The 44,975-nt window shown below is 69.2% G+C and carries 40 protein-coding genes, 1 tRNA gene and 1 pseudogene; 19 read left to right on the top strand and 23 right to left on the bottom strand.

What is annotated here, in order from left to right:
• Positions 1-1,426 (top strand): helix-turn-helix transcriptional regulator (locus H0X00_RS01935; RefSeq protein ID WP_293766999.1); only part of this gene is annotated, 1,426 nt, incomplete at its 5' end.
• A gap of 17 nt (positions 1,427-1,443) precedes the next feature.
• The gene (locus H0X00_RS01930; RefSeq protein ID WP_293766998.1) at positions 1,444-2,349 is read left to right on the top strand and encodes a crotonase/enoyl-CoA hydratase family protein; all 906 of its coding nucleotides are present in this window, start codon (positions 1,444-1,446) and stop codon (positions 2,347-2,349) included.
• Between the two features lie 34 nt (positions 2,350-2,383).
• Here H0X00_RS01930 and H0X00_RS01925 read toward each other — a convergent pair.
• The 9 genes from H0X00_RS01925 to dnaA all read right to left on the bottom strand — a co-directional run bounded on the left by H0X00_RS01925 (position 2,384) and on the right by dnaA (position 14,094).
• Positions 2,384-2,458 (bottom strand) — tRNA-Ile (locus tag H0X00_RS01925).
• A gap of 80 nt (positions 2,459-2,538) precedes the next feature.
• The gene (locus H0X00_RS01920) at positions 2,539-3,393 is read right to left on the bottom strand and encodes a DUF3566 domain-containing protein (RefSeq protein ID WP_293766997.1); all 855 of its coding nucleotides are present in this window, start codon (positions 3,391-3,393) and stop codon (positions 2,539-2,541) included.
• Between the two features lie 3 nt (positions 3,394-3,396).
• On the bottom strand, positions 3,397-6,000 hold the full coding sequence (gene gyrA, locus H0X00_RS01915; protein ID WP_293766996.1) for a DNA gyrase subunit A: 2,604 nt from the start codon (positions 5,998-6,000) through the stop codon (positions 3,397-3,399).
• Positions 5,990-7,945, bottom strand: coding sequence for a DNA topoisomerase (ATP-hydrolyzing) subunit B (gene gyrB / locus H0X00_RS01910; protein ID WP_367186392.1), 1,956 nt, complete (start codon positions 7,943-7,945; stop codon positions 5,990-5,992). The genes gyrA and gyrB overlap by 11 nt, the downstream gene beginning before the upstream one ends.
• 419 nt (positions 7,946-8,364) lie before the next feature.
• Entirely contained in the window at positions 8,365-8,877 is a 513-nt protein-coding gene (locus tag H0X00_RS01905; protein WP_293766994.1) for a DUF721 domain-containing protein, read from the bottom strand.
• Entirely contained in the window at positions 8,867-10,003 is a 1,137-nt protein-coding gene (gene recF, locus H0X00_RS01900; protein ID WP_293766993.1) for a DNA replication/repair protein RecF, read from the bottom strand. The genes H0X00_RS01905 and recF overlap by 11 nt, the downstream gene beginning before the upstream one ends.
• A gap of 48 nt (positions 10,004-10,051) precedes the next feature.
• The gene (gene gnd / locus H0X00_RS01895; protein WP_293766992.1) at positions 10,052-10,990 is read right to left on the bottom strand and encodes a phosphogluconate dehydrogenase (NAD(+)-dependent, decarboxylating); all 939 of its coding nucleotides are present in this window, start codon (positions 10,988-10,990) and stop codon (positions 10,052-10,054) included.
• A 24-nt stretch (positions 10,991-11,014) separates the two neighbouring features.
• A complete protein-coding gene (gene dnaN, locus H0X00_RS01890) occupies positions 11,015-12,139 on the bottom strand; it encodes a DNA polymerase III subunit beta (RefSeq protein WP_293766990.1) in 1,125 nt (374 codons plus the stop codon).
• A gap of 521 nt (positions 12,140-12,660) precedes the next feature.
• The gene (gene dnaA, locus H0X00_RS01885; RefSeq protein ID WP_293766989.1) at positions 12,661-14,094 is read right to left on the bottom strand and encodes a chromosomal replication initiator protein DnaA; all 1,434 of its coding nucleotides are present in this window, start codon (positions 14,092-14,094) and stop codon (positions 12,661-12,663) included.
• A gap of 228 nt (positions 14,095-14,322) precedes the next feature.
• Between dnaA and rpmH the strand changes: the two genes are divergently transcribed.
• The 9 genes from rpmH to H0X00_RS01840 all read left to right on the top strand — a co-directional run bounded on the left by rpmH (position 14,323) and on the right by H0X00_RS01840 (position 20,336).
• A complete protein-coding gene (gene rpmH / locus H0X00_RS01880) occupies positions 14,323-14,460 on the top strand; it encodes a 50S ribosomal protein L34 (protein WP_293766988.1) in 138 nt (45 codons plus the stop codon).
• 10 nt (positions 14,461-14,470) lie between these two features.
• On the top strand, positions 14,471-14,860 hold the full coding sequence (gene rnpA, locus H0X00_RS01875; RefSeq protein WP_293766987.1) for a ribonuclease P protein component: 390 nt from the start codon (positions 14,471-14,473) through the stop codon (positions 14,858-14,860).
• Complete coding sequence (gene yidD / locus H0X00_RS01870) at positions 14,857-15,219, top strand: membrane protein insertion efficiency factor YidD (RefSeq protein WP_293766986.1); 363 nt, start codon at positions 14,857-14,859, stop codon at positions 15,217-15,219. The genes rnpA and yidD overlap by 4 nt, the downstream gene beginning before the upstream one ends.
• Positions 15,216-16,235: a membrane protein insertase YidC gene (yidC, locus tag H0X00_RS01865; RefSeq protein WP_293766985.1), complete on the top strand. Its 1,020-nt coding sequence runs from the start codon at positions 15,216-15,218 to the stop codon at positions 16,233-16,235. The genes yidD and yidC overlap by 4 nt, the downstream gene beginning before the upstream one ends.
• 72 nt (positions 16,236-16,307) lie before the next feature.
• Positions 16,308-16,925 carry a R3H domain-containing nucleic acid-binding protein gene (locus tag H0X00_RS01860; RefSeq protein WP_293766984.1) on the top strand — a complete coding sequence of 206 codons (618 nt, stop codon included), beginning with the start codon at positions 16,308-16,310 and terminating at the stop codon, positions 16,923-16,925.
• An 18-nt stretch (positions 16,926-16,943) separates the two neighbouring features.
• Positions 16,944-17,606 carry a 16S rRNA (guanine(527)-N(7))-methyltransferase RsmG gene (gene rsmG, locus H0X00_RS01855; protein ID WP_293766983.1) on the top strand — a complete coding sequence of 221 codons (663 nt, stop codon included), beginning with the start codon at positions 16,944-16,946 and terminating at the stop codon, positions 17,604-17,606.
• Positions 17,607-17,672: 66 nt separating this feature from the next.
• Positions 17,673-18,593, top strand: a complete 921-nt coding sequence (locus tag H0X00_RS01850; RefSeq protein WP_367186389.1) for a ParA family protein — start codon at positions 17,673-17,675, stop codon at positions 18,591-18,593.
• Between the two features lie 47 nt (positions 18,594-18,640).
• Positions 18,641-19,711 carry a ParB/RepB/Spo0J family partition protein gene (locus tag H0X00_RS01845; RefSeq protein WP_293766982.1) on the top strand — a complete coding sequence of 357 codons (1,071 nt, stop codon included), beginning with the start codon at positions 18,641-18,643 and terminating at the stop codon, positions 19,709-19,711.
• A 7-nt stretch (positions 19,712-19,718) separates the two neighbouring features.
• Positions 19,719-20,336, top strand: a complete 618-nt coding sequence (locus tag H0X00_RS01840) for a GNAT family N-acetyltransferase (protein WP_293766981.1) — start codon at positions 19,719-19,721, stop codon at positions 20,334-20,336.
• A 66-nt stretch (positions 20,337-20,402) separates the two neighbouring features.
• On the opposite strand, the gene H0X00_RS01835 is transcribed toward H0X00_RS01840, so the two are convergent.
• The 10 genes from H0X00_RS01835 to H0X00_RS01790 form a co-directional block, all read right to left on the bottom strand.
• The gene (locus tag H0X00_RS01835) at positions 20,403-21,569 is read right to left on the bottom strand and encodes an N-acetylmuramoyl-L-alanine amidase (protein ID WP_293766980.1); all 1,167 of its coding nucleotides are present in this window, start codon (positions 21,567-21,569) and stop codon (positions 20,403-20,405) included.
• A 176-nt stretch (positions 21,570-21,745) separates the two neighbouring features.
• Positions 21,746-22,069, bottom strand: coding sequence for a thioredoxin (gene trxA / locus H0X00_RS01830; RefSeq protein WP_293766979.1), 324 nt, complete (start codon positions 22,067-22,069; stop codon positions 21,746-21,748).
• 40 nt (positions 22,070-22,109) lie between these two features.
• Positions 22,110-23,075, bottom strand: coding sequence for a thioredoxin-disulfide reductase (gene trxB / locus H0X00_RS01825; RefSeq protein WP_293766978.1), 966 nt, complete (start codon positions 23,073-23,075; stop codon positions 22,110-22,112).
• Between the two features lie 112 nt (positions 23,076-23,187).
• On the bottom strand, positions 23,188-24,546 hold the full coding sequence (locus tag H0X00_RS01820; RefSeq protein ID WP_293766977.1) for a hypothetical protein: 1,359 nt from the start codon (positions 24,544-24,546) through the stop codon (positions 23,188-23,190).
• A complete protein-coding gene (sigM, locus tag H0X00_RS01815; RefSeq protein WP_293766976.1) occupies positions 24,543-25,283 on the bottom strand; it encodes an RNA polymerase sigma factor SigM in 741 nt (246 codons plus the stop codon). The genes H0X00_RS01820 and sigM overlap by 4 nt, the downstream gene beginning before the upstream one ends.
• A 164-nt stretch (positions 25,284-25,447) precedes the next feature.
• Complete coding sequence (locus tag H0X00_RS01810; RefSeq protein WP_293766975.1) at positions 25,448-26,917, bottom strand: protein kinase family protein; 1,470 nt, start codon at positions 26,915-26,917, stop codon at positions 25,448-25,450.
• Between the two features lie 126 nt (positions 26,918-27,043).
• Positions 27,044-28,687, bottom strand: coding sequence for a murein biosynthesis integral membrane protein MurJ (gene murJ, locus H0X00_RS01805; RefSeq protein WP_293766974.1), 1,644 nt, complete (start codon positions 28,685-28,687; stop codon positions 27,044-27,046).
• Between the two features lie 39 nt (positions 28,688-28,726).
• Positions 28,727-30,814, bottom strand: coding sequence for a DUF6049 family protein (locus H0X00_RS01800; protein WP_293766973.1), 2,088 nt, complete (start codon positions 30,812-30,814; stop codon positions 28,727-28,729).
• Entirely contained in the window at positions 30,811-31,290 is a 480-nt protein-coding gene (locus tag H0X00_RS01795; protein WP_293766972.1) for an NUDIX hydrolase, read from the bottom strand. The genes H0X00_RS01800 and H0X00_RS01795 overlap by 4 nt, the downstream gene beginning before the upstream one ends.
• Positions 31,291-31,377: 87 nt before the next feature.
• The gene (locus tag H0X00_RS01790; RefSeq protein ID WP_293766971.1) at positions 31,378-31,893 is read right to left on the bottom strand and encodes a hypothetical protein; all 516 of its coding nucleotides are present in this window, start codon (positions 31,891-31,893) and stop codon (positions 31,378-31,380) included.
• A gap of 51 nt (positions 31,894-31,944) precedes the next feature.
• Here H0X00_RS01790 and H0X00_RS01785 point away from each other — a divergent pair, with 51 nt between their 5' ends.
• The 6 genes from H0X00_RS01785 to H0X00_RS01760 all read left to right on the top strand — a co-directional run bounded on the left by H0X00_RS01785 (position 31,945) and on the right by H0X00_RS01760 (position 39,429).
• Entirely contained in the window at positions 31,945-33,408 is a 1,464-nt protein-coding gene (locus tag H0X00_RS01785; protein WP_293766970.1) for a CCA tRNA nucleotidyltransferase, read from the top strand.
• A 199-nt stretch (positions 33,409-33,607) separates the two neighbouring features.
• On the top strand, positions 33,608-35,245 hold the full coding sequence (locus tag H0X00_RS01780; RefSeq protein ID WP_293766969.1) for an ABC transporter substrate-binding protein: 1,638 nt from the start codon (positions 33,608-33,610) through the stop codon (positions 35,243-35,245).
• A 175-nt stretch (positions 35,246-35,420) separates the two neighbouring features.
• Positions 35,421-36,344: an ABC transporter permease gene (locus tag H0X00_RS01775; RefSeq protein WP_293766968.1), complete on the top strand. Its 924-nt coding sequence runs from the start codon at positions 35,421-35,423 to the stop codon at positions 36,342-36,344.
• Positions 36,337-37,299 carry an ABC transporter permease gene (locus H0X00_RS01770; protein ID WP_293766966.1) on the top strand — a complete coding sequence of 321 codons (963 nt, stop codon included), beginning with the start codon at positions 36,337-36,339 and terminating at the stop codon, positions 37,297-37,299. The genes H0X00_RS01775 and H0X00_RS01770 overlap by 8 nt, the downstream gene beginning before the upstream one ends.
• A 59-nt stretch (positions 37,300-37,358) precedes the next feature.
• On the top strand, positions 37,359-38,363 hold the full coding sequence (locus H0X00_RS01765; RefSeq protein ID WP_367186391.1) for an ABC transporter ATP-binding protein: 1,005 nt from the start codon (positions 37,359-37,361) through the stop codon (positions 38,361-38,363).
• A complete protein-coding gene (locus H0X00_RS01760; RefSeq protein ID WP_293766964.1) occupies positions 38,347-39,429 on the top strand; it encodes an ABC transporter ATP-binding protein in 1,083 nt (360 codons plus the stop codon). Before H0X00_RS01765 ends, H0X00_RS01760 begins: the two co-directional genes overlap by 17 nt.
• Before the next feature lie 6 nt (positions 39,430-39,435).
• On the opposite strand, the gene H0X00_RS01755 is transcribed toward H0X00_RS01760, so the two are convergent.
• From H0X00_RS01755 to H0X00_RS01740, 4 genes are all read right to left on the bottom strand, one after another.
• Positions 39,436-40,758, bottom strand: a complete 1,323-nt coding sequence (locus H0X00_RS01755) for an MFS transporter (RefSeq protein ID WP_293766963.1) — start codon at positions 40,756-40,758, stop codon at positions 39,436-39,438.
• 9 nt (positions 40,759-40,767) lie between these two features.
• The gene (locus tag H0X00_RS01750; protein WP_293766962.1) at positions 40,768-42,123 is read right to left on the bottom strand and encodes an MFS transporter; all 1,356 of its coding nucleotides are present in this window, start codon (positions 42,121-42,123) and stop codon (positions 40,768-40,770) included.
• Between the two features lie 184 nt (positions 42,124-42,307).
• Positions 42,308-43,387: an inositol-3-phosphate synthase gene (locus H0X00_RS01745; RefSeq protein ID WP_293766959.1), complete on the bottom strand. Its 1,080-nt coding sequence runs from the start codon at positions 43,385-43,387 to the stop codon at positions 42,308-42,310.
• A 14-nt stretch (positions 43,388-43,401) separates the two neighbouring features.
• Complete coding sequence (locus tag H0X00_RS01740) at positions 43,402-43,998, bottom strand: PadR family transcriptional regulator (protein ID WP_293766957.1); 597 nt, start codon at positions 43,996-43,998, stop codon at positions 43,402-43,404.
• 226 nt (positions 43,999-44,224) lie between these two features.
• On the opposite strand from H0X00_RS01740, the gene H0X00_RS01735 reads away from it, so the two are divergent.
• Together H0X00_RS01735 and H0X00_RS01730 are read left to right on the top strand one after the other, a co-directional pair.
• Positions 44,225-44,632 (top strand): DUF5318 family protein, encoded by a 408-nt coding sequence (locus tag H0X00_RS01735; RefSeq protein ID WP_293766954.1) that lies wholly within the window; start codon positions 44,225-44,227, stop codon positions 44,630-44,632.
• Between the two features lie 5 nt (positions 44,633-44,637).
• A pseudogene (locus H0X00_RS01730) lies at positions 44,638-44,975 on the top strand (hypothetical protein); the annotation flags it as partial.

Genomic DNA, 44,975 nt, shown 5'->3' with positions numbered 1-44,975 from the left:
GAGCCTCGCGCTGCAGGGCCGGCCCGAGGACGCCGCCGACCAGCTCGCCATGCTGGTCGAGTTCGCCCGCACCGATGCCGAGCGCGCTCGGCTGGCCGTCGTCCACATCGAGGTGCTCTGGACCCAGCTCGGGCGCACCGGCGAAGGAATGCGGGTGGCCGAACGGGCCGAGGCCGCGATCACCGATCCCGCGCTGCGCCGCGAGGTCTCCGCCCGCCGGTCCGGGCTCCTGCTGGCCGGGACCGGCCCCGGCATCGCGGCCGAGGCCGCGCTCCCCCTGCTGTCGGAGGCTGATCCCAGGTCGGCGTCCTGGCTCTATCTGGTCGCGGCGTACGGGCTGAGCCGGCTCGGCCGGGTCCAGGAGGCTCTGGACACCGCCGAACGCGGGCACGCGGCCGCGACCACGCTGGAGCCGGGCGACTGGTACCCGTGGTTCTACCTGTTCGCCCGGTGCGAGTCGCTCGCGCACGCCGGCCGGTTCGCCGAGGGCGAGGCGCTCGCGCACGAGCAGTACCAGCAGGGACTCCAGGACGGCAGCAGCGAGGCCCGGGCCTACTTCCTCTGGCACCTGTCCCGGTCGGTGCGCGAGCGCGGGCACGTGCGGCAGGCCGCCCACGACGCCCGCGAGGCGATCACTCTGCTGCATCGCCTGGGCCGGCGCGGCTTCGAACACAGCCTGCGCTCCCAGCTCGCCCTGGCTTTCGCCCTGGCCGGCGACGGGCCCAGCGCTACCCGCGCGCTGATCGCGGCCGATGCCCTCGACGTCGAGCAGCCCCAGTGGAGCACCACCGAGCACTTGGCCGCCCGGGCCTGGACCGCGGTGGCCGAGGGCCGGCTGGCCGCCGCCCGGGACCTGTTCCTCGACTCCGCGGACGCCGGCGAACGGATCGGCGACCTGGTCGGCACCTCCGCGGCCCTGCACGACATCGCCCGGATCGGCGGGGCTGTCCAGGTCCGCGACCGCCTCGCCCGCCTCGCCCCGGCGCTGGAGGGCGAGCTGATCCTTGCCCGCGTCCAGCACGTCGACGGGCTGTGCGCCGGCGACCCCGAAGTCCTCGGGGAGTCAGCCGGCACCTTCGACCGGCTCGGTGCCGCCCTGCTCGCAGCCGAGGCCAGCGCCGACGCCGCCGTCGCGTGGCGACGGGCCGGCCGTGCTCAGAAGGCCGATGCCGAACTGCACCGGGCAGGCGCCTTCGCCCGCGACTGCGAAGGTGCGGTCACGCCGGCGCTCGCGCCTGTCGCCTCCCGCGAGCAGCTCACCGCTGCCGAGCGGGAGACCGCGCTGCTCGCGGTCGCCGGGCGCACCAACCGGGAGATCGCCGAGGAGTTGCACCTGTCGGTGCGCACCGTCGACAACCGGCTGCAGCGCATCTATGCCAAGCTCGGGATCTCCCGCCGCTCGGACCTCGCCGAACTCGTCCGCTGACCCACCCCGGAGACCTGATGCCCGCTCAGTTCGACACCCTCGTCTACTCCACCGAGGGACCGATCGCGACCATCACGCTGAACCGACCCGACCAGCTGAACACGATCGTCCCGCCGATGCCGGACGAGCTCGAGTCCGCCGTGAGCCTCGCCATTCGCGACGCCGCGGTGAAGGTGATCGTGCTCCGCGGCGCCGGCCGCGCGTTCTGCGCCGGCTTCGACTTCGGCGACGGCTTCCACACCTACGACGAGGTGCTGACCACCGACGGCAAGTGGGACCCGGGCAAGGAGCTGATCGCCAACAGCTCCCCGTTCCTGGGCTGGGTGCCGAAGTTCATGAGCCTGTGGAACAGCCCCAAGCCGGTGATCGCCCAGGTGCACGGCTGGTGCGTCGGCGGAGGCAGCGAGATGGCGCTGTGCGCTGACATCGTGATCATGAGCGAGGACGCCCAGATCGGAACCCCCTACTCCCGGATGTGGGGCTGCCACCACGCCGGCATGTGGATCTACCGGCTCGGCCTCGCCCACGCCAAGGAACTCGCCCTTACCGGCCGGGCCCTGTCCGGCGTCGAGGCCAAGAAGCTCGGCCTGGTCAACGACGCCGTCCCCTTCGACCAGCTCGAGGACACCGTCTACTCCCTCGCCGAGCGGCTGTGCACGATCCCGCTCAACCAGATGACGGCGATGAAGACCGTGGTCAACCAGGCCTACACGAACATGGGCCTGGGCAGCACCCAGCTGCTCGGCACCATGCTCGACGGGATGCTGCGCAACACCCCGGAGGCGCTGGAGTTCATCGAGTACGCCGAGCGCGAGGGCGCCCACGCGGCCGTCGCCCGCCGCGACGGCCCCTTCGGCGACTACTCCCAGGGCGAGAAGCCGAACCCGAAGAACGTCGTGGACCTGGAGCCCAGAAAACGCTGAGGCCCGCGCCTACGGCGCGGCCAGGACGTTTCGGTGGGCCTAGATGGACTTGAACCATCGACCTCTTCCTTATCAGGGAAGCGCTCTAACCGAGCTGAGCTATAGGCCCCGGGGTGCCGGAGAAAGATACCCCAACGACGAAGGCCCCTCCCAATCGGATCGGGAGGGGCCTTCGGACGTTCGTGAGTGCTATTCCTCTTCGGCGAGGGTGACCTCGACGCCGCCGACCAGGTCGGTGGAGATGTTGTAGAGGTACGCGCACAGCGTGGTGAGCGCGGTGATCATCACGATGTCGATCAGGGCGACGATCGTGGCCATGCCCAGCACGCGGGGCAGGGAGAAGAACGCGACGACGTCGAAGCCGGACGAGCCGCCCTCTTCGCCGGAGATGTCGTCGACGGTGCTGGCGACGGTGGAGAAGAAGCCCATGAAGTCCAGCAGCAGCCAGAGCAGCGCGACCGCGACCAGCAGGATCACGCCGAGGGCGACGGAGAACAGGAACGAAACCTTCATCACCGACCAGGGGTCGATGTTGGCGATCTTGAGCCGGGCGCGGCGCACGCGCGGTGCGCGGATGGCGTCGCTGCCCTTGGTCCGGCCGAGTCGCGAGCGCGGGATCGGGGCGTCGGACTTGTTGGGCTCGGGCTTGTCCCGCATCAAGGCGGCCCGCGAGGGCGCCAGCGGCACCTTCTTGACCGGCTTGTCGGGAGCGTCGACCACGGCCGCGCCGGCCTTGGACGGCGCAGACCCGTTGCCCGACGCGTTCACCGAGGCGTTGACCGGCGCACCGCTGGCCGAAGAACTGGCCGAAGCGCTGACCGGAGCCGACATGCTGACCGGCTTCGCCGGCGCAAACACGTCACCGTCGGTCACGGCCGGAGCCGTCACGATCTCGGCCTGAGCGCTGCCGCGCTTGTCCGCCTTGTCCGCCGTCGCAGTCATCTGCGCGCCGGACTCGCCACCGTCCTCGCCCTGGTTCTCGGCGTCGGACTTTCGTCCAATGCCGAAGCGCGAACGCCCCCCGCGGCCTTCCTTCGAGCTCATCGCTCAGTCCTCCCGATCGTCGGCGCCTCCCCCGGAGCCGCCCTGATCATCCCCGCCGCTGTCGGCGTCCGTGGGCAACGACACCGAATCGGAATCTTCTTCCGTCCCGGTTTCGGAGTCCTCGACCGAGGGCTCCGCGTTGCGCGCGATCGCTACGACACTGTCTCCGTCGGCCACATTGATCAGCCGTACACCCATGGTGGCACGACCCGTACGCCGAGGATCAGTACTTGTAATAACCGTTCGGATGACTCCGCCGTTCGAAGTGATGGCAAAAAGCTGCTCGCCTTCGGTCACGACTAGGGCACCGACAAGTTCCCCACGCTCGTCAGTTGTCTTCGCGGCCTGGGTTCCGAATCCCCCTCGGCCTTGGATTCGGTACGCGTCGCACGGGGTCCGCTTGATGAACCCGTTCGCAGTAGCCACCACCAGGTCCGAGTCCGGCCGAACGAGGGACATCGCCAACAACGAGTCGTCGTCCTTGAGGTTCATGCCGCGGACCCCGCCGGTCGCGCGGCCCATCGGACGCAGGGCCGCATCGTTCGCCGTGAACCGGATCGACATCGCCCGCCGGCTGACCAGCAACACGTCATCGGTGGCCGAGACGAGCAGCGCGCCGATCACCTCGTCGTCCTCGCGCAGGTTGATCGCGATGACCCCGCCCTGGCGCGGGGAGTCGTATTCGGTCAAAGCGGTCTTTTTGGCCTGCCCGGAACGGGTTGCCAAGACCAGGTAAGGCGCGACCGAGTAGTCACGCAGATAGACGACCTGGGCGATCGTCTCGTCGGGCTGGAAGGCGAGCAGATTCGCGACGTGCATCCCCTTGGCATCGCGCCCGGAATCAGGCAATTGGTACGCCTTTGTCCGATAGACGCGGCCCCTGTTCGTGAAGAACAGGATCCAGTGGTGGGTCGTGGTGACGAAGAAGTGCTCGACGATGTCGTCCTGCCGCAGGGTCGCCCCGCGCACGCCCTTCCCGCCGCGCTTCTGCTCGCGGTAGAGCGCGGCGCTGGTGCGCTTGGCGTACCCGCCGCGGGTGATCGTGATGACGATGTCTTCCTCGGCGATGAGGTCCTCCATCGAGACCTCGCCCTCCCAGGGCAGGATCTCGGTGCGCCGCTCGTCGCCGTACTTCTCGACGGTGACCGCGAGCTCCTCGGAGATGATCTGCCGCTGGCGCTCCGGTGAGGCGAGGATCTCGTTGTAGCCGGCGATCAGCGTCATCAACTCGTCGTACTCGTCGATGATCTTCTGCCGCTCGAGGGCAGCGAGCTTGCGCAGCTGCATGTCGAGGATCGCGTTGGCCTGCAGCTCGTCGATCTCGAGCAGGGCCATCAAGCCGGTGCGGGCCTCTTCCGCCGACTGGCTCGCCCGGATCAGGGCGATGACCTCGTCGAGCGCGTCGAGGGCCTTGAGCAGCGCGCGCAGGATGTGAGCGCGCGCCTCCGCCTTGCGCAGCCGGAACTGCGTGCGCCGGATGATGACCTCGACCTGGTGGGTCACCCAGTGCCGGACGAAAGCGTCCAGCGACAGGGTGCGCGGCACGCCGTCGACCAGCGCCAGCATGTTGGCGCCGAAGGTGTCCTGCAGCTGCGTGTGCTTGTAGAGGTTGTTCAGTACGACCTGCGCGACGGCGTCGCGCTTGAGCACGATGACCAGGCGCTGGCCGGTCCGCTGGCTGGTCTCGTCGTTGAGCTCGGCGATCCCCTGCATCTTGCCATCGTTGACGAGCTCGGCGATCTTCGTCGCGAGGTTGTCCGGGTTGACCTGGTACGGCAGGGCGGTCACGACGAGCTGGGTGCGGCCCTTGGCGTTCTCCTCCACCTCGACGACCGCGCGCATCGTGATCGAGCCCCGGCCGGTCCGGTAGGCATCCTGCATTCCGCGCAGACCGATGATCGTGGCGCCGGTCGGGAAGTCCGGGCCCTTCACCCGCTCCAGGAGCGCTTCGAGCAACTCCTCCTTCGTGCAGTCGAAGTTCTCCAGGTACCACTGCACCCCGGAGGCGACCTCGCGCAGGTTGTGCGGCGGGATGTTGGTCGCCATGCCGACCGCGATGCCGGCCGAGCCGTTGACGAGCAGGTTCGGGAAGCGAGCGGGCAGGACGTCCGGCTCCTGCTGGCGGCCGTCGTAGTTCGGCGAGAAATCGACGGTCTCCTCGTCGATGTCCGCCAGCATCTGCATCGCCAGCGGCGCGAGGCGGGCCTCGGTGTAGCGCATCGCCGCGGCAGGGTCGTTGCCCGGCGAACCGAAGTTGCCGTTGCCGTCGACCAGGGGCATCCGCAAGGACCACGGCTGCGCGAGGCGGACCAGGGCGTCGTAGATCGCGGTGTCACCGTGCGGGTGGTAGTTGCCCATCACGTCACCGACGACGCGGGCGCACTTGTTGTAACCCCGGTCGGGTCGATAGCCACCGTCGTACATCGCGTAAAGCACGCGGCGGTGCACCGGCTTGAGGCCGTCGCGGACATCCGGCAGCGCGCGCCCCACGATCACGCTCATCGCGTAGTCGAGGTAGGAGCGCTGCATTTCGACCTCGAGCCCGACCGGCTCGATCCGGTCCCCCGGCGGGGGCGGCGGCGGAGTTGACGTGGTGTCAGATGTCAAGGAACCGCACGTCCTTCGCATTACGCTGGATGAAGTTGCGGCGGGACTCGACGTCCTCGCCCATCAGGATCGTGAACAGCTCGTCGGCCATCGCGGCCTCGTCGAGCGTGACCTGAAGCAGGATCCGGGTGGCCGGGTCCATCGTGGTGTCCCACAGCTCCTTGGCCGGCATTTCACCGAGGCCCTTGAACCGCTGGATGCCGTCTTCCTTGGGAATCTTGCGACCGGCCTCGGCGCCGGCGCGCAGCAGCGCGTCGCGCTCGCGGTCGGAGTAGGCGTACTCGACGTTGTCCTTACCGCCGGGCCACTTGATCTTGTAGAGCGGCGGCTGCGCCAGGAAGATGTGCCCGGCCTCGACCAGCGGGCGCATGTAGCGGAACAGCAGCGTGAGCAGCAGGGTCCGGATGTGCTGGCCGTCGACGTCGGCGTCGGCCATCAGGATCACCTTGTGGTACCGCAACTTCAGGATGTCGAAGTCGTCGTGGATGCCGGTACCGAGGGCCGTGATGATCGCCTGCACTTCAGTGTTCTGCAGCACCCGGTCGATGCGCGCCTTCTCGACGTTGAGGATCTTGCCGCGGATCGGCAGGATCGCCTGCGTCATCGGATCGCGGCCGCCGACCGCGCTGCCACCGGCCGAGTCGCCCTCGACGATGTAGACCTCGCAGCGCTCCGGCTCGTTGGACTGACAGTCCCTCAGTTTTCCGGGCATGCCGCCGCCGGTCAGCAGTCCCTTGCGGCCGCGAGCCAGGTCGCGTGCCTTGCGCGCGGCGATCCGGGCGCTGGCCGCGTCGATGGACTTGCGGGCGATCTGCTTGCCCTCCGCCGGGTTCTTCTCCAGCCATTCGCCCAGGCGCTCGTTGAGGATCGTCTGCACGAAGGTGCGCGCCTCGGTGTTGCCGAGCTTGGTCTTGGTCTGGCCCTCGAACTGAGGCTCCGACAGCTTGATCGACACGATCGCCGTGAGGCCCTCGCGGATGTCCTCACCGGTGAGGTTGGCGTCCTTCTCCCTGAGCAGACCCCACTGCCGGCCGAACTTGTTCATCAGCGAGGTGAGCGAGGACCGGAAGCCCTCCTCGTGGGTGCCGCCCTCGTGGGTGTTGATGGTGTTCGCGAAGGTGTACACGGACTCGGCGAAGGTCTGATTCCACTGCATGGCGATCTCGATGGCCATGTGCCGCTCGGTGTCCTCGGCCTCGAACGACAGGATCGTGGGGTGCGAGGCCTGCTTGGTCGCGTTGAGGTGCGAGACGTAGTCGACGATGCCGCCGGAGTACATGTAGACCACCGCCGGGGCGCCGGTCTCGTCGTCGCGGTGGGACTCCCGCTCGTCGGTGAGGGAGAGGGTCAGTCCCTTGTTCAGGAACGCCATCTCCTCGAAGCGCCGGCGCAGCGTCTCGAAGTCGTACTCGGTGGTCTCGAAGATCGTGTCGTCGGCCCAGAAGGTGACGGTGGTGCCGGTCGCGTCGGTGCTCTCGCCACGATCGAGCGGAGCCTCGGGGACGCCGCCGCCGATGTAGCTTTGCCGCCAGACGTAGCCATCGCGCTGGATCTCGACCGAGAGGCGACTGGAGAGCGCGTTGACCACGGAAACGCCGACGCCGTGCAGACCGCCGGAGACCGCGTACCCGCCGCCGCCGAACTTACCGCCGGCGTGCAGCACGGTGAGGACGACCTCGACGGCCGGCTTCTTCTCCACCGGGTGCATGTCGACCGGGATGCCGCGGCCGTTGTCGACCACCCGGACCCCGCCATCGTTCAAGATCGTGATGTCGACCCGGTCGCAGAAGCCCGCCAGGGCTTCGTCCACAGCGTTGTCCACAACCTCGTACACAAGGTGGTGGAGCCCGCGCTCGCCGGTCGAACCGATGTACATACCCGGCCGCTTGCGGACCGCCTCGAGGCCCTCGAGGACCTGGATCGCACTCGCGTCGTAAGAGCGCAGCTCGGTGTTGTTGTTCGGCTGTGCCGTCGAGGCTGCCGTCGGTCCGGCCGCTACCGGGGGCTGATCGGGGGTCGGATCTGCGATGGTGCCGGTCGCCGTACTGTTGCTGTCGACCACGAAAGCGCCGTTCCCTCCGTCGAGCCCGGCCCGTCCGACAAGCCGGGAGACCGCGCGTATGCGCCCCAGTCTACTGGGATCCGCCGACACTCTCGCGCCGCCACGGCCTCAGATCGCGTCACAGCCGCGCCGAGACCCCTCTTACGTGTCCCCCCACGCGGGTGCGCTTTTCGTCCCTGGACGGACGGAGCGCAAACGTACGCGGTATACCCAACCGGTTGTCCCCAGCTGTGGAAAAAGCTCGGGACGACGCCGCGGTCATGACCCTCTGTAGCTATTCGCCTACCTTTGGCTACCTAGGGTTACCCGTAAGTGTCGCGCGGGCCGCGGCCGTCCTGCACCCGCAGCCGGCCCTTGCGCCAAGACGGCCCGGAGGGCGCCTTGACCTCGATCCGGATCACCGTCCCGTGGCCCAGTTCGACGTTCAGCCGCCTGACGATGTCGGGCGACAGCAGCCGCAGTTGCGTGGCCCAGGCTGTGGACGACGCCTGGACCGCGAGCACGCCTTCGTCAAACGACAGCGGCTCGGCATGCGCGGCGATGTCCGCGCCGACGATCTCGGCCCAGCGGTCCATCACATCGCCCACCGCGACCGGGACCTCCCAGCCACGCTCCGAGATCAGGCCCAGCAGCGCATCACCGAAGGTCGCCGGATCGCGGGCGTCGCCGGGACGGGCCGCCCGCTGGGTCCGGCGGGACCCCTTGGCGCCGGGCTTGCCCATCCGTTCCCGGGCGGACGCCCGGGCCTCGGCCAGCGCGGATCGGGCGAGATCGATGCCCGTGTTCTCCTCGGGGATCGGCGGGTCAGACGACACGGCGCACCTCACCGGCCATCACGTCGTAGCGCGCGCCGGCCAGTTCTTCGGGCACATCGGCCGGGACGGCGGCGGTGATCAGCACCTGTTCCGCGGTGCCGACCAGGCGGGCCAGCCGCTGTCGCCGCTCGGCGTCCAGCTCGGCGAACACGTCGTCGAGAATGAGCACGGGGTCCATGCCGGTGTCGCCGCTCTCGCGCAGCAGGTTGTAGGACGCCAGCCGCAGCGCGAGCGCGTAGGACCAGGACTCCCCATGGCTGGCGTAGCCCCGGGTCGGCAGCGGCCCGAGCTGCAGCACCAGGTCGTCCCGGTGCGGCCCGACGAGCGAGACCCCGCGGTCCAGTTCCTGCGAGCGGGCCGCTGAGATCGCCTCCAGCAGCTGGGCGGAGAGCAGGTCCCGGTCCGGAACGAGCGCGGCCTCGGGACCGAGGGAGCACTTGTAGTTCATCGTCGCCGCCCCACCGCCGGCCGACACCTCGTCGTAGGCCTTCTCCACCAGCGGCCCGAGCTCCGCCACCAGCCGTAGCCGGGCCGCCAGCAGGTCCGCGCCCGACGACGCCAGGTGTGAATCCCAGATTTCGAGGGTGCGCAGGTCGCCCTTGCCCGACCGCACGGTGGCGCCGGCTGTCTTGAGCAGGGCGTTGCGCTGCTTGAGCACCCGGTCGTACTCCGAGCGCACCGCCACCATCCGCGGCGACTGCACAGTGAGCAGCTCGTCGAGGAACCGACGCCGTTCGGACGGGTCGCCCTTGACGATCGCCAGGTCCTCGGGCGCGAACAACACGGTCCGGAGCAGGCCGAGCACCTCGCGGGCGCGCGGCACATCGGCCCGGTTGATCCGGGCCCGGTTCGACTTGCCCGGCACGATCTCGAGTTCGACCAGGGCCTTGCGGTCATCGCGCACCAGCCCGGCGCGGACCGTCGCGCGCTCGGCGCCGAGCCGGACCAGCGGCGCATCCCCGGCGGCGCGGTGGCTGCCGAGGGTCGCGACGTAGCCGATCGCCTCGACCAGGTTGGTCTTGCCCTGCCCGTTGGGGCCGACGAAGGCGCAGCCGCCCGGCACCAGCTGGATCTCGACCTCGCTGTAGGACCGGAAGTCCGTCAGCGAAAGCAGCTCGAGGTGCACTCCGCCATTCTGTGCCCCCGGGGGGACACAGGCGAGTCAGCCGAGCAGTCAGCCGATGGGCGGCGGGGTGACGTCGGCGCCGGGGGCGTCCGCGCCCTTCTCCACCATGCCGGGCGCCGCGGTGACCGCGTGCCCGCCGAACTGGTTGCGCAGGGCGGCGATCACCTTCATCGCCGGGGAGTCGTCCTGCCTCGAGCCGAACCGCGCGAAGAGTGCGGCGGTGATCACCGGCAGGGGGACGGCGTTGTCGATCGCGGCTTCCACCGTCCACCGGCCCTCGCCTGAGTCCTCGGCGTAACCACGCAGCGCGGACAGGTCGTCGTCCGCGTCCAAGGCCCGGTCGAGCAGCTCCAGCAGCCAGGACTGGATGACCGTGCCCTTGCGCCAGGACTTGACCACCGCGGGCACGTCGGTGACGACCTCGGAGGCGGCCATCAGTTCGTAGCCCTCGGCGAAGGCCTGCATCAGGCCGTACTCGATGCCGTTGTGGACCATCTTCGCGAAGTGGCCGGCCCCGACCCCGCCGGCGTGGACGAATCCGAAGTCGCCCTCGGGCTTGAGCGCGGTGAACACCGGCATCAGGCGCGCCACGTGGGGGTCCGCGCCGCCGACCATGAGGGCGTAGCCGTTGGTCTTGCCCCACACCCCACCGGAGACCCCGACGTCGACGAAGCCGATGCCCCGTTCGTGCAGGTAGTTGGCGTGCTCGAGGTCGTCGGTCCAGCGCGAGTTCCCGCCGTCAATCACCACATCGCCGGGCGAGAGCAACTCAGCCAGGGCATGAACGCTGGAGGTGGTCGGGCTGCCGTGCGGAACCATCACCCAGACAGCGCGCGGTGCGGCCAGCGCTTCGACCAGGCCCTTGAGGTCCCCCACGTCGGACTTGGTCGCGTCGTTGTCGAAACCCACGACCTCATGGCCGGCGGCGCGCAGCCGCTCGGACATGTTCCCGCCCATGCGGCCGAGGCCGACCATCCCGATCTGCATGTGTGCTGCCCCTGCCTACCGAAATCAGCCGGACAAGCGGACCGGCATGAGGAGGTGACGGTACTCGGTGCCGTCACCGCCGCCCTCGGCGGTCGTCGGGGTGATGATGGCCGGCTTGGTCGAGGTGGTGAAGGCCAGGCGCACGTGGGAACTGTCCAGCGCTCCCAGGCCGTCGAGCAGGTAGGTCGGGTTGAACGCGATCGCGATGTCGTCCCCGTCCAGCTGGGCTTCCAGCGCCTCCGAGGCCGAAGCCTCGTCGCCGGAGCCGGCCTCGAGGACCAGTTCACCGGCCGAGAACGACAACCGAACCGGGGTGTTGCGCTCGGCGACCAGCGAAACGCGGCGCACGGCCTCGTGGAACGGGGCGGTCGCGACCGTCGCGTAGGACAGCGACTCCGAGGGCAGCAGCGAGCGGTACTTGGGGAAATCCCCCTCGAGGAGCCGGGAGGTGGTCCGCCGGCCGCTGCTGGTCAGGCCGACCAGACCCTCGCCGGAGGCACCGGAGGAGAGCGCGAGCTCGACCTCGCCGGTCATCGACTTGGCGGTGTCGGCCAGCGTCTTGGCCGGGACCAGCGCGAAGGCGCTCATGCCTTGCTGCTCGGGCTTCCAGGTGAACTCCCGGACCGCGAGCCGGTACCGGTCGGTCGCGGCGAGAGTCACGGTGTCACCGTCGATCTCGATCCGGATCCCGGTCAGGATCGGCAACGTGTCGTCCCGCCCCGCGGCCACGGCGACCTGGGCGACGGCGTGGGCGAACACGTCGGCGGGCACGGCGCCGGAACGGGACGGCATCTCCGGCAGCGTCGGGTAGTCCTCGACCGGCAGCGTCAACAGGCTGAAGCGCGCGCTGCCGCAGACCAGGTTGACCTTGGTCCCGTCGATGCTGATGTCCACCGGCTTGGCCGGCAGCGACTTGCAGATATCGGCCAGCAGCCGGCCGGAGACCAGGGCACGGCCCTCGGCAGCGATGTCGGCAGAGACCTCCGCGCGCGCCGAGACCTCGTAGTCGAACCCGGACAGCGCCAGGCCGTTCTCGTCCGCGGTCAACAGCAGGCCGGCAAGCACCGCCACCGGCGGCCGCACCGGAAGGCTTCGGGCGGTCCAGGCAACAGCCTCGGCCAGAACGTCACGCTCGACCCGGAATTTCACCGTCTACGCCTCCACATCCCGGGAAGTACATCCCCACATGTCCCCGCGGGACGAACCAGCCCGAGGCGGGAACCGAACGGTCCACCGGTTACGTCCTAGCGGGCAAGTCTGACAGGCAGGGATCTGCACAGATGCTCCCGGCTCCAGACTTGTTGTGTCCAATGTCAGAAGAGGAATGGATAGTCCTCTTCTTAGGTGCAGTGGATTCTGTGGATTGCGGCGTTGTCCGAGGTCGGACGGGGTGCTCCCTCCACCGGCCCTGTGGGCGCCCTGGGGTCGGCCGGTGCATGAACTGTGGTTCGGCCGGCGATCGGGCCGGGTCGAGCCGCCGTCCACATCCGAATTGCACAGCTGCGTCCGGCGCGTCATCCCCCGGTTGTCCACCGGCGGCTGAACCCCACTCAAACCTCGGATGAGGCTTTCTTAGCGGATTCTCAGCATCCACAGAGTTGTACACACCTGTGGGTGGTGGGACTAGGCCTACCTAACAGCCGGCCGCCACGGCGTTGCATATACGGAGCTCAGCTGTTGCGCGTTTGCTGCTTGATCCGGTTCGTCAGTTCGGTGACCTGGCTGTACACAGAGCGACGCTCGGCCATCAACTGACGGATCTTCCGTTCGGCGTGCATGACCGTGGTGTGGTCCCGTCCGCCGAAGGCCTGACCGATCTTCGGCAGTGACATCTCGGTGAGCTCACGGCACAGGTACATCGCGATCTGGCGGGCCGTCACCAACACCCGGGAACGCGACTGTCCACAGAGGTCGTCGATGGAGATCCCGAAGTACTGCGCGGTCTGGGCCATGATCGTGGCGAGCGAGATCTCCGGGCCGGTGTGATCCGAGATCAGATCCTTGAGCACGACCTCGGCCAGCGACAGGTCGACAACCTGCTTGTTGAGGCTCGCGAAGGCGGTCACCCGGATCAGGGCGCCCTCCAGTTCGCGGATGTTCGCCGAGACCTTCGTGGCGATGTACTCGAGCACCTCGGGCGGGGCGTCCAGACCCTCCTGGGCCGCCTTCTTCCGCAGGATCGCGATGCGGGTCTCGAGCTCGGGCGGCTGGACGTCGGTGATAAGGCCCCACTCGAACCGGTTGCGCAGCCGGTCTTCCAGCGTGACCAGCTGCTTCGGAGGCCGGTCGGAGGTGATGACGATCTGCTTCGAGGAGTTATGGAGAGTGTTGAAGGTGTGGAAGAACTCCTCCTGCGTCTGCTCCTTGTTCTCCAGGAACTGGATGTCGTCGATCAGCAGGACATCCACGTTGCGATAGCGGGCCCGGAAGCTTTCTGCCCGACCGTCACGGATCGCGTTGATGAAGTCGTTGGTGAACTCCTCGGAGCTGACATAACGGACCCTCAGTCCGCGGAACAGGCCCGACGTGTAGTGCCCGACGGCGTGCAGCAGGTGGGTCTTGCCGAGGCCGGAGTCGCCGTAGATGAACAACGGGTTGTAGGCCTTCGCCGGCGCCTCGGCCGCGGCCACCGCAGCGGCATGCGCGAACCGGTTGCTCGACCCGGTGACGAACCGTTCGAAAACGTACTTCGGGTTGAGCCGTGCCTCGGTGTCGGTGTTGATCTCGGAGAGCCGGACGGCGGGCGGATCTGTCGGGTCGTCACCTCCGATGCGGTCCAGCTCCACGTCGTCGCTGTTCTCCCAGTCCTCGTCGTCGCCGAGGTCGGGCAGAGCGTCGGGCGCACCCTCGTCGACGGTGACCGCGATCCGGACCTCCTGGCCGCACTCCCGACCCAGGGCCGCGGCGAGCTGGTCACGCATCCGGGTCTCGATGATGTCCCGGGCGAACTCGGTCGGCGCGGACAGCACCGCGGTGCCCTCCACCAGGGCGATCGGCCTGGTCAGACGCAGGAACGCCCGGTGGTTCTGGGGCAGATCGGCGAGCGTGGGGTCCAGCAGGGCGCGGTTCCAGAGCTGGGTGAGATTCGGATCGTGGTCCGTCACGTCGGCGCCCTTCAATCGGTCGATTGATCCCCGAATGGTGGAGGGATCTGGTGGATTATGTCGGTTCGCGCAAGGGCTGCCGAGGCCTCGTCCACACCCCAGTCCACAGCCTGGGGATGACTGTCGGTAAGGACTACCGAGGATCCGGGGCGGACGGGAAACGCGCTGGTTTGACCGCCCCGCAGAGGGGTGCGTACCGTAAGCCGTCGACCCACCCAGGAGTGTCCCGTGAGCAAGCGCACCTTCCAGCCGAACAACCGCCGTCGCGCGAAGACGCACGGTTTCCGGCTGCGCATGCGTACCCGCGCAGGCCGGGCGATCCTGACCGCGCGCCGAGCCAAGGGCCGCTCGCGTCTGTCCGCCTGAAAACAGGCCCATGCTCCCCGCCGGGAACCGGCTACGCCGCGCGCCGGACTTCGCTGCCGCAGTGCGTGGCGGTCGTCGCTCCGGGCGGAACTCGCTTGTCCTGCACCTGCGGACCGGCCCGTGCGCGGCTGGTTCGACAGCTGACCCGACCGGCGTTTCCGCTGGTCAGGGCCCTGCGCAGGTAGGTCTCGTGGTCGGCAAGTCGGTCGGTCCCGCGGTCGTCCGCAACCAGGTCAAGCGTCGGCTGCGGGCCGTGCTGCGCACCCGACTGGACCGGCTGCCGGCCGGCTCGGTGCTGGTGGTGCGGGCGCTTCCGCCCGCGGGGACGGCCCGTTCGGTCGCGCTGGCCGCCGACGTCGATGCCGGCCTTGCTCGCCTGCTCCCCGAGGGGGCGAGGTGAAGTACCTGTTCATGGGCCTGATCCGGCTCTACCAGTGGACGATCAGCGTGTGGCTGGGCCCGGTCTGCCGGTTCTACCCGTCGTGTTCGCACTACGGGTACGACGCGTTCCGGGTGCACGGCACGCTGCGCGGCGGGTGGCTGACCGCGCGCCGGGTGGTCCGGTGCAATCCCTGGAACTCCGGCGGCGTGGACTTCGTACCCGAGCGCCGTCCCCGTCGAGGTTTGTCGGGGGGGACTCGGGGGGCGGAGCCCCCCGAGGATGCAGGTAGATTTCGCAGTTCAGACTCCGGCTCGTCCTCGACGACGGCCGGCAGCGCGGCTGCGCGCACCCAGTCCCCGCAGGGAGCCACCCGGTGAAGATCCTCGATCCGCTCTACGACGCTGTTTCGTGGATCATCCTCAGGTTCCACCGGGGGTTCGACGGGCTGGGCATGAGCCCGAGCTGGTCCTGGTGCCTGGCCATCGTGTGCCTGGTTGTCCTGATCCGGATCCTGCTGATCCCACTGTTCGTCAAGCAGATCAAGTCGATGCGGGCGATGCAGCAGCTGCAGCCGGAGATCAAGAAAATTCAGCAGCGCTACAAGGGTGACCGGGAGCGGACTTCTCAGGAGTTGATGAAGCTCTACAAGGAGCACAACACCAACCCGCTGGCCAGCTGCTTCCCGATCCTCGCGCAGGCGCCGATCTTCCTCGCGCTCTACCAGGTGCTGAACAAGGTCTCCAAGGAGCAGGCCGTCGGGGTGATGAACCTCGAGGACGTGCGCAGTGCCGGGCAGGCGAGCTTCTTCGGTGCCCACCTGGACGACAAGTTCATGGGGGCCGAGTCTTTCTCGGTCCACTTCGTCACCATCGTGATGATCCTCGGGATGAGCCTGTCGCAGTTCTACACACAGCGGCAGCTGATGACGAAGAACATGCCGTCCGCCTCGCTCGAATCCTCTCCCTTCCTGCGTCAGCAGAAGGTGATGATGTACCTGTTCCCGATCATGTTCGCGGTGTTCGGGATCAACTTCCCGGTCGGCGTGCTGCTCTACTGGCTGGTCTCGAACCTCTGGTCGATGGGTCAGCAGATGTACGTCATCCGGCGGATGCCTGCGATCGGAAGCAAGGCGCACGACGCCATGCTCCAGCGCCAGGAGAAAAAGCGCGGCTCCAGCGCCACACCGGCCCCCACCAGCGCAGATACCACTTCTGACGATCCGTCAGGGACGCCCGTCAATATCCGCAAACGCGGTCCGCAGCCTGGCGCGAAGCCGGGTGGTGGAGCCGCGAACGGCAATGCCGGCGGGGTCACCCCCGGGGCACGGCAGCAACCGCAGCGTCAGCCCAAGAGCAAGCGCCCCTCCGGCGGCTCGGGCTCCAAGAAGCGTTAGCACCACCGGGTCGACCTGGCCGCCCCCCGTGGGCGTCGGCCGGTCGACGTCAGACAGAAGGAGATCCAAGCGGTGAGTCAGTCGTCCGTAGAGTCCGCCGTTGATGACCTCGAGCCCGATGAGGGCGCCGAGGCTGTAGAGCTTGATGAGGGCACAGAGGAAGGCGCCGACGAGGGCGCCGAGGAGAGCGAGGGCGGCCGTCGCCGCGGTCCGCGCAAGCCGTCCAAGGCCCGCCTGGTCGAGCTGGAGCAGGAGGGCGAGATCGCGGCGGACTACCTCGAGGGTCTACTCGACATCGCCGACCTCGACGGCGACATCGACATGGACGTCGAAGGAGACCGCGCCGCGGTCTCGATCGTCGGCGCGGACCTCAAGCAACTGGTCGGCAAGGACGGTCAGGTGCTGGAGGCGGTGCAGGAACTGACCCGACTGGCGGTGCTCCGGGCGACCGGGGAGCGCAGTCGGCTGATGCTCGACATCGGCGGCTTCCGTGCGGCCCGCCGCGAGGAGCTGACCGAGCTCGGCACCAAGACGGCCGACGAGGTCAAGTCCACCGGCACGTCGGTGAAGCTGGCCCCGATGACCCCGTTCGAGCGCAAGATCGTGCACGACGCGATCGCCGACGCCGGCCTGCGCAGTGAGTCCGAGGGCGAAGAGCCCAGCCGGCGCGTGGTGGTTCATCCGGCATGACGCCATGAGTTCCGCGCTGTGAGCGCTGCGCCGCCGGGCCAGCTCGCGCCGCCGCCACCGGAGTCGGCCCGCGAGCTCTTCGGCGAGCGGCTGTCCATGGCCGTGGCCTACGCCGACCTGCTGGCCGGTGACGGTGTGGTGCGCGGGCTGATCGGCCCGCGCGAGGTCCCGAGGTTATGGGACCGGCACCTGCTGAACTGCGGGGTGATCGCCGCGGAGCTCGCACCCGGCGATCGGGTCGCCGATGTCGGGTCCGGCGCAGGTCTGCCCGGACTCGTGGTGGCCATCCTGCGCCCGGATGTCAGCGTCACCTTGATCGAGCCCATGCTGCGCCGGACCACCTTCCTCGCCGAGGCGGTCGAGGCGCTCGGCCTGACCAGCGTCACCGTGCGCCGCGATCGCGCCGAGGACGTTCGGGACCTGGCCGGCACCTTCGATGTCGTGCTGGCCCGTGCGGTCGCACCGCTGGAGAAGCTGGCCGGCTGGACCGTTCCCCTGCTCCGCCCGGGCGGGCGGTTACTGGCCGTGAAGGGCTCATCCGCCTCCGAAGAACTTTCCTCCGCCGGCCCGGCGTTGGCTGCGCTCGGGATTTCCGACGCTGCGGTCCGCACCCTGGGCCCCACCGACGAACCGACGACCGTGATCGAAGCGAGGGGTGTCGCCCTCGCCCGTTTCACGTGAAACACGCACTGATGTTTCACGTGGACCATCTCCACTGAACCAGCGCAGTAAAGAAAGGACACGGGTATGCAGCCGCACGACCCGGTCTACGGTTCGCCCGACGAGGCGCATCGCGATCCCCTCATCCACCAGCCGCAGGACCCGCCGATCGCCGCTGAGGCACGAACCGCAGCGGCTATCCGCGGCGGATCTCTGCCTCGGATGCCCAAGCCGAACCGGCGTCGGGTCATGGTTGTCGCCAATCAGAAGGGTGGCGTCGGCAAGACCACGACGACCGTCAACGTGGCGGCGGCGCTGTCGATGCACGGCCTGAAAGTCCTGGTGATCGACCTCGACCCGCAGGGCAATGCCTCCACGGCCCTCGGGGTCCCGCACCACGCCGGCGTTTCCTCCAGCTACGAGTTGCTGGTCGAGGGCACCGGAATCAAGGAGTGCGTGCAGGAGGTCGAGGGCCTTCCAGGGCTCCTCTGTGTTCCGGCCACGATCGACCTGGCCGGTGCAGAGCTTGAGCTGGTGCCGATGGTCGCGCGGGAGTCGAGGCTACATAAAGCGATCGAGGCCTACACCGAGGACATCGACTACGTCCTCATCGACTGCCCGCCGTCCTTGGGGCTGCTCACGCTCAACGCGCTGGTGGCCAGTCGCGAGGTGCTGATCCCGATCCAGTGCGAGTACTACGCGCTGGAAGGGCTCGGCCAGCTGCTCCGCAACGTCGATCTGGTCAAGGCGCACCTGAATCCGGATCTCGCGGTATCGACGATCCTGCTGACGATGTACGACTCGCGGACCCGGCTGGCCCAGCAGGTGGCCGAGGAGGTGCGCACGCACTTCGGGGACACGGTTTTGAAGACGGCGGTGCCGCGTTCAGTCCGGATCTCCGAGGCGCCCAGCTACGGCCAGACCGTCATCGCCTACGATCCCGGCTCAGCTGGTGCCCTCTCCTACCTGGAGGCGGCGCGGGAGATCGCTGCCGCCGGCGCTGCTTGATCTGTTTCACGTGAAACTGCATTGCCTGATCCAGGAGGACGCACGTCGTGACTGACCGCCGCCGAGGGCTGGGCCGCGGGCTGGGGGCACTCATCCCGACCAGCGCGCCCACACCTGAGCCCGAGCCGGACGCCCCCACCGCGCCCGTGCCCACCATCGTTCAGGCCGCACCGCCGGCGTCGGACGAGCCCGTACCGGACGAGCCCGTTCTGGACGAGCCGGTCGAGCCAGCGTTCTCTGCCGCGGTTCCGATCACTCCGGCCGGCGGCTGGAACGCCGACGAGGACGGCCTCGTCGCCGGGGCGTACTTCGCCGAGATCCCGATCGGGGCCATCACGCCCAACCCGATGCAGCCGCGCCACGTCTTCGACGAGGACCAGCTCGCCGAGCTGGTCCACTCCATCAAGGAGATCGGGCTGCTCCAGCCGATCGTGGTCCGGCCGCTCGGCGACGAGAAGTTCGAGCTGATCATGGGGGAGCGCCGCTGGCGCGCCTCCCAGCTGGCCGGGTTCGAGGCCATCCCGGCGATCGTGCGGGAGACCGAGGACGAGTCGATGCTCGTCGACGCGCTCCTGGAGAACCTGCATCGGGCGGCCCTGAACCCGTTGGAAGAGGCGGCGGCCTACGACCAGCTGCTCAAGGACTTCGACTGCACCCACGACCAACTGGCGGCGAAGATCGGTCGGTCCCGCCCGCAGATCTCGAACACGATCCGCCTGCTCAAGCTGCCGCCCAGCGTGCAGCGGCGGGTGGCGGCCGGCGTCCTTTCCGCAGGCCACGCCCGTGCCCTGCTCGCCCTCGACGACCCGGCGGCCCAGGAGCTCCTGGCCGGTCGGGTGGTGGCCGAAGGTCTGTCGGTGCGAACCGTGGAGGAAATGGTCGCGATCGGCGACAACTCTCCGAAGCCCGCCCGCAAGGTCCGGGCCGGCCGGCGAACGGCCCCCGCTCTGGACGACCTGGCGGCCAATCTGGGCGATCAGTGGGACACCCGGGTCAAGGTGCATCTGGGCCAGAGCCGGGGTCGCATCGTGGTGGAGTTCGCCTCCGTGGAAGACCTCGAGCGCCTTGTCAGCCTTATGTCGCCGGGTACGATGCTGGGGTCTTTTCGCGGAGAGTGAGCGTGCGATGACGCGGCGTCTCGTCAGCATCACCCTGGACCAGCTCGACGAGCTGCCCGCGCGCTGCCGCAGCTGCGTGTACTGGGAGCTCGATCCGGTTGCCGCCGAGCGTGCGGCGAAGGCGGGCGACCCCGGCCTGGAGAAGGAGGCCTGGGTTTCCGCGACGCTACTCGAGTGGGGCTCGTGCGGGAAGCTCGTTCAGGTGGACGGGGTCACCGCCGGCTACGTCATGTTCTCCCCGCCGGTCTACGTCCCCCGCTCGGTGGCGTTCCCGACCAGCCCGGTGAGCGGCGACGCCGTTCTCCTGACCACCGGACACGTCCTGCCGGAGTTCTCCGGCCAGGGCTTGGGCCGGATGCTGATTCAAGGCGTGGCCAAGGATCTGGTCCGGCGCGAGGTGAAGGCGATCGAGGCCTTCGGGGACGCGAAGTGGGACGGCCCGGGGTGTCTGGTGCCGGCCGAGTACCTGCTCGCGGTCGGGTTCAAGACCGTCCGCCCGCACCATCGCTTTCCGCGGCTCCGGCTCGAGGTGAAGAGCACGCTCAGTTGGCGTGAGGACGTCGAGGTAGCGCTCGAGCGGCTACTGGGATCAATGGCCCCAGAACCGGCACTCCGCCCGGTCTGACGGTCCGTCACTAATACCTGACGCAACGTCAGTGCCCTTGTGCCACAAGGGTTTCAGGTGCACCACTCAGGCGCGGCCGGCGCTCTCGGCCCAGAGACTATCGATGCGCAGCGCACCGGTCGGGACGTCGTCGTCGGGCGGCAGGTAGAGCCGCTGGACGGCCACCAGGATCGCCTCGGCGACGACGTCGCGGAACGCCGGATCGGCCAGCCGGGCGGCGTCGCTCGGGTTGGTCAGGTAGCCCAGGTCGAGCCGCACCGCGGGCATCTTGGTCCGGCGCAGCAGATCCCAGGTCTTGCCGTGGGTGCCGCAGTTGAGCAGGTCGGTGCGGGCCGCGATCTCGCGCAGTACGAGCTCGGCGAACCGCTGCCCCATGGCACTGGACTGGCCGAACCGGTCCGTGCCGAAGAAGTAGGTGGCGACGCCGTTGGCCTGCGGGCTCGGGTGCGAGTCCACGTGCAGCGAGACGAACAGGTCGGCGCGGAATTCGTTGGCGAGGGTGGCCCGAGCTTCGTCGTCCCGCACGGCCTGACGCGCGTGGCGGCCGCTGATCGAGCGCGTCAGGTGCGCCTGCACGCCCGTCGCGATGAGCCGGCCCTCGAGGCGGCTGGCAAGGTCCTCAACGATGCTCGCCTCGGTGAGGCCGTTGGCCACGTTGCCGTGGTCCAGCCCACCGTGGCCGGGGTCGATGACGACCACCTTGCCGCCGAGGCGGGGCCCGGAGCGCGCCAGTGCCTCGGCCTCGCGCAGATTCTGGTGGTGGCCGCCGGTCACCGTCTTGACCAGCCGGTCGAGGGCGCGGAAGGTGTCCGGCCCACAGATGCCGTCCGGGTTCACCGCGAGGCTGCGCTGCAGCTCCCGCAGGGCCTGGGCGGTCTCCGGGCCGAAGATGCCGTCCGCCCGGCCACAGTTGAACCCCATGTCGAGCAGGCGGCGCTGCAGGAGGCCGACGTCGTCCCCGCGCAGCGGGCGGCTGACCTGGTGGGACAACGGCCGGTCACCGAGGCGCCAGCGGGCCTCCTCCAGCACCTCCGAGGTCTCCCGGCCGACCAGACCGTCGACGTTGAGCCCACGTTGCTGCTGGAAGTGCCGCACCGCGCGGTCGCAGGCGTCGTCGTAGACGGCTTCCTCGGGATCCTGCAGCGCGTCGTCGGGCTTGGGGAGCAGGGAGAGCATCACCAGCTTGCGCCGGACCTCCGCCACCGGCGGACCGGTGTCGCCGAGCCGGAGCACAGGGTGGCGCCGCGGGGTGTCGATGGCGCTCGCCTCCTCCGTACAGCGCTCGGCGGCGGGCAGCCGCTCACTGAAGACCAGCGTCCGAGCCTAACCAGGATTCCCGGCTCGGGTCAGGCGAACGCCCCGGCCGCGTCGGTCCCGGGCGTCTCCCTGGTCAAACCTGGTGCTACAGGTCACACAAAGGCGGCAAGGTCCTTGAGGATCATCGGCTTCGGCTTCGCGCCGATGATCTGCTTGACGACCTCGCCACCGGAGTAGACGTTCATCGTCGGGATGGAGACCACGCCGTACTTGGCGGCGGTCTTCGGGTTCTCGTCCACGTTGAGCTTGACGATGCGGATCTTGCCGGCGTTCTCGGCGGCGATCTCCTCGAGAATGGGAGCGACCTGGCGGCACGGTCCGCACCAGGGCGCCCAGAAGTCCACGAGCACGGGTACGTCGGACCCGAGCACATCCGTGGCGAAGGTGTCGTCAGTGACGGCTTCGATCGATCCCATCGGGGTTTCTCTCCTCAGCGTTGCTCAGAAAAATGGTGGTTCAGGCTTCGACGAGCCCGCCGGTCTGACCGGCGTTCCCCTCGAGTGCAGCCAGGAAACGCTCGGCGTCCAGGGCGGCGGCACAACCGGTGCCGGCCGCGGTGATCGCCTGGCGGTAGATGTGGTCGACGACGTCGCCGCAGGCGAAGACGCCGGACAGGTTGGTCTTGGCGGTCGGGTGCGCGACCGTCAGGTAGCCCTCGGCGTCGGTGTCCACCTGGCCGGCGAACAGCTCGGAACGGGGCTCGTGGCCGATCGCGACGAACAGCCCGGTGATCTCGAGCTTGGACTCCTCGCCGGTCCTGGTGTTCCGAACCACGATCCCGGAGAGCTTGCTCTCGCCGAGGATGTCGATCGGCTCATGCTCGAGCATGAGCGTGATCTTCGGGTTGTCGGTGGCGCGCTGCTGCATGATCTTGCTGGCCCGCAGCTCGCCCCGCCGGTGGATAATCGTCACCGAGCGCGCGAACCGGGCCAGGAAGGTCGCTTCCTCCATGGCCGAGTCGCCGCCGCCGACCACCGCGATGTCCTGGTCGCGGAAGAAGAACCCGTCACAGGTGGCGCACCACGAGACGCCGTGCCCGGACAGCCGCTTCTCGTTGTCCAGACCGAGCTCCTTGTACTTGGAGCCGGTCGCGATGATCACGGTCTTCGCCAGGAACTCCCCGGAGCCGGTGGAGACCTTCTTGATCTCCCCGGTCAGATCGACGGCGGTGACGTCGTCGGTGACCAGCTCGGCGCCGAACCGCTCGGCCTGCGCCCGCATGGCCGTCATCAGGTCCGGGCCCTGGATCCCCTCGGCGAAGCCGGGGAAGTTCTCCACCTCGGTGGTGTTCATCAGCGCGCCACCCATGGTGACCGCGCCCTCGAACACCAGCGGCTTGAGATCCGCCCGGGCGGCATAGAGGGCAGCGGTGTACCCGGCCGGCCCGGAGCCGATCACGATCACATTCCGCACGTCGGTCACGACAGGCCCTTCAATCGGATGATGCGCGGGACCTGAAGCAGGTCCCGCGCGTTTCAACCGATCCTAGGGGCGTGCGATTCCCAGCCTCCGGCTGCGAAGCCGGTGGCGCGGCTCACTGCTCCGTGGAGGCGACGGTGCTGTTCGTGACGGCACCGGGAAGGGTGTCGTTGGGCGCGGGAATACTGCTCGGGGCCGGCGTGGGCTCCTCAGCGGCGTCCGGCAGGTCGACGCGCTGCTCCCACTGGATGCTCGCCTTGGTGGCGGGTGCTTCCTTGGTGCAGTCGCCGAAGACGACGTAGCCGTCGGCTTGCTTGGCGTTGGCGGCGTTGCGCGTGACGAGGATCGTCGCGGCCTGGCCCTTCCAGGTCCCGACGTCGCCGGCGAGAACGCCGGTGTAGCCGAGCTGGTCGGCGCAGCGCTTGACCTTGGCCGCGACGTCGGCCGGAGCTGGGCCACGGGCCGGAACCCCGGCCTCGTCGGAGCGCACCGCGCCGCTGGAGACCCGGTTCTGGTCGGTCGGCGAGGGCTTCGTGGACTCGGAGGACTCGCTGAAGACCGGCTGGACGTCGCCGGAGGCGCGCAACAGACCCTGCACCTTGGCCGCGAAGTTCTCCTGGCTGTACACGTCGCCGGAGTTCTTCACGTACGGCTCGGACGGTTTCACGGTGGTCGCGGGGGGCTTCGGCGTGGGCGTCGGGGTCGGTTGCGGAATGCTCTCCGGGGTGACGACCGGTGTGGTGGCGGTAGTCGGTACCGGGGTCGGCTTGACGGCAGATCTAGGCACGATCGTGGTGATCGGCCCGCCGCGCGAGAAGGTGCGGACCTCAGCGTCGCCGTTCTTCTTCTTCACGACGACGGTGCCGTCCGAGAAGAGAACCTTGTTGTTGACGAACACGGTGCCGGTGCGCTTGTCGATGATCGCGCCGTTCTTGCCCTTCTTGCGGTCCTTGCCGGTCGGCTCCTCGGTCTGCGCGTACAGCGCGGCGCGGTCGGCCGAGGCGGCGCTGTCGGAGGACGGGGTCGGGAGGATGCCGGTGGCTCCGAGGCCGGGGTCGCTGGACCCGTCGGTGCCGATGGCTTGCATACCGAGGGCGACGCCACCGATGAGCAGGACCAGGCTGGCGGCGACGGAGGTGACGCGGGCAGCCGGCGTGAAGCGACGGCGGGAGGCGAGGTCGATGACCGTCGCGCCCCCACCGACAGTGGTCGCCTGAGTGCTCTTCGGAGTGACGGGTTCCGCGGCAGCCAGATCGGCCAGAGTGGCGTCGATCCGGGCGGCGAAGTGGGCGGGCATCGGCCCGGGGTCGTCGGCGGCCAGGAGCTGGCCCACCGAAACGAGAAGGTCCGCCTCTGCCTGGCAGTCGGCACAGGAGGCGAGTATCTCGGATACCGAGGTGGCGTCGGCATCTCCGAGTAGACCCTCGGCGTAGTCCGCCAGGATCTCTATCGACAGGTGCTCATGCGTAGTCATGTCCGCCGGTCCGCTCCTTCCGCCGGCCCGGACTGGCCTGGCGGTCCCCCCGTGCTTTTTGCCGCACCCCGGTGCAGAGGTACGACCTTGCCCTTGACCTCAGCTTCGACGCCGGCGGGAGTGCTTCGGTTCCCTCCCTGGACACCTTGTCCGCCAGGAGGGTCACCGCCCTGGCGCAGATGGGCGAGAAGGGGGACAAGCCGGGCACGGCCACGGGCGCAGCGGCTCTTCACGGTGCCGGTGGGGACCCCGAGGATCCGCCCGGCCTCGTCCACCGGGTAGCCCTGCAGGTCGACCAGAACCAGCGCCGCCCGTTGGTCCGGGGGCAGCGTCGCCAGCGCGGCGGCGATGTCCATGGACAGGTCGGAGTCGTTGGTCGGGTCCTCGGCGACCGCGACGTCGCGACCGCCCTTGTCCTCGTCGTCCTGCTGGTCGGGGAGCGGAACGGTCTTGCGGATGCTCTTGCGGCGGGCCCGGTCCAGGCAGGCGTTGACCACGATCCGGTGCAGCCAGGTGGTGATCGCGGAGTCCCCGCGGAAGCCCTCGGCGGCGCGGTACGCGGAAACCAGCGCGTCCTGGACGGCGTCGGCGGCCTCTTCGGGGTCGCCCAAGGTGCGCAGCGCGACCGCCCACATGCGGTCGCGATGCCGGCGGACGATCTCGCCGAAGGCATTGGGGTCGCCCTCGCGATGCCGGTCCAGGAGGATCCGGTCAGGGACCTCGGTCAGGTCTTGCACGAGCCCGGGGCCCTCCTGCCGATGTCAGAGCCGATGGGTGAGCCGATGGGTGAGCCGACGATGAAACCGCACGTGGGGCTAACGGTACTCAACGAATCGGCCCTGGCCCGGACATCAGACACGCTGGGGGGCTGGGAACTGAACGGACCCGTACCGGTGACGGATCAGCCGCTGACAGTGACCTCGGAGATGCCGCCCCGGTAGGTCGGTCCCGCACCCGGTGGAAGCTGGGTGATCCAGATCAGGATGAAGCGGGTTTTGGCGGGCACCGAGAAGCGCAGGGTCTCCTCCTTGGCGGCGCCGGTGACGCTCGCAGCCACCGGGTAGGCGGCGAGGCCGTCCGGGGGCTGGGTGGCGGTCACGACCGCGGTCCGGATCTCGACGTTGGCGCCTTCGTCGGGTAGTCGGAGCTTGACCTGACGGACGGTTTCCGCCCCGCCGAGGTCCAGCACAATGCCGACTCCGGGCTTCAACCCACCGAAAGCGGTGCTGTTGTAGGCCACCGTGCGCCAGGAGGTCCCGGGCCGGCCGTCGATGGCGAGGCGGACCTGGTTGGGGTTCTCGGAGTTGTTGCCCTGTGGCCGCGGGTCGAAGTCGTCCGCGTTCACCACCTTGATCGCGACCAGCGGGGCCATCGGCTCCGGGCCGTCCGCGTCGCCGCCCAGGCTCTCCGGGGCCAGGGCCCGGGCCAGTTGCCAGAGCAGCAGCACCAGGCCGATCACCAACATCCCGATGACGGCGACCTGGGCCCCCCGGGTGGCTGCGGACGGTTTCCACCCGTCCGGAGTAGGCATCGGAGAGAGGATCCCGGTCACCACGGCCGACATCGTCCCGCTGGTCTCCGTCGACGGACCGCTGCCCGGGGTGCGGGGCCGAGGTAGCTGGTCCAGGGCGTCGACCAGGTCTGCCGGGCTGCGCAGCGGGGTGCCGGTGCGAGGGTTCGGGTTGAGCAGGCGGTCGACAATTGCGTCCAACGCGTCCGGGACACCGGCCCGGACCTGACGCGGGGTGCAGATCGCGCCGTGCTCGAACGGGGCCGCGGCCAGGCCGAAGGCCTCGCCCTCAGGCCAACGGGCGGTCAGCGCCGCGTAGAGCACGCGGCCCAGGCCGCGGGCGTCGGAGCGAGCCGGATCGCCGGCGGTGGTGGAGTGCAACGCGGCCTCGAGGCACAGCCCGAGGATCTTCACCTGGCCGCGGGAGGTGATCAGGACGGTGTCGGCCTGCAGCCGTAGATGGGACAGGCCGGCCTCGTGGGCGGCGGCGAGCGCCTCCGCGGCGTCCGTGATCATCCGCTGTGCGGCATCCGGGTCCAGCGGGCCGTCGGCATTCAGCACCGCCGACAGCGTGCGCAGTTCGGGCAGCCACTCGTAGACGACGTACGCGGCGTTGTCGCGGTGCACGGCGTCCAGTACCCGCAGGAACCGGCCGTCCTCGACCATCGCAGCGTCCTGGGCCGAGGCGACGACGGCCTCGGCGAGCTCGGTCTCGGTGGCCAGGATGTGGATCCCGACGGGGCGGGCCAGCTTCTCGTCGTTGGCGCGCCAGGTGGAGACGCCGTCGGCCTTCTCGATGCACTCCACCAGCCGGTAGCGGTCGGCAAGGCGGCTTCCCACCTCCGGGGTGGCAGAAACCACCTGACCGTCCTCCTGACCGGGCGTGCCATGGTCGGCAGCGGCCGCCAGTCCCCTCGATCAGGTCCCCGAACAGCCCCTTGCGGCCATGCTAGGCGCTCGGCGCCCGCGGCCGGTGGGGAACGGGGATCAGCCGCGCCGGAGCAGCGGGCCCAGGAGCTGGGTGACCTCGGTGACGCGCATCCGGGTGGTGATCACCAGGTAGGACAGCAACATCGTCCCGCCGCCGCCGATCACGGTGACCGCGGCCGCCGTGGTGCCCGTGCCCCAGATCCGGTAGGCGATCTCGCCGATCACGACCGCCGGGACCGCGGCCAGGATCGAGGCCACCAGCATCCGGTCGTAGGTCCGGATCACGTCGCTGTCCAACGGGCCGAGGTAGCGGCCGAGCTTGCGCGCCGAAATGACGACGCCAACGGCGTAGGACGCGGCGTAGCTGACCGCGAGCCCCACCGCGACCCAGCGGGCGGGGAGGAAGGAGACGCAGGCGAGGGCGAGGGCGATGTTCGTGCCGGCGATCCAGACGTTGATGGTCACCGGGGTCCGGGTGTCGGAGAAGGCGTAGAACCCGCGCAGCAGCTGGTGGTGCACCGAGAACGGCACCAGGGCGAGCGCGAAACCGGCCAGTACGTAGCCGATGTACTGGGCGTTGGCGACCGAGGTGTTGCCGTGCCCGAAGCCGAGCACGGCCATGCTCGGGCCGAGCACCCCGAAGGCCACCGCGGCCGGGATCAGCGCGGCGCCGGTCAGCTTCAGCCCGCCGGCCAGGTCCGCGCGGACGTCGTCGAACCGGGCGTCGGTGACCGCGCGGGCCATCCGGGGCAGCAGCGCCGTCACCACCGAGACCGTGATAACGGCATGCGGCAGCAGCATGATCAGGTAGGCCTTGGTGTACGGGGTGAACCCGCGGCCCGGGTAGCCGTCGGCGGCGGCGGTCTCCTCGATCCCGGTCGCGATCTGCACCACGACCAGGTAGGCGATCTGGTTGACCAGGACGAACAGCAGCGTCCAGGTCGCGAGCCGGTAGGCCTGGCCGAGCCCGGTGCCGCGCAGGTCGAACCGCGGCTTGTACCGGTAGCCGGACGCCTTGAGGAACGGCAGCAGAGCGAGGGCCTGCACGATCACCCCGAGCGTGGTGCCGATGCCGAGCAGCCGGATCTCACCGGAGCTGATCGACTCCGTGGTGGGGTTCTCCCCGGAGGTCACCACCAGGAACATGACGCCGGTGGCGATGACGACGAGGTTGTTCAGGATCGGGGCGAACATCATCGGGCCGAACCGGCCCCGAGCGTTGAGCACCTGACCGAGCATCACGTGCAGGCCGTAGAAGAAGATCTGTGGGAGGAAGTAGCGGGCGAAGGTCACCGCCACGTCGAAGTTGGCCGCCGAGCCCTCGCCGTGGGTGAACGCGTAGGCGTAGGCGGAGATCACCAGCGGGGCGAACACCACCGCCACCGCTGTGATGACGAGCAGGACGATGCCGACCGCGGTGAGCAGCCGGTCGGCGAAAGCCTTTCCGCCGTCCGCGTCCTCCCGCATCGCCTTCACCAGCTGCGGCACGAAGACGGCGTTGAGGACGCCCCCGGCCAGCAGGATGTAGATGATGTTGGGGACGGTGTTGGCAACGTTGTAGGTGACCGAGAACGCGGCCGTCCCGATCGCCCAGGTCAGCACGAGGTCGCGGCCGAACCCGGTGATCCGGGAGACCACGGTTCCAGCCGCCATCACCGCGCTCGAGCGGGTGATGCTCGGCTCGGCGGCTTCTCCGGTCATGCAGCGCCTTTGATCGTGCGGTCGGGAACGGCGGGGCGGTCAGGTCCCGGCTTTGCGAAGCCGGCGGACGTTCCTCAAGATCGCCGCTCCGAACAGGACGCTACCGGCGGCGATCAGCACGATCAGGCCGACCTTGCCGAAGCTGGTCACGTTGACCCGCAACTGGGTGGATCCGCCGAACGGCTCCCCGGTGGCGTCGAGCAGCTGGACGTCCACCTGGGTGATGCCGTTGGAGGAGGCCTCGGCCGGCACCTTGACCGTCGTCTTGCGACCGGCGCCAATGGTGAGCAGCTCCGGGTTGGTCACGGTCAGCCGGCTACCGACCCGGGGCCGCAGGACCGGCCGGACCCGGATCGCCTGGCCCAGCTCGTTGGACACGGTCAGCGGGATTGTGCCCTGGGTGCTGGACAGGGTCACCAGGTCCCGGCCGATGACCTGCACGTCGTTGACGTCGGCGGCGATCCGCTCGTTGACCTGCACCGCGTAGTCGCGGCCCTCGGCCCGGTTGCCGCGCCAGGCGGTCGACACCGTGCCGAACAGGGCGCCGATGTAGCTGTTCTCCAGGCTGCCCGGCCGGGCGAACAGCCGGATCAGGCCGTCGGCCGAGTCCGAGGCCTGTCTCATCCGTGCCAGCTGCGCGACCGCCAGCTCGGCGTCGATGGCCGACTGGGGGTAGGTCAGATTCGCGCCGCTGTACTCGGACGGCACAGGGGTCTGGCTCAGCGCGCTAAGTCCGACCGTGCGCACCCAGGGGGAGCGGTCGACGGAGTCCAGCAGACCGGCCGACCACCCGACCGGTGGGGCCCAGCGCCGTGGCGGTGCGACCAGCACGGTCCGGGCGGCGTTCGGGCGCTCGAGGGTGATCAGGGCGGTCTCGGCGAGGAAGCGCTGCGCGACCAGGGCGGCGGCTCCCGGGACGGTGAGGTCACCGGCGAGCGCGTCGCTCAGCTCCTGATCGGCGACCAGCACCTCGAGGGGGGCACCGTCGGCATCGAGGCGGGCCCGGCCGGTCGGGGTATAGGTCCGTTCGCGGGTGAGCAGCAGGGCACCGCTGGAGAGCACGACGGTCTTGGCGCCGGCCCGGCGGAGCACGCCCAAAGTCTCGGTGTCGGCCAGCCCGTCCAGCGGCCACGCGACCGAGGTGTCCGACTCGCGGCCGAGGATCGCGCGGGTCGCGTTCTTGGCCCGGGCGATCGCCCGGGTGAGTTCCTCGGGGTCGCCGTGGTGGGTCAGCGCCGTGACGTCGGGGTCGGCGAAGGGCAGGGCGGCGACCGGGCGCTCGGCCGGTGCGAGCTGGGCCCGCAACTCCGACATCCACCGGGCGGCGTCGGCGTTGCCGTCCTCGGAGGAGGTGCCGCGCCCGTCCTGCCGCTCGTGGTCCTGCCCCATCGCCTGCGCGGACTCCAGCAGTTCGGGGTCGACCATCCAGGTCACCGGGATCCGGCCGGGGGCCCCGGCCAGGTCGGCAAGGCGGCCGCCCGGCGCGAACTCCTCGCTGGAGCTCGAAGCCCGGAACACCCCGTGGGCGTCCCGGGCCGGGACGCCGGCCAGCGGCCAGAGCCAGGTCAGCTTCGTCGGCTGGTACTGCTTCTTGTCGGGCAGGTACGGCAGGAACGTGGTCAGGGTGGCGAGCCGGCTCGGGTTCTCGTTCCCAACCTGACCGGTGGCCGTCACCTGCAGCAGGTAGACCCCGTTGCCGGGCAGTTTCAGCGAATCGATCGGCGCCGACACCTGCCACTCGGTCACCTTGCCCGAGGTGATCTGCCCGGGCACCTTGGTCTCGCCCGGCACCCGGCGGATCGCGCGGTCCTGCTCGGCCCCCTCGGCGATCGCGGCCAGGTCGCCCCGGCTGGTCAGCGGCGCCGAACTGACCTGCAGCCCGATCTGCACGTTGCGGAAGGCGTCTCCGCCCGGATTGACCAGGGCGCCCCGCAGGGTGAGCCGGCTCGTCGGACCCGGAGCGGCCGGGCTGACGGAGCTGAGCTCGAGCCGCGCCGCCTGGTAGGCCCCGTCCACCGTGGGCGCCGCAGCGGCGAGGGCCGGAGCCAGCACGCCCGCCAGCAGGCCGAACGCGGTCACCACGGCAGGGGCGCGGCGCCGCCGGCCGGCGGGTCGCCCCAGGGTCACGGCGCTTGCTCGGTGGTGGTCGACAGCTGTTCGGGAACCTTGGCCATCAGCTTGCGCTCGGTGTCGTAAGCCAGACGCTCGGGCAGCTCCGCCAGCGGCACCCAGGCGACCTCGTCCACCTCGATGTCGGCGTCGGAGAGCTCGCCGGACTCGGCCTCGAGGAGAAAGTGGTGCACCGTCTTGTGGATCCGGGCCCCACCGGCGACGAACCAGAAGTCGATCACGCCCAGCTTGGACAGGACGTGGCCGCGAATTCCGGTCTCTTCCTCGACCTCACGGATCGCGGCGTCCTCCGCGGTCTCGCCGGCCTCCAGATGCCCCTTCGGGAGCGACCACAGCAGGCGACCGCGCCGATCCAGACGTCCGATCAGGGCGCCCTGCGCGATCGGCCCCCCGCGGTCCACGACGAGGCCGCCGGCGGAAACCTCCGACACGGTCCGTAGCCGCTTGGACGGCGACGGGGAGGACGGCGGCATCCTTCGATGCTAGTCCGGGGACCTTGCAGCGGACCGGGCGTTGCGCTGGCTGCGCGAGCGTGTTCCTCACGCGGCCCCGGGGCCCGCCTACGCGATCGAGACCGCGAACAGCCAGCCCAGGTTCTTGCGCGGGAACTTGGCGGTGCCGGAGGCCAGGACGGTGGTCGAGCAGTCCGAGTCGACGTCGACCTTGGTCCACTTCACCCGGTCACCGTTGCTGCCGTACGTGACCGTGACCCGCTCGCCCTTGCTGGAGGAGAACGTCTCCTTGTGACCCTTGGTCACCGCGACGGCGTTGCGGACCTGGGGCCAGACATCCTTGACCGCGGCCCGGATGTCGTCCTGGTCCCCGGCGTCGCCGGTGCCGTACCTGGCGCTCAGCGTCGAGGCCTTCACGATCTCGACGGTGTGCTTGCCCGGCTTGGTGAACGTGATCTTGGCACCCGGGACCGGGATGAAGACCCGCTTGTGCCCGCTGATGTTGATCTTCACGCCGTCCAGGCAGGCCGCCGACGCAGAGCCTGCAGCGGCCACCGGGACTGCGATTGCGGAAGCGACGAGGGCGGCGGCAACGAGGCCGGCCGAAGGGGCGGCGAGAGACATGGGTGCGCTCCTCACGTGGGGTGACGCACGCACAGCCTAGGCTGGCCCCCCGTGTCCGGAACCCCTTCGCCAGAACCCGCCGAGCCCTCCGCGGGAGCGCTGTCGGCGGCGCAGCGCCGCGCGGTCTCCGAACTGCTCAAGGCGGCCCCGGTGGCGGTCGAGCTGGCCGAGCGCTTCGCCGCCGCCGGTGAGCAGCTGGCGCTGGTGGGTGGCTCGGTCCGCGACGCACTGCTCGGCGGTCTGGGTGCGGACCTGGACTTCACCACCTCCGCGCGGCCGGAGAAGACGGGCCAGCTCCTGCGCGGCTGGGCCGAGTCGATCTGGGACGTCGGGGCGGCCTTCGGGACCATCGGTGGCCGCAAGGGAGAGTTCGCCCTGGAGATCACCACCTACCGGACCGACGCCTACGACCGGACCTCCCGCAAGCCCGAGGTCCAGTACGGCACCAGCCTGGCCGAGGACCTGATCCGCCGGGACTTCACGGTCAACGCGATGGCGGTCGAGCTGCCCGCGATCCGGTTCGTCGACCCCTTCGGCGGCCTGTCCGACCTGGCCGCCGGCGTGCTCCGCACCCCGCGCAGCCCGGAGGAGTCCTTCTCCGACGACCCGCTGCGGATGATGCGGGCCGCCCGGTTCGCCGCCAAGCTCGGGCTCGCCATCGACCCGGCGGTGCACGCGGCGATGCTGGCGATGGCCGACCGGATCGAGATCGTGTCCGCCGAGCGGGTGCGCGACGAGCTGGTCAAGCTCATGTGCGCGCCGTACCCACGGCGCGGCCTGGAGGTCCTGGTCGAGACCGGGCTGGCCGAGCGGGTCCTGCCCGAGGTGCCCAAGATGCGCTTGGAGATCGACGAGCACCACCGGCACAAGGACGTCTACGAGCACACCCTGACGGTCCTCGAGCAGGCCATGGCGCTGGAGGAGGCGGGCCCGGACTTCACGCTGCGCTTCGCCGCGCTCATGCACGACGTCGGCAAGCCGCGCACGCGGCGCAACGAATCGGGCGGGCGGGTCAGCTTCCACCACCACGAGGTGGTCGGGAAGAAGATGACCGAGGCGCGGATGAAGGCGCTGCGCTTCGACAAGGCCACCACCGAGGACGTTTCCCGCCTGGTCGAGCTGCACCTGCGCTTCCACGGCTACGGGAGCGGGGAGTGGACCGATTCAGCGGTGCGCCGCTACGTGACCGACGCCGGGGACCTGCTCCCGCGGCTGCACAGATTGACCCGCGCGGACTGCACGACGCGCAACAAGCGCAAGGCCGCCGCACTTGCGAAGTCCTACGACTCTCTCGAGGGGCGCATCGCCGAGCTCGAGCAGCTGGAGGAGCTGGCCTCGATCCGGCCGGCCCTGGACGGGAACGAGATCATGACCGAACTCGGGCTCCCGCCCGGGCCGCTGGTCGGCGAGGCCTACAAGTTCCTGCTCGAACTCCGGATGGACGTGGGCCCCATGGGGCAGAAAGAGGCTAGGGCGGCATTGCACGCCTGGTGGGCGGAGCGTTCTGGACCGTGACGCGTCGGCAATAGGGCAGTAACCGATGAGCGGACATTCCCCTCGAATTCGGCGTGTGATCTGTGAAAGGCATTCCGAACCGGTAACAGCCCCTGCCCGTGCGTTGGTCGGGCGGCCTACGGTGCGGTCACTGGCCGATTGACCTCGGCAGATGTAGAACGATGCACAAAGGCGCACGGCCTGGCAGAGGAGCGAATGGATGAGAACGCACAAGCGCGGATATCAGGTCGTGGCGTTGGCTCTGGCCGGAATGCTGCTAGCAGCCGGCTGCGGAGGCGATGACGACGACAGCGCCGGCGACAGCCCGGGCGGGTCCACCAACGGAGAGGTCGCGGGGTCGATCGCGGTCCGTAGCTGCAAGCCGCAGAACCCGCTGATCCCGACCAACACCAACGAGACCTGCGGCGGCAACATCCTTGACGCCGTGACGGCCAAGCTCATCCGCTACAACCCGGACGACGGCAGCCCGGAGAACGACATCGCCGAGTCCATCACCAGCAAGAACGCCATCGACTACACGATCAAGATCAAGCAGGGCATCAAGTTCCACGACGGCACCGAGGTCAAGGCCAAGAACTTCGTCGACGCCTGGAACTACGGCGCCTACGGCCCCAACGCCCAGCTGTCCTCCTACTTCTTCGAGGTCATCAAGGGCTACAAGGAGACCTCGGCGGAGAAGTCGAAGGTCGAGGAGATGTCCGGCCTGAAGGTGGTCGACGACTACACCTTCACCGTCAAGATGGACACCAAGAACTCGACGTTCCCGCAGCGGCTGGGCTACACCGCGTTCGCGCCGCTGCCGGACTCGTTCTTCGCGGACGACGGTGCGGCCTTCGGCAAGCTGCCCGTCGGCGCCGGCCCCTACAAGATGATCACGGCGGACCCGAACCGGGAGTTCGTGCTCGAGGCGGTCCCGGGTTACGACCGCGTCGGCCCGCCGGTCGTGAAGACCGTGACCTTCAAGGTCTTCCAGGACGCCACCGCGGCCTACAACGAGGTCGTGGCCAACCAGCTGGACATGACCGACGAGATTCCGACCTCGGCGCTCACCGACCTGGTCTTCAAGCAGGACCTGAACGAGCGCTTCGTCGAGCGCGTGGTCGGCGTCTTCCAGGCGATCAACTTCCCGTCGCCGAAGGCGGACAAGTCCTACGACAACATCAAGCTGCGCCAGGCGATCTCGATGGCGATCGACCGCCAGCAAGTCATCGACGTGGCCTTTGCCGGCACCCGCGAGCCCGCCACCGGGTGGGTGTCGCCGGTGGTCGACGGCTACAAGGCCGGGGCGTGCGACCCGTACTGCACGTTCGACCCGGACGAGGCCAAGAAGCTCTATAAGGAGGCCGGCGGCCACGACGGCCCGATCCGGATCGGCTTCAACGGCGACGCCGACCACAAGCCGTGGGTCGAGGCCACCTGCAACAGCATCAAGAACACGCTCGGGGCGGAGTGCCTGGCCACGCCCACGGTGGACTTCGCCACCTTCCGCACGGCGATCACCGCCCGGGAGCAGAAGGGCCTGTTCCGGGCCGGCTGGCAGATGGACTACCCGTCGATCGAGAACTTCCTGGCCCCGCTCTACGGTACGGGCGCCGGCTCGAACGACGGCGACTACAGCAACAAGGCGTTCGACAACAAGCTGCGCGAGGCCGCGGCCCTCACGGACCCGGCGGAGCGCAACGCCGCCTACCAGGCCGCGGAGCTGATGCTGGGGAAGGACATGCCGTCGATCCCGCTGTGGTACAGCAAGGAGTTCATCGGCTTCTCCAACAAGATCGCCTCGATGAAGCAGACCGTGTTCGGGACGTACGACCTCAGCTCCATCGTGCTCAAGTGACCGACCGCGCCTGATCGACCGTCACGTACCGGCCCACCACCTTTTTGAGGCGGTGGGCCGGTCGCATAGCAGGCCAGGCGCGGGGAAGCACCGAATGCATTGACGATTCGCCTAGGCTGAGTCGACTCAAGCCAGTTCTACGGGTCGCCCGATCCCTTCAGACAGGACTTGCACCATGGGTCGCTACACGGCGCGCCGCCTGATGCAGATGATCCCGGTCGTCCTCGGCGCGACGTTCATCGTGTACGCGCTCGTCTACGCCCTGCCGGGTGATCCGCTGGCCGGCAAGTGCGGCCAGCGCCCGTGCCCAGACGCCTACATCGCGAAGTACACCGAGCAGTTCAACCTCGACGACCCGCTGCCGGTGCAGTACGTCAAGTACCTCGGCAATCTCCTGCAGGGCGATTTCGGTGAAGCCGTCAACGGGGAGAAGGTGCTCGACCAGATCGAGCGGACCTACCCGACGACGATGAAACTCGCCCTCGTCGCGATCATGTTCGAAATCATCATCGGGATCGGCGCCGGGATCATCTCCGGGATCCGGCGCAAGGGGATCTTCGACTCCTCCGTGCTCGCCGTCACCCTGGTGCTCATCGCGGTGCCGGTGTTCGTCACCGGCACCTCGCTCCAGTGGTTCATCGGGGTGAAGGCGGGCTGGCTGCCGGTGACCGCAACCGACGGCACCTGGAGGCAGCTGATCATGCCGGGGTTCGTGCTCGCGGGGCTCTCCCTCGCGTACGCCGCCCGGATCACCCGGACCAGCCTGGCCGAGGTCATGCGGGCGGACTACATCCGTACCGCGAAGGCCAAGGGCCTGCCGCGGAGCCGGGTGGTCGGCGTGCACGCCCTGCGGAACTCGATGATCCCGGTGGTCACGTTCATCGGCGCCGACTTCGGCACCCTGCTCGGCGGCGCGATCATCACCGAGGGCATCTTCAACATCGACGGGGTCGGCGGGCTGATCTACCGCAGCATCGGCCTGCGCGAGGGTGCGACCGTCACCGGCGTGGTCACCGTGCTGATCCTGATCTTCCTGCTGGTGAACCTGTTCGTCGACCTGCTCTACGCCGTCCTTGACCCGAGGATCCGCTATGAGTGACTCGCAGGCGATGCTCGGCGGCATCGGCGGGCCCGAGCCCGACCCCGGCGCCCGCCCGGACATCCCGGCCCCGCCCGGAACCGAGGCCAAGGCGCGATCCCTGGGCCGCGACGCCTGGGAGGACCTGCGCAAGAGCCCGGTGGTCATCGTCTCGGGCGTGCTGATCCTGATCCTGGTGGTGATGGCCGCCTTCCCCGGTCTGTTCACCGGCGTGGACCCGAAGGAATGTCTGCTCAATCGCAGCCGGCAGAAGCCGTCCGGCGACGCCTGGTTCGGCTACGACCTGCAGGGCTGCAACATCTACGCCCGCACCATCCACGGCGCGCGGGCATCGATCACGGTCGGCGGACTGGCCGCTCTGATCGTGACAGTCGTGGGCGTCGGGCTCGGCATGCTGGCCGGGTTCTACGGGGGCGGGATCGACACGATCATCTCTCGGCTCACCGACATCTTCTTCGGCATCCCGTTCCTGCTTGGCGCGATCATCGTGCTGACCTCGTTCCCGTCCGGCGACTCCCGCAATTTCTGGCTCCCCGTCAGCAAAGTGGTGCTCGCGCTGGCGGTGCTGGGCTGGACCAACATCGCCCGGATCATGCGCGCGCAGGTCCTGCAGGTGAAGGAAGCGGACTACGTGCACGCCGCCCGTGCCTTGGGGGCGCCCACCTCGCGGATCTTGCGCGTGCACGTGCTGCCGAACGCGATCCAGCCGGTGATCGTCTACTCCACGATTCTGCTGGGCGCGTTCATCGGGACCGAGGCCGCGCTGTCCTATCTCGGCATCGGGCTGCAGCCGCCGGCGGTGTCCTGGGGCATCGACATCAGCGCCGCCCAGGAATACATCCGGACCTCGCCGCACATGCTGCTGTTCCCCAGTCTCTTCCTGTCCGTGACCGTGCTCGCCTTCATCATGATGGGCGACGCGGTGCGGGACGCCCTCGACCCCAAGCAGCGCTGAGCACGGTCAGGAGATCGCCAGTGCCCAACTCCGGCAGCGAGTCTGCCCCGGCGTTCGATCTGAACGTCGGGGCCGGGGAACCCCTGCTCGAGGTCGTCGACCTGCACGTCGAGTTCCGGACCCGGGAAGGCATCGCCAGGGCGGTCAACGGTGTGAGCTACAGCGTGAAGCCCGGCGAGACGCTGGCCGTGCTGGGTGAATCCGGGTCGGGCAAGAGCGTGACCGCGCAGGCGATCATGGGCATCCTCGACACCCCGCCCGGCTACATCACCAAGGGCGAGGTGCGCTTCTGCGGCCAGGACGTCCTGACGCTGCCGGAGGAGGACCGGCGCAAGTTGCGCGGCGCCTCGATGGCGATGATCTTTCAGGACGCCCTGAGTTCGTTGAACCCGGTGTTTTCCGTGGGTTGGCAGATCGGCGAGATGTTCCGGGTGCACGAGGGCATGTCGCGCAAGGAAGCGAAGCTGAAGGCGATCGAGCTGCTCGACCGGGTCCGGATCCCGTCGGCCAAGGACCGCGTCGGGGACTACCCGCACCAGTTCTCCGGTGGCATGCGGCAGCGCGTGATGATCGCGATGGCGATCGCGCTCAACCCACGCCTGCTCATCGCGGACGAGCCGACCACCGCGCTCGACGTGACCGTGCAGGCCCAGGTGATGGACCTGCTGGCCGAACTGCAGCGCGAGTCCGGAATGGGGATGATCCTGATCACCCACGACCTCGGCGTCGTCGCCGACGTCGCCGACATCTGCGCGGTGATGTACGCCGGCCGGATCGTGGAGCACGCCGACGTCCACGAGCTCTACGCCAACCCGGCGCACCCGTACACCAAGGCGCTGCTCGGCTCGATCCCCCGACTGGACCTCAAGGGCCAGGAGGTGGCGGTGATCAAGGGCCTGCCGCCGACCCTGACGAACCTGCCGACCGGGTGCGCCTTCCACCCGCGGTGCAGCTACGTCAAGGACCGGTGCCGATCCGAGGAACCGCCGCTGTACTCGGTGAACGAGCACCGCGACAGCGCCTGCCACTACTGGGAGGAGGTGCTCGATGGCAGCCCCGAGTAAGAAGTCCAGTGATGTGGTGCTCGAGGTCCGGGACCTCGTCAAGCACTTCCCCCTGACCCAGGGCGTCGTTATCCGGCGCGCGATCGGCGCCGTGCAGGCGGTCGACGGCGTGAGCTTCGACCTCCACAAGGGCGAGACCCTCGGGCTGGTCGGCGAGTCCGGCTGCGGCAAGTCGACCGTGGCCAAGCTGCTGATGGGCCTGGAGAAACCGACGTCGGGGCACGCCTACTACGGCGGCGATGACATCTTCACCCTGCAGGGCCAGGCGCAGCGCCGGTTGCGTCGTCAGATCCAGCTCGTCATGCAGGACCCATACTCCTCGCTGAACCCGCGCATGACGGTCGCCGACATCGTCGGGGAGCCGTTCGAGATCCACCCCGACGTCGCGCCGAAGGGCGATCGACGGGCCAAGGTGCGCGACCTGCTCGACGTGGTCGGGCTGAACCCCGAGCACATCAACCGTTACCCGCACCAGTTCTCCGGCGGTCAGCGGCAGCGCATCGGCATCGCCCGGGCGCTCGCGCTGCGCCCGGAGATCATCATCTGCGACGAGCCGGTCTCGGCCCTTGACGTCTCCATCCAGGCTCAGGTGATGAACCTGTTGGAGAAGCTCCAGGACGAGTTCTCGCTGTCCTACCTCTTCATCGCGCACGACCTGTCGGTGGTGCGGCACCTCTCCGACCGGGTCGCCGTGATGTACCTGGGGCGGATCGTGGAGATCGGGACCGACCTCGAGATCTACGACCACCCCACCCACCCGTACACCCAGGCTCTGCTCTCCGCTGTGCCGGTGCCCGACCCGACCATGCGCGGCCAGCGTCAGGTGATCCGGTTGCAGGGCGACGTGCCCAGCCCGGCCAACCCGCCGTCAGGCTGTCGGTTCCGGACCCGGTGCTGGAAGGCCAAGGAGATCTGCGCCGACCAGACCCCGGCGCTCGAGGTGCGGGTCGCCGGTCATCCGAGCGCGTGCCACTTCGCCGAGGAACGCGACATCGTGCACGCCACCGTCGAGGCGGGAGAGGTGGCCCCCATCGTCGTGGGCCCGAACGAGGATGAGGCCGACTAGGGCGGGCTAGGGCGTCTGCAGAATCGCGGCGGACGGGGCCTGTGCCGGGGCCGGGTGCTTGAGCGCGCACCGCAGGAACAGCACGGCCGTCACGGCGTAGCCGACGCTGACCGCGGAGAGCAGCGCGTAGGACTTGCCGGACTCCGGCATCACCAGCGAGGCGACCGCGGCCGCGGCGACGAACGCGGAGTTGAAGAGCATGTCGTAGAGCGCGAACACCCGGCCGCGGAAGGCGTCCTCCACCGATTCCTGCACGATCGTGTCGACGCAGAGCTTCACCGATTGCGCGGCGGTGCCGAGGAGGAAGGCACCGAGCACCAGCGGCGGGGGCTCGTACGGCGCGGCCAGCGCGAAGCCGAATACCGCCGCAGCGGAGAGCGCGCAGACGATCCAGGCCGGCTTGCCGATCCGCTGGGTGATCGGCGGCGTGATCATCGCCGCCACGAAGAAGCCGGCGCCCGCAGCGCCGAAGACCAACCCGAGGCCACGCATCGCGGAGTCGGTGCCGTGCGCCGGGTCGTTGAAGTAGTTGCGGTAGAGCAGCAGGGTCGCGATCGTGCCGGTGCCGTAACAGAACCGCTGGGCAGCCATCACGCCGAGGCTGTTGCGGGCCATCGGGCGGGCCCAGACGTGCCGGCCGCCGTCGAGCAGACCGGACGCGACGCCGCGCAGTGCCTGGCCCGCCGACATCGCCGGGATCTTGCCGTGCGGGCCGAGCAGGTCGCGCTGGATGCGCCGGGCGAGCAAGGCCGAGCACAGGTACCCACAGGCCGCAGCCAGGATCAGGGCGGCGTCGGTGCCATGCCCGCCGCGCATGCCCTGGTGCAACGCGAGGCCGAGACCACCGCCGGCGAGTGAGGCCATCGTCCCCGAGGTCGCGGAGACCGAGTTGGCCATGATCAGTTCGTCGCGCTCGACCACGTGCGGCAGCGAGGCGCCGAGCGCGGTCAGGTAGAAGCGGTTGATCGAGATCGCGACCAGGGCAGCGATGAACAGCGGCGCCCCGGTCGCGCCGCTCCACGCCAGCATCGCGACGATCCCGACCAGGACCGCGCGGACGAGGTTGGCCCGCACCAGGACCTGCCGGCGGCGCCAGCGGTCGAGGAAGACTCCGGCGAACGGGCCGACGAAGGTGTAGGGCAGCAGCAGGGTGGCCAGCGCCGCGGCGGCCGCGCCGGCGTCCGCCTGGCGCTCCGGGGCGAAGAACACGTACGAGGCCAGGGCCATCTGGAACATGCCGTCGGAGGCCTGGCCGGCCAGGCGGGTGAAGTACAGCTTCCGGAAGTCCCGGTGCTGCACCACCGAACGGAAGTCCGACGGGAACGACACATTTCGAGGCTAGATTCGCCTGGCTTCTTCCGTGGCCGCTTCGCTGTTCGCAGAGCTTGCCATGACGTTTTCGTTCCCTTCATCCTGGCGCTCATCGCGCCAGAACGCCGACTGCCAGTACAGGCCGGCGGTCACCAGGTACCCGATGCTGACCCCCACCAGCAGCGGGTAGGACTTTCCGGAATCGGGCATCGCGAGCGCGCCCAGGCCGGCGGCGGCCACGAAGGCCAGGTTGAACACCGTGTCGTAGACGGCGAAGACCCGGCCGCGGTAGGCGTCGGTGATCGACTCCTGAACGATCGTGTCCACACAGATCTTTACCGTCTGGGTGGTGACACCGAGCACGAAGGAGCCGGCGATCACCAGCGGCGAGGTGTACGGGATCCCGAACGCGAAGCCGAGGACGCCGGCGGCGACCAGGGCCCAGACGATCAACTTGGGCTTGCCGATCCGGCCGCTGACCGGCGGGGTGAGCAGGGCGGCCAGGAAGTAGCCGAGCGCGCCGGCGCCGAAGACCACGCCGAGCTCGGCCATCGCCTGGTCGCCGTCGGCGTCCGGATCGTTGAAGTGGTTGCGGTAGAGCAGGATCGCGGCCAGCGCCGCCATCGCGTAGCAGAAGCGCAGCGAGGTGGTCGCGGCCAGCGCATTGCGGGCCGGTGCCTTGTGCCAGATGTGTTTGGTGCCGTCGATCAGGCCAGCGGCCACGTGTTTGACCGCCTCGCGCACAGCCGGCGCAGCGTCGATGAGGTCCGGGCCCAGCAGGTCGCGCTGCATCCGGGTGGCCAACACCGCCGAGCTCAGGTAGGCGGTCGCGGCGAGGGCCATGGTGATCGGGTCGCCGTGCGCACCGCCCAAGGCGCCGGCGCCCAGGCCGATCCCGCCGCCGACCATGGCCGCGATCGACCCGCCGGTGACGCTGATCGAGTTGGCCATGATCAGTTCGTCGCGTTCCACCACGTGCGGCAGCGACGCGGACAACGCGGCCAGGTAGAAGCGGTTGACCGAGAGCGCGACCAGGGCGCCGGTGTAGAACACCGGACCGGTGATGTCCTGCCAGGCGATCAAGGCGACCAGCCCGACGATCACCGCTCGGGCGATCGACGCCCCGACCAGGACCTGGCGCCGGCGCCACCGGTCGAGCAGCACCCCGGCGAACGGGCCGACCACCGTGTACGGCAGCAGCAGGACGGCGAAGGTGGCCGCCGCCGAGGAGGCGGTACCCGCCCGTTCCGGGGAGAAGAACACGTAGGAGGCCAGCGCCACCTGGAACATGCCGTCGGCCGCCTGCGAGGACAGCCGGGTGGCGAAGAGCTTCCGGAAGTCGGCGTGCCGCAGCACGGTGCGCAGGTCGGCGGCGGAAGACACCCGAAGAGGCTACGTCGGGATCTGAAGTGCGCCAGACCGCTTGAGGAAATCCCGGACGAACACGTGGATCTTCCACATTTCGGGCGGGTCCAAGCTTTGTCCCACCCGACAACGCGACGAGGCCGACCCCGGGTAGGGGTCGGCCTCGTCGGAACGGTTCAGCGGGTGGGGCTGGGCGCGATGATCAGCGCTCGAGCTCGCCCCGGATGAAGCCCTCGACGGCGCGGTGGCACTCGTCGTCCGCGTACTGCTCGGGCGGGGACTTCATGAAGTAAGAGGACGCCGAGAGCAGCGGGCCGCCGATGTTGCGGTCGAGGGCGATCTTCGCCGCGCGGACCGCGTCGATGATGACGCCGGCCGAGTTCGGCGAGTCCCAGACTTCGAGCTTGTACTCCAGGTTCAGCGGGGTGTCGCCGAAGCTGCGGCCCTCGAGGCGGACGTAGGCCCACTTGCGGTCGTCGAGCCACGGCACGTGGTCGCTCGGACCGATGTGCACGTCGGCGTTGCGCATCTCGTGCGGGATCTGCGAGGTGACCGATTGGGTCTTGGAGATCTTCTTCGAGGTCAGGCGCTTGCGCTCCAGCATGTTCTTGAAGTCCATATTGCCGCCGAAGTTGAGCTGGTACGTGCGCAGCAGCTCGACGCCGCGGTCCTCGAACAGCTTGGCCATCACGCGGTGGGTGATGGTCGCGCCGACCTGGGACTTGATGTCGTCACCGACGATCGGGACGCCGGCGTCGGTGAACTTCTGCGCCCACACCGGGTCGGAGGCGATGAAGACCGGCAGCGCGTTGACGAAGGCGACCTTCGCGTCGAGGCAGCACTGCGCGTAGAACTTGTCGGCGATCTCCGAGCCCACCGGTAGGTAGGAGACGAGCACGTCGACCTTGGCGTCCCTGAGCGCCTGGACGACGTCCACCGGCTCCTCGTCGGACTCATCGACGATCTCGCGGTAGTACTCGCCGAGCCCGTCGTGGGTCGGCCCGCGCTGGACGATGACGCCATTCGGCGGCACGTCGGCGAACTGGATCGTGTTGTTCTCCGAGGCGCTGATCGCCTCGGACAGGTCGCGACCGACCTTCTTGGCGTCCACGTCGAACGCAGCGACGAACTCGACGTCGCGGACGTGGTAGGCGCCGAACTGCACGTGCATCAGGCCGGGGACCCGCTGGCTCGGGTCGGCGTCCTTGTAGAACTCGACGCCCTGAACCAGGGACGAGGCGCAGTTGCCGACGCCAACGATTGCTACGCGAACCGAACCCATGGCTGGGTGCTCCCTTACTTCGGAATCTCTGAGGTGGTGCGGGTGGGGGTGGGGATGGCCGGGCGAGGTGCGGCGCGCTCGGTATCGATCAGCTCGGTGAGCCAGCGCACCTCCCGCTCGACCGACTCCAGGCCGTGGCGCTGGAGTTCGAGCGTGTAGTTGTCCACGCGTTCCCGGGTCCGGGTGGCCGCGGCGCGAAATCCGTCCAGACGCTCCTCAAGGCGGCCCCGTCGCCCCTCCAGGATGCGCAGGCGGACGGCGGCGTCCGTACGGGCGAAGAAGGCGAAGCGGACGCCGAAGTTGTCGTCCTCCCACTCCTCCGGTCCGGATGCAGCCAGGAGTTCGGAGAAGTGGTCCTTACCGTCCGCAGTGAGTGCGTAGACGATCTTGGCGCGCTTGCCGAGGGCGGAGACGTCGGGGTCGGGTGCCTCCTCGGCGATCCACCCGGCCTGCAGCATCCCCTTGAGGCAGGGGTAGAGCGAGCCGTAGGAGATCGCGCGGAAGGTCCCGAGCAGCGTGTTCAGCCGCTTGCGCAGCTCGTAGCCGTGCATCGGAGACTCATGCAGGAGGCCGAGGACCGCGACCTCGAGCACTCCGGTGCGCTTGCCCATGCGATCCACCTCCTTACCGCTCGAATGTTCGGTTTCGATAGATCGAGCGGATGTATCGACTCGATATAACGAATGCGAGATGGACCCTACGACGGCGGTGGCCGAAAGGCAAACTCCTGGCGTCCCCGGCGTGTCCGCGCCGCGGGGGTGACGGGCTGATCACGAGGCGGTCTCGACCTCCGGCGGACCCCCGGCTGACAAAGCTCTGCGGCGTACATTGCTCGCCATGTGGTCCCAGCGTCTGCACGTCGACTACGCGCTCCAGCGGCGCGCGACGTTGCACGCGCTGAACTCGGGCGGATCGATGACCCTGACCGACGTCTGCGACGCCGATACCTACCTGCTTCAGGCCGCCAAATTCCACGGGGAACCGACCGAGATCCTGTGCCCGATCTGCCGGAAGGAACCGCTCACGCACCTGACCTACGTGTTCGGGGACGAACTGGGGCAATACTCCGGACGGATCAAGGCGACGCGCGAACTCGAGCCGATGGCGCGAGAATTCGGCGAGTTCCGGGTGTACGTCGTGGAGGTCTGTCGTGGCTGCGCCTGGAATCATCTGAGTTCGTCGTTCGTCCTGGGGGACGGTGTGCCGCGCAGCCGCGGCCACCGGCGCCGGGCCGCGGAGGAGTAGGGACAGTGGCGCCGAAGAATCCGTTCCGCCGGCCGGCAGACAATCAGCCGGAGGGACCGCTGTCCGCCGAGGACAAGTGGTTCCGACCCGACTCGCCTCCGCCGGTCAAGAGCGCCGGGAAACCGAAGCCGCGCAGCACTGCGGCGCGCGTTGACGACGAGACCGGCCCGCAGCCGCCAGTGGCTGCCGACGCGCCCACCGAGTCGTTCACCCCGCCGCCGAACTGGCTGGAGGACAAGGGCGAGCAGAGCGACGCGAAAGCCGCGACCAAATCGGCGGCGGCCGCGGCCGTCGGCGCCGGTGGCGGCAAGGCGCCGGTGAAGGGCGCCGGCAAGCCGGGCGC

Origin of the sequence: Sporichthya sp. (assembly GCF_013815995.1) — a bacterium.
Taxonomy (GTDB): Bacteria; Actinomycetota; Actinomycetes; order Sporichthyales; family Sporichthyaceae; genus Sporichthya.
Note: the sequence above shows the minus strand (reverse complement) of the source record. Positions and strands in the feature narration are given on the sequence as shown.

What these genes read in the sequence shown, in the direction of transcription:
- H0X00_RS01930 (WP_293766998.1), top strand. Translation starts at nt 1,444, where the DNA reads ATGCCCGCTCAGTTCGACACCCTCGTCTACTCCACCGAGGGACCGATC.
- H0X00_RS01920 (WP_293766997.1), bottom strand. Translation starts at nt 3,393, where the DNA reads ATGAGCTCGAAGGAAGGCCGCGGGGGGCGTTCGCGCTTCGGCATTGGA.
- gnd (WP_293766992.1), bottom strand. Translation starts at nt 10,990, where the DNA reads ATGCAGATCGGGATGGTCGGCCTCGGCCGCATGGGCGGGAACATGTCC.
- rnpA (WP_293766987.1), top strand. Translation starts at nt 14,471, where the DNA reads ATGCTCCCCGCCGGGAACCGGCTACGCCGCGCGCCGGACTTCGCTGCC.
- H0X00_RS01850 (WP_367186389.1), top strand. Translation starts at nt 17,673, where the DNA reads ATGCAGCCGCACGACCCGGTCTACGGTTCGCCCGACGAGGCGCATCGC.
- H0X00_RS01840 (WP_293766981.1), top strand. Translation starts at nt 19,719, where the DNA reads ATGACGCGGCGTCTCGTCAGCATCACCCTGGACCAGCTCGACGAGCTG.
- trxA (WP_293766979.1), bottom strand. Translation starts at nt 22,069, where the DNA reads ATGGGATCGATCGAAGCCGTCACTGACGACACCTTCGCCACGGATGTG.
- H0X00_RS01820 (WP_293766977.1), bottom strand. Translation starts at nt 24,546, where the DNA reads ATGACTACGCATGAGCACCTGTCGATAGAGATCCTGGCGGACTACGCC.
- murJ (WP_293766974.1), bottom strand. Translation starts at nt 28,687, where the DNA reads ATGACCGGAGAAGCCGCCGAGCCGAGCATCACCCGCTCGAGCGCGGTG.
- H0X00_RS01795 (WP_293766972.1), bottom strand. Translation starts at nt 31,290, where the DNA reads ATGCCGCCGTCCTCCCCGTCGCCGTCCAAGCGGCTACGGACCGTGTCG.
- H0X00_RS01790 (WP_293766971.1), bottom strand. Translation starts at nt 31,893, where the DNA reads ATGTCTCTCGCCGCCCCTTCGGCCGGCCTCGTTGCCGCCGCCCTCGTC.
- H0X00_RS01780 (WP_293766969.1), top strand. Translation starts at nt 33,608, where the DNA reads ATGAGAACGCACAAGCGCGGATATCAGGTCGTGGCGTTGGCTCTGGCC.
- H0X00_RS01775 (WP_293766968.1), top strand. Translation starts at nt 35,421, where the DNA reads ATGGGTCGCTACACGGCGCGCCGCCTGATGCAGATGATCCCGGTCGTC.
- H0X00_RS01770 (WP_293766966.1), top strand. Translation starts at nt 36,337, where the DNA reads ATGAGTGACTCGCAGGCGATGCTCGGCGGCATCGGCGGGCCCGAGCCC.
- H0X00_RS01760 (WP_293766964.1), top strand. Translation starts at nt 38,347, where the DNA reads ATGGCAGCCCCGAGTAAGAAGTCCAGTGATGTGGTGCTCGAGGTCCGG.
- H0X00_RS01745 (WP_293766959.1), bottom strand. Translation starts at nt 43,387, where the DNA reads ATGGGTTCGGTTCGCGTAGCAATCGTTGGCGTCGGCAACTGCGCCTCG.
- H0X00_RS01740 (WP_293766957.1), bottom strand. Translation starts at nt 43,998, where the DNA reads ATGGGCAAGCGCACCGGAGTGCTCGAGGTCGCGGTCCTCGGCCTCCTG.
- H0X00_RS01735 (WP_293766954.1), top strand. Translation starts at nt 44,225, where the DNA reads ATGTGGTCCCAGCGTCTGCACGTCGACTACGCGCTCCAGCGGCGCGCG.